The 55,925-nt window shown below is 71.4% G+C and carries 53 protein-coding genes (2 of these 53 only partly in view); 26 read left to right on the top strand and 27 right to left on the bottom strand.

All coding sequences use genetic code 11. The features are described from left to right. Positions 1–9, top strand: partial view of an acyltransferase family protein gene (locus ACZ3I3_RS19445; RefSeq protein WP_467366929.1) — the 3' end only. 1,119 nt of this gene lie to the left of the window's left edge; the window shows 9 of its 1,128 coding nt (coding positions 1,120–1,128); the start codon falls outside the window, past its left edge; it ends in the stop codon at positions 7–9. 134 nt (positions 10–143) lie between these two features. Here the strand turns inward: ACZ3I3_RS19445 and ACZ3I3_RS19440 are convergent, their stop codons facing one another. Next, entirely contained in the window at positions 144–2,249 is a 2,106-nt protein-coding gene (locus ACZ3I3_RS19440; RefSeq protein WP_467366927.1) for an alpha-galactosidase, read from the bottom strand. A 133-nt stretch (positions 2,250–2,382) separates the two neighbouring features. Between ACZ3I3_RS19440 and ACZ3I3_RS19435 the strand changes: the two genes are divergently transcribed. The 6 genes from ACZ3I3_RS19435 (at position 2,383) to ACZ3I3_RS19410 (ending at position 10,314) form a co-directional block, all read left to right on the top strand. Then, positions 2,383–3,420 (top strand): LacI family DNA-binding transcriptional regulator, encoded by a 1,038-nt coding sequence (locus ACZ3I3_RS19435; RefSeq protein ID WP_467366625.1) that lies wholly within the window; start codon positions 2,383–2,385, stop codon positions 3,418–3,420. 86 nt (positions 3,421–3,506) lie between these two features. Continuing rightward, entirely contained in the window at positions 3,507–4,838 is a 1,332-nt protein-coding gene (locus tag ACZ3I3_RS19430) for an ABC transporter substrate-binding protein (RefSeq protein WP_467366623.1), read from the top strand. A gap of 2 nt (positions 4,839–4,840) precedes the next feature. Continuing rightward, positions 4,841–5,764: a carbohydrate ABC transporter permease gene (locus ACZ3I3_RS19425; RefSeq protein ID WP_243381606.1), complete on the top strand. Its 924-nt coding sequence runs from the start codon at positions 4,841–4,843 to the stop codon at positions 5,762–5,764. Beyond that, positions 5,761–6,585 carry a carbohydrate ABC transporter permease gene (locus ACZ3I3_RS19420; RefSeq protein WP_467366621.1) on the top strand — a complete coding sequence of 275 codons (825 nt, stop codon included), beginning with the start codon at positions 5,761–5,763 and terminating at the stop codon, positions 6,583–6,585. The genes ACZ3I3_RS19425 and ACZ3I3_RS19420 overlap by 4 nt, the downstream gene beginning before the upstream one ends. A gap of 100 nt (positions 6,586–6,685) precedes the next feature. Next, positions 6,686–9,154, top strand: a complete 2,469-nt coding sequence (locus ACZ3I3_RS19415) for a CBM35 domain-containing protein (protein WP_467366619.1) — start codon at positions 6,686–6,688, stop codon at positions 9,152–9,154. A 143-nt stretch (positions 9,155–9,297) separates the two neighbouring features. Continuing rightward, positions 9,298–10,314: a sporulation protein gene (locus ACZ3I3_RS19410; protein ID WP_467366617.1), complete on the top strand. Its 1,017-nt coding sequence runs from the start codon at positions 9,298–9,300 to the stop codon at positions 10,312–10,314. A 12-nt stretch (positions 10,315–10,326) separates the two neighbouring features. On the opposite strand, the gene ACZ3I3_RS19405 is transcribed toward ACZ3I3_RS19410, so the two are convergent. Further along, positions 10,327–11,559 (bottom strand): M56 family metallopeptidase, encoded by a 1,233-nt coding sequence (locus tag ACZ3I3_RS19405; protein WP_467366616.1) that lies wholly within the window; start codon positions 11,557–11,559, stop codon positions 10,327–10,329. A 6-nt stretch (positions 11,560–11,565) separates the two neighbouring features. After that, complete coding sequence (locus tag ACZ3I3_RS19400; RefSeq protein WP_467366614.1) at positions 11,566–11,952, bottom strand: BlaI/MecI/CopY family transcriptional regulator; 387 nt, start codon at positions 11,950–11,952, stop codon at positions 11,566–11,568. 144 nt (positions 11,953–12,096) lie between these two features. Between ACZ3I3_RS19400 and ACZ3I3_RS19395 the strand changes: the two genes are divergently transcribed. Continuing rightward, positions 12,097–12,750, top strand: a complete 654-nt coding sequence (locus ACZ3I3_RS19395) for a hypothetical protein (protein ID WP_467366612.1) — start codon at positions 12,097–12,099, stop codon at positions 12,748–12,750. Next, the gene (locus ACZ3I3_RS19390; RefSeq protein ID WP_467366610.1) at positions 12,738–12,989 is read left to right on the top strand and encodes a twin-arginine translocase TatA/TatE family subunit; all 252 of its coding nucleotides are present in this window, start codon (positions 12,738–12,740) and stop codon (positions 12,987–12,989) included. Before ACZ3I3_RS19395 ends, ACZ3I3_RS19390 begins: the two co-directional genes overlap by 13 nt. Before the next feature lie 12 nt (positions 12,990–13,001). Here ACZ3I3_RS19390 and htpG read toward each other — a convergent pair whose 3' ends face one another. The 3 genes from htpG to ACZ3I3_RS19375 form a co-directional block, all read right to left on the bottom strand. Then, positions 13,002–14,900 (bottom strand): molecular chaperone HtpG, encoded by a 1,899-nt coding sequence (gene htpG / locus ACZ3I3_RS19385; RefSeq protein WP_467366608.1) that lies wholly within the window; start codon positions 14,898–14,900, stop codon positions 13,002–13,004. A gap of 86 nt (positions 14,901–14,986) precedes the next feature. Further along, positions 14,987–15,751, bottom strand: coding sequence for a class F sortase (locus ACZ3I3_RS19380; RefSeq protein WP_467366606.1), 765 nt, complete (start codon positions 15,749–15,751; stop codon positions 14,987–14,989). A 149-nt stretch (positions 15,752–15,900) separates the two neighbouring features. Continuing rightward, the gene (locus ACZ3I3_RS19375; RefSeq protein WP_467366604.1) at positions 15,901–16,659 is read right to left on the bottom strand and encodes a hypothetical protein; all 759 of its coding nucleotides are present in this window, start codon (positions 16,657–16,659) and stop codon (positions 15,901–15,903) included. Between the two features lie 303 nt (positions 16,660–16,962). Between ACZ3I3_RS19375 and ACZ3I3_RS19370 the strand changes: the two genes are divergently transcribed. Next, positions 16,963–17,793, top strand: a complete 831-nt coding sequence (locus tag ACZ3I3_RS19370; RefSeq protein WP_467366602.1) for a tetratricopeptide repeat protein — start codon at positions 16,963–16,965, stop codon at positions 17,791–17,793. A gap of 82 nt (positions 17,794–17,875) precedes the next feature. Here ACZ3I3_RS19370 and ACZ3I3_RS19365 read toward each other — a convergent pair whose 3' ends face one another. Both ACZ3I3_RS19365 and ACZ3I3_RS19360 read right to left on the bottom strand, forming a co-directional pair. Beyond that, complete coding sequence (locus tag ACZ3I3_RS19365) at positions 17,876–18,082, bottom strand: hypothetical protein (protein ID WP_467366600.1); 207 nt, start codon at positions 18,080–18,082, stop codon at positions 17,876–17,878. Between the two features lie 5 nt (positions 18,083–18,087). Beyond that, entirely contained in the window at positions 18,088–18,693 is a 606-nt protein-coding gene (locus ACZ3I3_RS19360; RefSeq protein WP_467366598.1) for a DinB family protein, read from the bottom strand. A 110-nt stretch (positions 18,694–18,803) separates the two neighbouring features. Between ACZ3I3_RS19360 and ACZ3I3_RS19355 the strand changes: the two genes are divergently transcribed. Next, the gene (locus tag ACZ3I3_RS19355) at positions 18,804–19,808 is read left to right on the top strand and encodes an ArsR family transcriptional regulator (protein ID WP_467366596.1); all 1,005 of its coding nucleotides are present in this window, start codon (positions 18,804–18,806) and stop codon (positions 19,806–19,808) included. An 83-nt stretch (positions 19,809–19,891) separates the two neighbouring features. Here the strand turns inward: ACZ3I3_RS19355 and ACZ3I3_RS19350 are convergent, their stop codons facing one another. Next, positions 19,892–20,290: a hypothetical protein gene (locus tag ACZ3I3_RS19350; RefSeq protein WP_467366594.1), complete on the bottom strand. Its 399-nt coding sequence runs from the start codon at positions 20,288–20,290 to the stop codon at positions 19,892–19,894. Between the two features lie 308 nt (positions 20,291–20,598). On the opposite strand from ACZ3I3_RS19350, the gene ACZ3I3_RS19345 reads away from it, so the two are divergent. Together ACZ3I3_RS19345 and ACZ3I3_RS19340 are read left to right on the top strand one after the other, a co-directional pair. Then, positions 20,599–21,792 (top strand): NAD(P)/FAD-dependent oxidoreductase, encoded by a 1,194-nt coding sequence (locus tag ACZ3I3_RS19345; RefSeq protein ID WP_467366592.1) that lies wholly within the window; start codon positions 20,599–20,601, stop codon positions 21,790–21,792. Next, positions 21,789–22,706: an RNA polymerase sigma-70 factor gene (locus ACZ3I3_RS19340; protein WP_467366590.1), complete on the top strand. Its 918-nt coding sequence runs from the start codon at positions 21,789–21,791 to the stop codon at positions 22,704–22,706. The genes ACZ3I3_RS19345 and ACZ3I3_RS19340 overlap by 4 nt, the downstream gene beginning before the upstream one ends. A gap of 10 nt (positions 22,707–22,716) precedes the next feature. Here ACZ3I3_RS19340 and ACZ3I3_RS19335 read toward each other — a convergent pair whose 3' ends face one another. The 4 genes from ACZ3I3_RS19335 to ACZ3I3_RS19320 form a co-directional block, all read right to left on the bottom strand. Further along, positions 22,717–22,998: a DUF3040 domain-containing protein gene (locus ACZ3I3_RS19335; RefSeq protein ID WP_467366588.1), complete on the bottom strand. Its 282-nt coding sequence runs from the start codon at positions 22,996–22,998 to the stop codon at positions 22,717–22,719. 266 nt (positions 22,999–23,264) lie between these two features. After that, positions 23,265–24,539, bottom strand: coding sequence for a cation:proton antiporter (locus tag ACZ3I3_RS19330; protein WP_467366586.1), 1,275 nt, complete (start codon positions 24,537–24,539; stop codon positions 23,265–23,267). A 279-nt stretch (positions 24,540–24,818) separates the two neighbouring features. Next, positions 24,819–26,282, bottom strand: a complete 1,464-nt coding sequence (locus tag ACZ3I3_RS19325) for an arabinose isomerase (RefSeq protein ID WP_467366584.1) — start codon at positions 26,280–26,282, stop codon at positions 24,819–24,821. 30 nt (positions 26,283–26,312) lie between these two features. Beyond that, complete coding sequence (locus tag ACZ3I3_RS19320) at positions 26,313–27,572, bottom strand: MFS transporter (RefSeq protein ID WP_467366582.1); 1,260 nt, start codon at positions 27,570–27,572, stop codon at positions 26,313–26,315. Between the two features lie 207 nt (positions 27,573–27,779). On the opposite strand from ACZ3I3_RS19320, the gene ACZ3I3_RS19315 reads away from it, so the two are divergent. Beyond that, on the top strand, positions 27,780–31,772 hold the full coding sequence (locus ACZ3I3_RS19315; RefSeq protein ID WP_467366581.1) for a glycosyl hydrolase: 3,993 nt from the start codon (positions 27,780–27,782) through the stop codon (positions 31,770–31,772). Positions 31,773–31,790: 18 nt separating this feature from the next. Here ACZ3I3_RS19315 and ACZ3I3_RS19310 read toward each other — a convergent pair whose 3' ends face one another. The 4 genes from ACZ3I3_RS19310 to ACZ3I3_RS19295 all read right to left on the bottom strand — a co-directional run bounded on the left by ACZ3I3_RS19310 (position 31,791) and on the right by ACZ3I3_RS19295 (position 35,085). Continuing rightward, positions 31,791–32,810 carry a LacI family DNA-binding transcriptional regulator gene (locus ACZ3I3_RS19310; protein WP_467366579.1) on the bottom strand — a complete coding sequence of 340 codons (1,020 nt, stop codon included), beginning with the start codon at positions 32,808–32,810 and terminating at the stop codon, positions 31,791–31,793. Between the two features lie 114 nt (positions 32,811–32,924). Continuing rightward, positions 32,925–33,701: a carbonic anhydrase gene (locus tag ACZ3I3_RS19305; protein WP_467366577.1), complete on the bottom strand. Its 777-nt coding sequence runs from the start codon at positions 33,699–33,701 to the stop codon at positions 32,925–32,927. Between the two features lie 122 nt (positions 33,702–33,823). Beyond that, entirely contained in the window at positions 33,824–34,315 is a 492-nt protein-coding gene (locus ACZ3I3_RS19300) for a pyridoxamine 5'-phosphate oxidase family protein (protein WP_467366575.1), read from the bottom strand. Between the two features lie 176 nt (positions 34,316–34,491). Further along, positions 34,492–35,085, bottom strand: a complete 594-nt coding sequence (locus ACZ3I3_RS19295; RefSeq protein WP_467366574.1) for a dihydrofolate reductase family protein — start codon at positions 35,083–35,085, stop codon at positions 34,492–34,494. Between the two features lie 69 nt (positions 35,086–35,154). Here ACZ3I3_RS19295 and ACZ3I3_RS19290 point away from each other — a divergent pair, with 69 nt between their 5' ends. Beyond that, entirely contained in the window at positions 35,155–35,733 is a 579-nt protein-coding gene (locus ACZ3I3_RS19290) for a TetR/AcrR family transcriptional regulator (protein WP_467366573.1), read from the top strand. Positions 35,734–35,764: 31 nt separating this feature from the next. Here the strand turns inward: ACZ3I3_RS19290 and ACZ3I3_RS19285 are convergent, their stop codons facing one another. After that, positions 35,765–37,033 (bottom strand): MFS transporter, encoded by a 1,269-nt coding sequence (locus tag ACZ3I3_RS19285; protein WP_467366571.1) that lies wholly within the window; start codon positions 37,031–37,033, stop codon positions 35,765–35,767. Positions 37,034–37,131: 98 nt separating this feature from the next. Next, positions 37,132–37,602: a helix-turn-helix domain-containing protein gene (locus ACZ3I3_RS19280; RefSeq protein ID WP_467366569.1), complete on the bottom strand. Its 471-nt coding sequence runs from the start codon at positions 37,600–37,602 to the stop codon at positions 37,132–37,134. Between the two features lie 86 nt (positions 37,603–37,688). Between ACZ3I3_RS19280 and ACZ3I3_RS19275 the strand changes: the two genes are divergently transcribed. Genes ACZ3I3_RS19275 through ACZ3I3_RS19265 form a run of 3 tightly spaced genes read left to right on the top strand, consistent with a single transcriptional unit; the run spans position 37,689 to position 40,402 of the window. Beyond that, positions 37,689–38,549 carry a class I SAM-dependent methyltransferase gene (locus ACZ3I3_RS19275; RefSeq protein WP_467366567.1) on the top strand — a complete coding sequence of 287 codons (861 nt, stop codon included), beginning with the start codon at positions 37,689–37,691 and terminating at the stop codon, positions 38,547–38,549. A gap of 51 nt (positions 38,550–38,600) precedes the next feature. Continuing rightward, positions 38,601–39,311 (top strand): ThuA domain-containing protein, encoded by a 711-nt coding sequence (locus ACZ3I3_RS19270; protein WP_467366565.1) that lies wholly within the window; start codon positions 38,601–38,603, stop codon positions 39,309–39,311. Continuing rightward, the gene (locus ACZ3I3_RS19265) at positions 39,281–40,402 is read left to right on the top strand and encodes a Gfo/Idh/MocA family protein (protein WP_467366564.1); all 1,122 of its coding nucleotides are present in this window, start codon (positions 39,281–39,283) and stop codon (positions 40,400–40,402) included. Before ACZ3I3_RS19270 ends, ACZ3I3_RS19265 begins: the two co-directional genes overlap by 31 nt. Positions 40,403–40,421: 19 nt before the next feature. On the opposite strand, the gene ACZ3I3_RS19260 is transcribed toward ACZ3I3_RS19265, so the two are convergent. After that, on the bottom strand, positions 40,422–41,900 hold the full coding sequence (locus ACZ3I3_RS19260) for a glutamate-cysteine ligase family protein (protein WP_467366562.1): 1,479 nt from the start codon (positions 41,898–41,900) through the stop codon (positions 40,422–40,424). A 121-nt stretch (positions 41,901–42,021) separates the two neighbouring features. Between ACZ3I3_RS19260 and ACZ3I3_RS19255 the strand changes: the two genes are divergently transcribed. The 3 genes from ACZ3I3_RS19255 to ACZ3I3_RS19245 all read left to right on the top strand — a co-directional run bounded on the left by ACZ3I3_RS19255 (position 42,022) and on the right by ACZ3I3_RS19245 (position 44,978). Then, positions 42,022–43,191, top strand: a complete 1,170-nt coding sequence (locus ACZ3I3_RS19255; RefSeq protein WP_467366560.1) for an MFS transporter — start codon at positions 42,022–42,024, stop codon at positions 43,189–43,191. A gap of 126 nt (positions 43,192–43,317) precedes the next feature. Then, positions 43,318–44,196 (top strand): SDR family oxidoreductase, encoded by an 879-nt coding sequence (locus ACZ3I3_RS19250; protein WP_467366558.1) that lies wholly within the window; start codon positions 43,318–43,320, stop codon positions 44,194–44,196. Positions 44,197–44,249: 53 nt separating this feature from the next. Then, positions 44,250–44,978, top strand: a complete 729-nt coding sequence (locus ACZ3I3_RS19245; protein ID WP_467366556.1) for a maleylpyruvate isomerase family mycothiol-dependent enzyme — start codon at positions 44,250–44,252, stop codon at positions 44,976–44,978. Positions 44,979–45,031: 53 nt separating this feature from the next. Here the strand turns inward: ACZ3I3_RS19245 and ACZ3I3_RS19240 are convergent, their stop codons facing one another. Further along, a complete protein-coding gene (locus ACZ3I3_RS19240) occupies positions 45,032–45,427 on the bottom strand; it encodes a MarR family winged helix-turn-helix transcriptional regulator (RefSeq protein ID WP_467366554.1) in 396 nt (131 codons plus the stop codon). An 86-nt stretch (positions 45,428–45,513) separates the two neighbouring features. On the opposite strand from ACZ3I3_RS19240, the gene ACZ3I3_RS19235 reads away from it, so the two are divergent. Both ACZ3I3_RS19235 and ACZ3I3_RS19230 read left to right on the top strand, forming a co-directional pair. Then, positions 45,514–46,995 (top strand): MFS transporter, encoded by a 1,482-nt coding sequence (locus ACZ3I3_RS19235; protein WP_467366552.1) that lies wholly within the window; start codon positions 45,514–45,516, stop codon positions 46,993–46,995. Positions 46,996–47,190: 195 nt separating this feature from the next. After that, positions 47,191–48,438, top strand: a complete 1,248-nt coding sequence (locus tag ACZ3I3_RS19230; protein WP_467366550.1) for an ABC transporter substrate-binding protein — start codon at positions 47,191–47,193, stop codon at positions 48,436–48,438. 38 nt (positions 48,439–48,476) lie between these two features. Here ACZ3I3_RS19230 and ACZ3I3_RS19225 read toward each other — a convergent pair whose 3' ends face one another. The 4 genes from ACZ3I3_RS19225 to ACZ3I3_RS19210 are packed head-to-tail and all read right to left on the bottom strand — an operon-like array spanning position 48,477 to position 52,180. Beyond that, positions 48,477–49,217, bottom strand: coding sequence for an ABC transporter ATP-binding protein (locus ACZ3I3_RS19225; RefSeq protein WP_467366548.1), 741 nt, complete (start codon positions 49,215–49,217; stop codon positions 48,477–48,479). Between the two features lie 2 nt (positions 49,218–49,219). Then, complete coding sequence (locus ACZ3I3_RS19220) at positions 49,220–50,191, bottom strand: ABC transporter ATP-binding protein (protein WP_467366546.1); 972 nt, start codon at positions 50,189–50,191, stop codon at positions 49,220–49,222. Further along, positions 50,181–51,173, bottom strand: coding sequence for a branched-chain amino acid ABC transporter permease (locus ACZ3I3_RS19215; RefSeq protein ID WP_467366544.1), 993 nt, complete (start codon positions 51,171–51,173; stop codon positions 50,181–50,183). Before ACZ3I3_RS19215 ends, ACZ3I3_RS19220 begins: the two co-directional genes overlap by 11 nt. A gap of 11 nt (positions 51,174–51,184) precedes the next feature. After that, on the bottom strand, positions 51,185–52,180 hold the full coding sequence (locus ACZ3I3_RS19210) for a branched-chain amino acid ABC transporter permease (RefSeq protein WP_467366542.1): 996 nt from the start codon (positions 52,178–52,180) through the stop codon (positions 51,185–51,187). A 114-nt stretch (positions 52,181–52,294) separates the two neighbouring features. On the opposite strand from ACZ3I3_RS19210, the gene ACZ3I3_RS19205 reads away from it, so the two are divergent. Both ACZ3I3_RS19205 and ACZ3I3_RS19200 read left to right on the top strand, forming a co-directional pair. After that, positions 52,295–53,248, top strand: coding sequence for a class I SAM-dependent methyltransferase (locus ACZ3I3_RS19205; RefSeq protein WP_467366540.1), 954 nt, complete (start codon positions 52,295–52,297; stop codon positions 53,246–53,248). 8 nt (positions 53,249–53,256) lie between these two features. Then, entirely contained in the window at positions 53,257–53,541 is a 285-nt protein-coding gene (locus ACZ3I3_RS19200) for a DUF6332 family protein (RefSeq protein WP_467366538.1), read from the top strand. On the opposite strand, the gene ACZ3I3_RS19195 is transcribed toward ACZ3I3_RS19200, so the two are convergent. Together ACZ3I3_RS19195 and ACZ3I3_RS19190 are read right to left on the bottom strand one after the other, a co-directional pair. Continuing rightward, a complete protein-coding gene (locus ACZ3I3_RS19195; RefSeq protein WP_467366536.1) occupies positions 53,502–54,167 on the bottom strand; it encodes a response regulator in 666 nt (221 codons plus the stop codon). The two genes, ACZ3I3_RS19200 and ACZ3I3_RS19195, sit on opposite strands and share 40 nt — an antisense overlap. Before the next feature lie 42 nt (positions 54,168–54,209). Beyond that, positions 54,210–55,433 (bottom strand): sensor histidine kinase, encoded by a 1,224-nt coding sequence (locus ACZ3I3_RS19190; protein WP_467366534.1) that lies wholly within the window; start codon positions 55,431–55,433, stop codon positions 54,210–54,212. Between the two features lie 225 nt (positions 55,434–55,658). On the opposite strand from ACZ3I3_RS19190, the gene ACZ3I3_RS19185 reads away from it, so the two are divergent. Further along, positions 55,659–55,925 carry the beginning of a hypothetical protein gene (locus ACZ3I3_RS19185; RefSeq protein WP_467366532.1) on the top strand. Its footprint extends 645 nt past the window's final position, so 267 of the gene's 912 nt are visible here — the first part of the coding sequence; its start codon is at positions 55,659–55,661; its stop codon lies off the right edge, out of view.

The raw sequence follows: 55,925 nt of genomic DNA, 5'->3' as shown, positions 1-55,925 counted from the left end.
CACGGCTGACGCCAGTCGCCCCGCCTGCCCGTCCTGGGTCTACCCGTCCTGGGTATGCCCGTCCTGGGTCTACCCGTCCTGGGTCTGCCCCGCCTGGGTCTGCCCCGCCTGGTCTGCCACTCCTGGGTTTGCCTGTCCCGGGTCTAGCCGTCCTGCGTGAGCCGGATCAGCAGCGCGCCCGGCGTGCGCGGCACGGACACCATCAGCCCGTCCCCGTCCCAGACAGCCCGGCCCGCCTCCGCGGAGGAGGGGTGCAGGACGTCCACACGGACGGTCCGGCCCGCCAGGTGCCGGACGGGGACGCGCAGTTCGGCCGGTCCGCCGCGCCGCCACACCGACAGGTACGCCGTGCGGTCTCCGGGGACGTTCAGCCCCAGGGCGAGCCACTCGTCCGTCCAGCCGGGCAGGCCGAGCGGCCAGAACGGCAGGGCCCGCGCGAGGTCACCGCGGATCGACTTGTAGACCGCGACGGCATCCCGTACGAGGTCCAGCTGGTGGTCCGACATGCGGTCGAGATGGCCCGAGAGGTGGATACGGCCGAGCAGTGCCCCGCCGAGGGTCGTGGTGATCAGGTCGTCGTCGAAGCCGGGCTGCGGGTAGGCCCAGACGGCGCCCTGTTCGGGCGGCACGGCGGTCGGCGCGGCGGCGGCGATGGGCGGGTAGCGCAGGGGGTCCTGCTGGTCGCTGGTGGACTGGAGCTGGGAGACGGCCAGGGTGGCGCCGTCCATGCGCATGCCGCCCGAGGCGCAGTTCTCCACGACGAGTGAGGGGTGGCGGTCCAGTACGCCGGACAGCCAGTCGAGGTAGGCGTGGGCGTGGCCCAGCAGCCCGGCTCCCGGTGCGAGGTCACCGGGTGCCTGGGTGCCGGGGTCGACCACGATGTTGTAGTCCAGCTTGAGGTAGCCCACGCCCCAGTCGCCGACGATCCGGTCCACGGTCTTGTCGAGGTGGGCGCGGGCGGCCGGGTGCCGCAGGTCGAGCTGGTGGCGGCCCTGCTCGGCCAGGCGCACGCCGTCGCGCTGGAAGAACGCCTCGTCGGGCAGTTCGGCCGCGACGGAGCTGCGCACCCCGACGACCTCCGGCTCCAGCCACAGCCCGGGCACCATCCCGCGCTCCCGGATCCGGTCCAGGACGGCCCGGATGCCGCCGTCGGGGAAGCGGCGCGGCGAGGGCTGCCAGGCGCCGACACTGTCCCACCAGCCCCGGGTGTCGTCGTCGTACCAGCCCGAGTCGATGCAGAAGTACTCGGCGCCGGCGCCGGCGGCGGCGTCGATCAGCGGCAGGAGCTTGGCCGTGGTGGGGTCGCCCATCAGGGTGTTCATGTAGTCGTTGAAGACGACGGGGAGGGCGGTGTGGTCCGGGTGCGGGCGGCGGATCGCCCGGCGGTAGGAGGTCAGGGCGCCGATCGCCGTGTCGAGGTCGGAGCCGAGTGCCAGGGCTCCGGGGACGGTGGTGAACTCCTCGCCCGGGGCGAGCCGGACCCGCCACTGGTGTTCCGCGTCGGTGGGGCCGTTCAGCGCCAGGTAGGTGCCGTGTGCGTGTTCGCCCAGGTCCCAGCGCCAGCCGGCCGGGGACTCGACCTGCCACGCCCAGGCCCGGTCGCCGCCGCGCTCCGTCAGCGCGCCCATGGCCAGATGGCCGTCGGTGGGCCAGCTGCCGCGCCCGGCGAGGGCGAGGGCGGCCCGGCTGTCGTGCTCGTGGACGTCGACGTGGATGTCGGCGACGGCGGCGCGCAGCGGCTCGGCGTACCAACGGCACTCGGCGAGCCAGTCGTTGCGGGCCCGGTGGACGTCGAGGGCGTCCGGGGCGGGCAGGCCGCCGAGCAGGAGGCTGCTGACGGACTGGACGACCAGAGGCGCCCGGCCCTCGTTGCGGAGGCGGACCCGGGAGCGCAGGACGGGCAGCCCGGTGGGTGACGTGAGCTCGACGGACGCCGTCAATCCGGTGTCCGGGTCGTGGAGTTCGACGGTCAGCCGCTCCCAGCCGTCGCGTCTGTCCGTGCGGTGGGTCCGGTAGGCGAGCCGGGCGCCGAAGGCCGTGCCGGTGAAGCGGGGGCCGGACCAGCCGCTGCCGTGGCCGAGGGCGGTGAGCTCCACCAGCGGGAGCGCGGAGTGCGGGGCGGCGGCGAGGTCGTCGTCGGGGTGGGCCAGCCGGACCAGCCGCAGGGTCCCGTCGGCGGCGACCGCGAACCCGGCCCGGAGGGCTTGATGCCCCCAAGTGAACTCGTCCTGCCGCTGGTTGGAGGCCATGTGCGCCGCATCCGCCGTGCCGGTCAAGGTGCTCCCCCTCCTGACCCCGTCCCGTCCTCGGGGAGCGGAGGTCCGCGTGAATCCCTCGTTACGGTCTCTTGACGACCCAAGTGTGACCGGTCACAATCCTCGCATGAATGTGACCGGTCACACAAGGCGCCCGGCGAGCATCAGGGACGTCGCGACCGCCGCGGGGGTCTCGTACCAGACGGTCTCGCGGGTGATCAACGGCCATCCCAGCGTCCGGCCGTCCACCCGGGAGCGGGTGCTCGCGGCCATCGACGAGCTGGGCTTCCGCCGCAACGCGACCGCCCTCGCCCTGGCCAGCGGACGCAGCCGGGCCGTGACCGTGCTGACCGCGAACACCACCCACTACGGCTACGCCTCGATCCTCCAGGGCATCGAGGAGGCCGCCCGCGCGGCGTCGTACGCGGTCGGGATCGGGGTGCTGGAGTCGGCCGAGGACGCGGCAGTCGCCGCCGAGGTGCAGCGCGCTGCGGACGCGGGCGGCGGGATCGTCGTGATCGCATACGATCCGGCCGGTGTCCGGGCGCTGGAAGCCGTGCCCGCCGGGCTGCCGGTGGTGGGCGTGGTCGAGACCCCGGCGAGCCCGCCCGGCGGCGACCGCCCGTGGGTGTGGGCCGACGACCGCGAGGCGGCCTACCAGGTGACCCGTCATCTGCTCTCCCTCGGCCACGAGACCGTGCACTACGTGGCCATCCCGTCCAGCACCCGCCGCACCAGCGCCCGCACCAGCGGCTGGCGGCAGGCGCTGAAGGAGGCCGGCGCCCCGCAGCCCCGCCCCGTGCAGAGCAGTTGGGGGCCGGCGGGCGGTCACGCGGCCGGGCTGAAGCTGGCGAGGGACCAGTCCGTCACCGCGATCCTGTGCGGCAACGACGACCTCGCGCTCGGCGTGCTGCGCGCCCTGCACGAGTCCGGCCGCTCGGTGCCGGGCGAGGTCAGCGTGGCCGGTTTCGACGACGCCCCGCACTCCGCCTTCCTCACCCCGTCCCTGACGACCGTACGCCTGGACTTCACCGGCCTCGGGCGGTCCGCGTTCGCCCTGCTGCACGGCGCGCTGGAGGAGTCCGCGCCGGTCGCCCCGCATCCCGTGTCCGTACCGGAACTGGTGGTGCGGGAGAGCTCGGGGCCGCCGCCCGCCGATGCCTGAACCACCGATGCCTGAACAGCCCGCACGAGCCCAGCAGTTGTGAGTCCCGCTTTGTGAATCGAACCGCCTGCTCCGAAAGGCACGAGATGAAGACAAGAGCTCTCCCCGCCCTGGCGCTGATATGCGCCGTCGGCCTGGCCGCCACGGCGTGCAGCGACCCGACCGCCGGGGACTCCGGCTCGGACGGTTCGGACGCCAAGCAGGCGGCGGTGAATCCGACCGCCCGGCTGGACGGCGTGAAACTGACCATGTGGACCGCGCAGAACACGGTGAACGCGCCCAAGCAGGTCATCGACGCCTTCGAGAAGGCCACCGGCGCCGAGGTCGACACCCAGGCGATCCCGGACCTCTACGAGCAGAACGTGCCGACGAAGCTGGCCTCGGGCGACCGCCCCGACCTGATGTTCTGGCAGCCGTCCATCTCCACGCTGCCGTTCATCCAGCCGAAGCAGAACCTGCTGACCCTCGACGGGGAGCCCTGGGAGGCCAAGCTCGGCGACACCGAGAGGTCCCTCGGTGTCATCGACGGCAAGCGGTACGCGGCGATCGTCACCAGCCCCGCCATGCTCGGCGTCTACTACAACAAGGACGTCTTCAAGCAGGCCGGACTGAGCGAGAAGGACTTCCCGAAGTCCTACGACGAGTTGCTCGCCCTCGGCCGCAAGGTCGTGGACAAGACCGACGCGGCCGCCTTCTACGAGGCCGGCGGCGACAAGTGGCCGCTCCAGTGGCAGATGCAGGTCCAGCTCACCGACCTCGACCGGCAGTGGTGGGCCGACTTGAACGCCGGCAAGAAGAAGTGGACCGACCCGGTCGTCGTCGGCGCGATCAAGAAGTACAAGGAGAAGCTGCTCGACGCCGGGCTCGCCCAGAAGAACTACCGGACGGGCACCTTCACCGGGCAGGCCGACGCGCTGTGGAAGGGCGACGCCGGCATGGTCCTCAACGTCACGTCCTTCCAGAGCCAGTTGCAGGCCAAGTACTCCACCGCCGAGCTCGACAAGAAGATCGGCTGGTTCCCGGTCGCCAACTCCTCGGCCACCGGCCTGTACTCCCCCGACCAGACCAACGGTGTCGTCGCCTTCAAGACCGGTGACGACAAGCGGCAGAACGCGGCCCGTCAGTTCCTCGCCTTCTGGCTCGGCCCGGACTACCCGGACTACATCAAGACGATGAAGATCCCGTCCGTGCAGCCGTCCGTGCCCACCCCCGGCGGCCTGCCCGAGGCGTCCAAGGCACAGGTCGCGGCCCTGCCGAAGGCCATCGGCGTCTTCCAGGCCAAGGCGATCGTCGCCCCCGACACCCATCTCTACCTGGCCGACATGATCTTCGGCAAGAAGAGCCCGCAGCAGGTCGCGCAGGCGATCCAGGACCAGTTCGCGCAGGTGGCCAAGGCCCAGGGCGCCCCCGGGTTCTGACCATGGCGGACACGGTCGTACGTACGCGCAAGCAGCCGGCTGCACAAGGAGCGCCGAAGGGCGTGGGACGGCTCCCGCGAGCTGCCGTGCACCACCCCTGGTGGTTCGCGCTCCCCGCGATCGTCGTCTTCGCGGGCTTCTTCCTGGTGCCCAACCTGCTGAACTTCTACTACCCGTTCACCAACTGGTCCTCGTACCACGCGGACATCGCCTTCACGGGCCTGGACAACTTCAGGACCATCGCCGAGGACGGCTCGCTGCTGCGGGCGATCCGCACGACCCTGGTGTACGCGCTGCTGGCGGCGCTGTTCCAGAACGGCTTCGGGCTCGTGCTGGCGCTGCTGCTGGAGGACGACAGCCGCTTCAACCGGTTCTTCCGTGCCGTCTTCTTCCTGCCGGTGCTGATCTCGGCGCTGGCGACGGGTTACGTCTTCCAGGCGCTGCTCGACCAGGACGGGGCCGTCAACTCCGTTCTGGGCACGGACATCCCGTGGCTGGGCTCGACCACCTGGACGCTGGTGATCGTCACGCTCATCCACGGGTGGAAGTGGATGGGCCTGTCGATGCTGATCTATCTGGCCGGGCTCAAGGGCATCCCCGGCGAGATGCTGGAGGCCGCGAAGTGCGACGGCGCGGGGCCCTGGCGGACCTTCTGGTCGGTGCGCTGGCCGATGCTGGCGCCCGCCGTCACCTTCAACGTCACCACCGCGCTGATCGGTTCGATGAACACCTTCGACATCGTGCAGGCCACGACAGGCGGCGGCCCCGCCGCCTCCACCGAGGTCTTCAACATCTACATGTTCCGGATCTTCGGGCAGGGCCTGTACGCGCAGGCGTCCGCGATGAGCCTCGTCCTCTTCCTGGTCGTGGTCGCCGTGGCGATCCCGCTGGTCGTGGGGCTCCGGCGAAGGGAGCAGCTGCTGTGACCGCGGTGTGGCGGTACGGCCGCCCGTCCCTCGTCGTCCTGCTCGCCGCGCTGGCCGTGGGGGTGCCGCTGTGGCTGGTCGCCGTCACCTCGGCCAAGCCGCAGGCCGAGGCGATCAAGCCGAACCTGGACCTGCCCCGGCAGTGGCAGCCCGCGAGCAACTACGCGCACGCCGTCAGCCAGGGCGAGATGCTGCGCGGCTTCCTCAACTCACTGCTGGTCGTGGTGCCTTCGGTGGTCCTGGTGCTGATCCTGGGCGCGGGCGCCGCCTGGGTCTTCGCCCGCCGCAAGTCGAAGCTGGTCTCGGCGGCGTACGCGCTGTGCATCAGCGGACTGCTGCTGCCGCCCGCCGTCATCACCATCGTGATGGAGCTGCGGCAGCTCGGGCTGTCCAACACCCGCCCCGGCATGATCGCCGTCTACACCGGGATGTACCTGTCGACGTCGATCTTCTTCATGACCGGCTTCATCCGCGCCATCCCCATGGAGCTGGAGGAGGCGGCCCGGATGGACGGGGCGAGCCCGTCCCGCATCTTCTGGCGGATCGTCCTGCCGCTGCTCCGGCCGGTGATCGCCACCGCGACGATCATGGTGATGCTCTACGCCTGGAGCGACATCTTCTACGCGTTCTTCGTCCTCGGCGGCGGAGACCGGGCGACCCTGCCGCTCAACCTCTACCAGGTCGCCAGCGCCCAGCTCTACCTCAACAACTGGCATCTCGTCTTCGCGTACGTCGTGGTGATGAGCCTGCCCATGGTCGCCGTGTTCCTCGTCGGCCAGCGAAAGATCGTGTCCGGAATCACCAGTGGAGCCGTGAAGTGACTGGAGGTCCAGCAGCGTGATCACCCCCACCCGCACGAGAGCCGGTACGAGGTCCCGTACCAGAACCGCCTTGATGACAGCACTACTTGGAGCAGCCGCCATGGCAGCCACCCTCCCCGCAGCCGGCAACGCGGCTGCGGCAGCCGACCCACAGCGCCTCACGGTCGACCTCAAAGCCTCCGAGGGCCCGGTGATGCTCGGCGCCAACGGTTCGCTGTACGGGGTCAGCGACGACGGGGTGCCCAGCGACGCCGCGATGGCACCCCTGAAGATCACCAGCATCTCGCAGAAGCCGGAGGGCGGCGCGCAGCACCCCAACGGCGACGCGCTCACCGTCTCCAAGTCGTTCTTCCGCAACGGCGGCGGCGAGATCAACGTGATGATGCAGGACATCTACGCCAAGTGGCCGTACGAGGACCTCGGCATCGACGACTACCTCCCCAAGGTCGACAAGATCGCCAAGGAGGTCTCGGCCGACCCGAACAGCGAGCGCTTCGTCTACATCCCGTTCAACGAGCCGGACCAGATCTGGTACAAGCTCGACGTCGCCGACCAGGCCCAGTACGAGAAGAACCGCGACCGGTTCTTCAAGGACTGGAAGACGGTGTACCAGCGGATCCGCGCGATCGACCCGGACGCACGGATCGCAGGTCCCAACGAAGCCGCCTACCACACCCGCCTGTTGAAGGACTTCCTCGCCTTCGCCAAGCGCGAGAACGTGCTCCCCCAGGTGATGACCTGGCACGAGCTCGGCTCCGGCTCGCTGCGCGACTTCCAGGCGCACTACGACGACTACCGCAAGCTGGAGCGCGAGGCGGGCATAGCCCCGCTGAAGATCAACATCGACGAGTACGCCAACCGCCGCGACCTGTCCGTTCCCGGGCAACTGGTGCAGTGGGTCTCGATGTTCGAGCGCAACAAGGTGTACGCCAACATGGCGTACTGGGACGCGGCCGGCAACCTCAGCGGCCACGTGGTGCGCTCGAACATCCCCAACGGCGGCTGGTGGCTGTTCCGCTGGTACGCGGGCATGACCGGCAACACCGTGAAGGTGACGCCGCCGCAGCCCAACACCATCGACACGCTCCAGGGGCTGGCCTCCCTCGACACCTCCCGCCGCCAGGCGCAGGTCCTGCTCGGCGGCTCCGCGGCCGACTCGGACGTGGTCGTGCGCAACGTCCCGCGGTCGGTGTTCGGCCGTACGGTCACCGCGACCGTCGCCGAGGCCGCCTGGTCCGGTTACGAGGGGCAGCACGCGGCGCCGCGGGTCCTCGCGCGCACCAAGGTGAAGGTCGCGGACGACGGTTCGGTGACCGTGCCGCTGCGCGGCCTGCACAAGATGTCGGCCTACCGGGTCGTCCTCACCCCCGGCGGCTCCGGTACCCCGTCCGCCGCCTCCGTGCCGTGGTCGGCGTCGTACGAGGCCGAGGACGCGGCGATCACCGACGGCAAGGTCTACACGCAGGGCACGGTCCAGAACGCCAACGGCTACGCGGCCTCCGGCACCAAGGACGTCGGCTCGCTCAACCAGCCCGGCAGCAAGGTCGCCTTCTCGGTGAAGGTGCCGAAGGACGGCACGTACGACCTGGCGATCCTGTACGGCAACCAGTCCGGCGGCCCGGCCACGCAGAAGCTGTCGGTCGACGGCGGCGCCCCGGTGACGGTCACCTACCCCTCCACCGAGAACTGGACGTACCGCGCCAAGAAGGACGTCAGCGTCCAACTCAAGGCGGGTACGCACCAGCTGACCCTGTCGAAGGGCGACGCCGAGGTCACGCTGGACCGGATCGACCTGACCACACGGACGGGCACGCCCTCCGCGTCCTACGAGGCCACGCTGGCGGACATCAGCGGCAAGCCGTCGTACGACTACACCTCGTCGGCCGGTGTGGGCACGGGCTCCCTGGTGCTGCGCTCCGGTGACAAGGCGGTGTTCGACGTCTACGCCCCGCGCGACGGCTACTACACGGTGGTGCCGCGGACCTCGGCAGTCGTGAAGCTCTCGCTGCACGGGGAGACGGTGACGGCCACGCCCGGCCGCCCGCTGCGGCTCTACCTGGTCGCGGGCAACAACCGGATCGCGATGACGTCGGGCCACTCCGCCGTCCGCTCCCTCGACGTCTCCGGCGACGGCTCGGCCGCCGGCACCCTCTCCTACGAGGGCGCCAAGGCCACGCTCGCCGGCGGGGCCAAGCTCGTCGACTCCCCGCACGCGTCCGCCGGCTCGTACATCGGCTGGCTCGGCAACAGCGCTTCCAGCACCGCCGAGTTCACGGTGGACGCGCCCCGGTCCGGCCGCTACCTGCTGGTCGTCCACTACGCGCACAACGACCGCCGGGACAACGGCCACGCCTACAACACGGACATCATGTCCCGTACGGCGGACGTCACGGTCGGATCAGCAGACCCGGTGAAGGTCACCTTGAAGAACACCTGGAGCTGGGACGACTACTGGACCGTCGGAGTCCCGGTCGACCTGGCGAAGGGCGCGAACAAGGTGACGTTCGGCAACGCGAGTGCCTGGGCACCGAACATCGACCGGATCGAACTGGGCCGGGTCGTGGGCTGAGTCGCGCGCTGACGGATGCGGTTGCGGAGGAGTGAGCGGTTCTCCTCCGCAACCGGCGTGCAAGATCACCTCCGGCACGCATCCCCTATACTTCTACATGCTTGTAGAACGTACGTACACGCATGTGAGGAGTGGACGCCACCATGGTGTTCAAACGACTGCTCGGCACGCTCGGCGTGGGCGGCCCCACGGTCGACACGGTCCTCGACCCGGCTCCCGTCCGCCCCGGCGGCACACTCACCGGCGAGGTCCGGCTGGTGGGCGGCAAAGCCGACTTCGACATCGAGCACATCACCCTGGAGCTGGTGGCCCGGGTCGAAGCCGAGCACCAGGGCGGCGAGAGCGAGGGCTTCGTCGCCTTCGGCCGCTTCACCGTCGGCGGCGGCTTCCGGCTCGCCGAGGGCGAGCAGCGCGGTGTGCCGTTCAGCGTGACCCTCCCGTGGGAGACGCCGGTCACCGAACTGCACGGCCAGAGCCTGGGCGTCGTCCTGGGCGTGCGCACCGAGCTGGCGGTGGCAGGCGCGAAGGACAAGGGCGACCTGGACCAGCTGAACGTCACGCCGCTGCCCGTCCAGGAGGCCGTGCTGGAAGCCCTCGGCGGACTCGGGTTCGGCTTCAGGTCGGCCGACCTCGAATACGGGCGCATCGGCGGGACCGGCCAGCAACTGCCCTTCTACCAGGAGATCGAGCTCACCCCGTCACCCCGGTACGCGCACCAGGTCAACGAGATCGAGCTGACGTTCCTGGTGGGCCCGGGCGGCACGGAGGTCGTGCTGGAGGCGGACAAGCGCGGCGGCTTCCTGTCGCCCGGCCACGACGCACTGACCCGCTTCACCGTCTCCCACGAGGGAGTGGAGCACCAGGACTGGCCCACGATCGTCGACGGCTGGATCCGCCAACTGGTCGAGCACCGGGCCTCGTACGGCTCCCCCGCGGGCTACGGCTCGCCCATGGGTCACGCCTCCCCCGTCGCCTTCGGCCAGGGCGGCCACGGGCACGGCGGGCAGCACCATGACGGCCACCGCTCGGGCCCCGGCATGGGGACCGCCGTCGCGGCGGGCGCGGCCGGACTCGCGGCCGGGGTCGTCGGCGGCATGGTCGCGGACGAAGTGATCGACGAGGTCGGGGACTTCTTCGAGGGCGAGGAAGAGGAGGGCTGAGGCCCCGCACCCTCAAAGAGGTGTCGCGGCATGCAGGATGAGCACCATCGTGACGGCGGAGTTCGCCGAGGACATCGCCGACACGGCCGTTCCCGCGGCCGCGCCCCAGGCCGCCAGCCCGACCGAGGTGGACACCGGCGGCCAGGTGCGCACGGCGGGAGGCGGGCCGAGCAGGGCCGCCACCCGGCGCGGCACCGGGCCCGGCGCGGCGAGTCCGGCGAGTGTGGGCGCCGGGGTGCCCCGGGAGACCAGGGCGGCCGTGCCGATGGCACGCGCCACCGTGCGGCGGCTGCCGACCGCCCGGGCCGCCTCCTCGTCCGCCCACCGCTCGGCCGTGTAGGCGACGGCCGTGCGCAGCGGTCGCAGGAACGGATTGGCCCGGGCCGCGAGCTGCACGACGAGCAGATGGCGGTCGTGGCGGGCGGCGAGGTGCGCCCGCTCGTGGGCGAACAGGGCCCGCCGCTCGGCCGGCCGGAGCCGCTCCAGCAGCGCCGTCGTCACCACGACACGCCCACCGCGCCGACGACGGACACGACGCCCGGCACCGCCGCCCTGTGCGCGGCGACCATCACCCGGACCCCTACCGTCCTGACGCCCACCGCCCTGGCGACCGACACCCAGCACACCACCGTCCTCGCTGCGGCCCGGCAGCACGCCACGGCCATGGCGCCCCACTCGCGGGACACGACCGATCCCGGGAAGGCCATGCAGCACACCACCACCCCTGCGGCGCCCCCGCAGCACACCACCGCCCGAGCGAAGCCCACGCAGCACACCACCACCCCCACGGCCCCCAGCCGGCGCACCGCCGCCCCGGCGGCCACCGGGCAGCGCGTACGCGTAAGGGACGCCGTCCGGCAGGACGGCCACCTCCGTGTCCGGCAGGCCGGACAGCGCGCGGTGGGCCTGGCGGCGTACCCGGGCGTGTCGCCACAGGGTGCGGGCGCAGGCGACAACCACCGCGCACAGCGCGGGGATCGCGGCCTTGCCGACGACCTCGTCATACGGCACCGCCGCCCGTACCTCGGGGTCCGACCAGCCGTCGGGCAAGGGGTTGCCGGGCAGTTGGGCGGTGCCGACCACCATGACGAGACCCAGGCACACCGTGCTGCACAGCGCCAGCACCGCCGCCATCGCGGTCAGTAACCGGGTCGCGGTGCGCGGGTGCAGATGATGCTCGGCCAGGCGTGCGACCGGCCAGGCCGTGAGCGGGAGAACCAGTGGCAGAAAGACGAAGACCCCCATGAGGCTTCAGCCTTCCCCCTCGCCGTCGGCCTGATCCAGCAGGTCGCGCAGCAGCCGTTCGTCGTCCGGGCCGAGGCCGGTGAGGAAGCTGGCCAGCACGGCCTCGCGGTCGCTCTCGGCGTCCAGCACCTTGCGCATCTTCCGGGCGGCCAGGCCCGCCTGGTCCGAGGCGGGCGTCCAGGCGAAGGACCGGCCCACCCGCTCCCGGGTGACCGCGCCCTTGCCCAGCAGCCGGGTCAGGATCGTGATCACCGTCGTGTACGCGAGGTCGCCGCCGAGGCGTTCCTGCACCCAGCCGGCCGTCGCCGGACCGTCCGCCTCCCGCAGTGCCGACAGCACCAGCGCCTCCAGCTCGCCCTGCCCCCGCCGGGGCCGCTGCCGGGGATCCGTCACCGCCCTGCCTCCCTTCGCCGCCCTGCCGTGCCCGTGCGGACATCGTATAGATCCGCGGGACCCGACCCCGTCTACTTCTACAGTGCTGTAGATTTAAATGCGTTCGGTACCGACGTCCGACACAGCAACCGACAAGGAGACCTTGTGGCCGATCCGCCCCGCCTCCACCCCGAGGACCGCGCGGACTTCGAAGCGGTACTGGACCAGGCGCTGCGCACCGCGGACATCCATGGCGCCGTGCGCGCCGACCCGACCGGCCGGACGGCCGCGCAGCTGCGTGCCCACGCGCTCGCCCACGCCGACGACATCACAGCGGCGGCCGGCGAGCCGTACCGCGCCTACCTCGCCGTACGCACGGCCGCCCGCCAGGACGCGCGGCGCTCGCCCGCCACCGACAGTCTGCTGCCCGCCCTCGCGGTGCTCACGCCGCTCGTGGCGGGGGCGTCCGCCGGGGCCCTGCTGCTACTCGGCTGCCTGCTCCAGGTCGCCGGCGCCCCGGGCCCGTTGCCCGGCTCGCTCGTCGCGGCGGGCTGGACGCTGGCGCTCGTGGCGGCCGTGACCGGTCTCGTCGGCCTGGCCGCGCTGCTGCGCTCGGCCCTGGGCCGGCGGACCGACCGCGAGGAGCACGCCCGGCTCGCCTGGCGGCAGGCCCTGCTGGACCGCGGCATGCTGCCCCATCTGCTCCGTCACCCGGCGGTCGCACCCGCCGAGGCGGGGGTCACACCGGGCTCCCCGCCCGATACGCTCACGCCGTGCCCGGCCCGGGCGAGAAAGGACAGGACACCATGTTCGGACTGAGCGAGCTCGCGATCCTCCTCATCGTCGTCATAGCCGTGATCGGGGCGAGGAAGCTGCCCGAACTGGCCCGGTCGGCCGGCAAGTCCGCCCGCATCCTCAAGGCCGAGGCCCGCGCCGCGAGGGACGAGGAGGCCGGGACGGCCCCCGCGCCGCGGGTGGTCCAGGGCGAGATCGTCCCGCCGGGCACCGGCCCGACCCCGCCCGGCGCGCGGGCCGCGGAGGCCCCGGACCCCCGCTGATCCTCCCCCTGCCTACAGCGTGCGCTCCAGGCGGTCGGCCACGAGCTTGACGAAGCGAGCGGGGTCCTTGGGCTGGCCGCCCTCGGCGAGCACCGCCAGCGTGTGGAGCAGCTCGGCGGACTCGACGAGACCCGAGCGGTCCTCGCGCTCCTTGTACGCCTCGTTCAGGTTCTTCACCAGCGGGTGCCCGGGGTTGAGTTCGAGGATCCGCTTGGTGCGCGGCACCTCCTGGCCCATCGCCCGGTACATGTTCTCCAGGGCCGGCGTCAGGTCGTGCGCGTCCGAGACGACGCAGGCCGGGGAGACGGTGAGCCGCGCCGACAGACGCACCTCCTTGATGTCCTCGTCCAGCTGCTCCCGCATCCAGCCGAGCAGTCCCGCGTAGTCCTCGGCCTGCTTCTCCCGCTCCCCCTCGGTCTTCTCGTCCTTCTCGCCGTCGAGGTCGATCTCGCCCTTGGCGACGGAGCGCAGCTTCTTGCCCTCGTACTCGCCGACGGCGTCGACCCACACCTCGTCGACCGCGTCCGTGAGCAGCAGGACCTCGATGCCCTTGTCCCGGAACGCCTCCATGTGCGGGGAGTTCTCGATGCTCTGCCGGGACTCGCCGGTGATGTAGTAGATGTCCTCCTGGCCGTCCTTCATCCGCTCCACGTACTGCGCGAGGGTGGTCGGCTCGTCCTCGGCGTGCGTGGTGGCGAACGACGCGACGGCGAGGATGGCGTCCCGGTTCTCGGAGTCGGTGACCAGGCCCTCCTTCAGGGCGGTGCCGAACTCGCGCCAGAACGTGGCGTAGCGGTCGGCGTCCTTGGTCTTGATCTCCTTGATCGTGGACAGGACCTTCTTCGTCAGCCGGCGCTGCATCATCCGGATGTGCCGGTCCTGCTGGAGGATCTCGCGGGAGACGTTGAGCGAGAGGTCCTGCGCGTCGACGACGCCCTTGACGAAGCGGAGGTAGGGCGGCAGCAGCGCCTCGCAGTCGTCCATGATGAAGACGCGCTTCACATACAGCTGGACGCCGCGCTTGAAGTCCCGCGTGAACAGGTCGTGCGGGGCGTGCGAGGGCACGAAGAGCAGGGCCTGGTACTCGAAGGTGCCCTCGGCCTGGAGCCGGATCGTCTCCAGCGGCTCGCGCCAGTCGTGGCTGATGTGCTTGTACAGCTCGTGGTACTCGTCGTCGGACACCTCGTCGCGCGACCGCGCCCACAGGGCCTTCATCGAGTTCAGCGTCTCGGGCTCGGGCGCGTCCTCGCCGTCGGCCTTCTCCGGGACCATCCGGATGGGCCAGGTGATGAAGTCCGAGTACCGCTTGACGATCTCCCGGATCTTCCACGGCGAGGTGTAGTCGTGGAGCTGGTTGTCCGGGTCGGCGGGCTTGAGGTGGAGCGTCACGGAGGTGCCCTGCGGGGCGTCGTCGACCTTCTCCAGCGAGTACGTGGACTCGCCGCGCGACGTCCAGCGGGTCCCCTGGCCCTCGCCGGCGCGCCGGGTCACCAGCGTCACCTCGTCCGCCACCATGAAGCCGGAGTAGAAGCCGACGCCGAACTGGCCGATGAGCCCCTCGGCGTTGGCCGCGTCCTGGGCCTCCCGCAGCTCCTTCAGGAAGGTGGCCGTACCGGAGTTGGCGATGGTGCCGATCAGCTGTCCGACCTCGTCGTACGACATCCCGATGCCGTTGTCCCGCACCGTGAGGGTCCGGGCGTCCTTGTCGACGTCGATCTCGATGTGCAGGTCGGACACGTCGGCGTCGAGCGAGTCGTCCCGCAGCTTCTCCAGGCGCAGCTTGTCCAGCGCATCGGAGGCGTTGGAGACGAGCTCCCGCAGGAAGACATCCTTGTTCGAGTAGACCGAGTGGATCATCAGCTGGAGCAGCTGGCGTGCCTCTACCTGGAACTCAAACGTTTCGGTCGTCATGGTTCGCGAATACCTCACAGGTCCCACAGTCGCCTGAACTCGTGGCAGTCACTTTAAAACACCACGTCAGGCCGGGGGCCCGGAACTCAGACAAGGTGGGCGAACACGACCAGATTCTCGGTGTAGTCCCGGGCCTGACGGTCGTAGGCACCCGCGCACGTGATGAGCCGGACCTGGGCGTCGGGGGTGTCGCCGTACACGCGCTCGCTGGGGAAGTCGTCCTTGTCGAAGGACTGCGCGTCGTCGACCACGAAGGTCGCCCTGCTGCCGTCGGCTCGCGCCACGTGGAACCGGTCGCCCTTCCTCAGCTCACTGAGCCCGGCGAACACGGCCGGGGAGGTCGCGGTGTCCACGTGCCCGGCGATGATCGCGGTTCCGGCCTCGCCGGGCGAGGCGCCCTTGGCGTACCAGCCGACGAGGTTGATGTCGTCGGCCGGAGGCGGTTCGAGCTGACCCGAACGGCCGATGGCGAGGTCGGTGAAGGGCGCGTTCACCGAGATCTTGGGGATGTACAGGCGGACCGGCCGGGACCGCGGCAGATGGGGCCCGGCCCCGGACGCGGCGGTCCGATGGGGCGCCGCGGAGGAGGGCGGCGCGTCGGGCACGGCGGGCGCGGCGGAGGTGGCGGGCGCGGCCGTCGGGACGGCCGGCGGGGCGTGCGGCGGGCCGCCGGTGTCGGACGACGACTCGCCACGGCCGGCGACCAGGCTCACGGTCAGGACCAGGGCCGCGAGACCCCAGAAGACCGACACGGCGGTGCGGAATCGCCGCTTCGACGGCGTGGGGCCGGGCTCGGCAGGGGGCGGGGGGCTGGGCTCGGCAGGGGGCGGGGGGCTGGGGCTGGCTGCCATCGGAGACCACCTCATTCGGGCACGGCAGGGGAACGGACACGGCAGCGGACACGGCACGCGAGCGCGGGAGGACGAGCCGGGACGAGCCGGGCCGCCGCGACGCGAGGAGCACGTGCGGCGGCCACGGCGGCTATGGGTTCATGCCTCGGTCATGCCGCGCCCTGTGAGGCCTTCTGGCGCCGCAGTGCGTACAGGCCGGTGCCGGCCACCGCGAGCACCGCGAGACCGCCGGCCGTCACGCCCGGCCCGGCGGCCAGTGCGCCGCCACCGGTGTGCATGCCGCCGCGCGGCTTGTGGTGCTTGTCGCCGTGCCAGGAGCCCTTGTCGTGGTCGTCGTGCTTGCCGTGCTCGTCGTGCTTGCCGTTCTCCTCGTGCTTCCCGTTCTCGTCGTGCTTGCCGTTCTCGCCCTTGTCGTGCTTGTCGCCCCAGGGGTCCTCTTCGTGCTTGTCGCCCCAGGGGTCCTCGTCGTGCTTGTCACCCTTGAGGGCGTCCTGGTCCTGCTTGGGGTTGTCCCAGTCGTCGTCCGCGTTCACCACGGCCAGGGCTCCGCCGCCCGTGTGCATCCCGCCGCGCGGCTTGTGGTGCTTGTCGCCGTGCCGGGAGTCCTTGTCATGGCCCTCGTGCTTGCCGTGCTCCTCGTGCTTGCCGTGCTCGCCGTCCTTGCGGTGGTCCTGGTCGTGCCGGGCGTCGTCCCCGTCGTGGTCGGCGGTCACCCCGGTCAGGGCTCCGCCACCCGTGTGCATCCCGCCGCGCGGCTTGTGGTGTTTGCCGTCCTTGTGGTGCTCCTTGCTGTAGGAAGTGGTGTCGTGGTCCCGGTCACCCATCGCCTCGGCGTAGGCGGCGGGTGCGGCGATCGCGAGGGCGGCCGTGGCCGTGGCCGTCGCGAGCAGCATGCGGGCAGAGCGCATCGGTGAGTCCTTCCGTCGCGGACCGGGCGCTGACGCCTCGCCAGCTCACGAGACCCGGCCTCGACGTGAACCACCGTCAGTCATGCCGGGCCGTCCCACCATCCAGGGCGTTCACACGGGTTACGACCCCACCCTGACGGCGGCACCCGCCCCGGCCGGCGCCGCAGCCCTTCGATGTCACCCACGTGGCGATCATCCCGTCCGGGTCTGGCGACGCACCCGCCCGACCGCGGGACAGCAGGGCCGCCGGACCGGCTCTCGCCCCTCGCCGAGCGGCGTGCGCGGCATCCGTATGCTCCGGTCATGAGACTCTTCCGGCCGCGCGGCCGAAACGACGCGGGGCGGATGCCGAGGTCGCCTGTGTCCCAGGCCGTGGCGCTGTACGAGGCCGGGCGCTATGCCGAGGCGGAGGCCGAGGCCCGCGCTGTGGCCGCGGCCCGGTCGCGGCCACGCGACGACATGTACGCACCGCTGGCGCTGAGCATCGCCGCGCTGGCGACGGGCGCCCAGGGCCGCCACGCCGAGGCCCTCGCCCTGTACGACGCAGTGCTGCCGGCCTTCGGCAGGACCTTCGGAGCCGAACACCCGCAGACCCTGAAGCTGCGCTCGGACCGCGCCCAGGTGCTGACCGCGCTCGCCCGGCACGCCGAGTGCGAGGCAGAGTGTGCGGCCGTCGCCCAGGCCGCGATCCGCGGGGCAGGACCGGAGATGCCCTTCATAGCGGCGGCCGCCCGCAACGGACTGGTCTTCGCCCTCAACGCGCAGGGACGCCACCCGGAGGCCGAGGCGCTCGCCTGCGAGGCCTTGGCCGCTCATCGCGTACCGGACCGGTTCTCCCTGGTCCTGCGGCTCGGCCTGGCCCGCAGCCTCAACGGCCAGGCCCGCCACGAGGAGGCTCTCACCGAGGCGGAGCGCGCCGACGAGCTGCGCCGCAGCCTGCCCGAGGAGCAGCACCGCCCGGAGACCGGCGCCGTCGAGCTGGCCGTGGCGACCGCCCTCCTCGGGCTGGGCCGCGGCAGCGAGGCCCGCCTCCGGGCCACAGCCGCTCACGACGCCTGCCTGGCCTCCTTCGGCCCGGACCATCACCGCACCGCCGAGGCCCGGGCGCTGCTCGACCGCATCGACGGCGCCTGACCTGGAACGCGACGCCTCCCTCTACTGGAGCCGGGCGAAGGTCGCGCCGTAGTGGATCAAGCAGCGAGCTTCTTGTAGCAGGTCAGGGCGGTGGCCAGGCCGCGGGAGGCGAGGAAGTGCGAGCCCTTTTCGTCCGCTCGGTCTGCCAGCGGTGCCGACCGAGGCGTTCGACGGACTCGATGCCGGGCCGCGCGATGCGCGCGACGAGCCCGCGCTCGCGCGGCCAGGCCAGGTGTTCGCCGGAGAAGTACGCCTCGTCCGCGCGGAGTTCGACGGCATCATGCCGCACGAACCTCACGTCACGTGAGACAACCCCTGAGCCTTGATCGGTGCGGCCGTCCTGGCCGCCTGCTCGATCTTCGCGCAGTAGGCCGCACGGGCTCCCTCGTCGATCGGCTGCTCGTTTTCGGCGCGCACCCCGGTCCGGCCGTCGAGACCCTCACGCAGGATGTCGGCGTGCCCGGCATGCCGGATGGACTCGCCGAGGACATGGACCATGACGGCGAACAGGTTCGTGTTGGGACAAGGCTCCGGCCACCACGGCACGTGGCCGGGGGCGTCGAGGGGAAGCTCGTCGATCGTCGCGTCCGAGTGTTCCCACGTGCGCCGGTAGAACCCGATGATCTGATCGCGGCTCTCGTCCTCGGTCGCCCACTGATCGCTGCCGTCGGAGTCCTGCCACCGGGGCAGCGGTTCCGGGGAAGGGCGGTCGAAGACCTCGCCGAAGTACCTGGCCTCGACGGTGGCCACGTGTTTGACCAGGCCGAGGAGGTTGGTCCCGGTCGCTGTCAAAGGCCGGCGGGCGTCGTATTCGGACAAGCCGTCGAGTTTCCAGAGCAACGCCTTGCGGTCCCGCCGCAGTCTCCCGTAGAGGTTGTCTTTCGCGAATTCATCGATCATGCGCCATGACCCTGCCATGGGACGCCTCATGTCTGTTGAACCCCTGTTTATCGCGTATTGATCCGCGCGACCTACGATCTCCCAGCCGACCATGCCGAACGGGGGACGACATGCTCCGCATTCATTTCAGCGATACAGATCTGGCGCGAACCAGGATCGCCGCCGCTCCTGATCCGCTCTGGGAAGTCGCCGCGAGTCTGCACCGATTACAGTCGCGCCGAGGGCGGTGGGCCTACGCCGGGTGGTACCGCATGGCACGGCAGCAGACGCGGGAGAGAGGGCTGGGGCGTGTCCTGCGGAGCGTCTTCCTGCCCTTGTATCCGAGGGCCGCTTACTTTCCGGACTTTCTGACGCCCGCTGACGCGGTGGGTGATCTGGACGCCGGACTGGAATCAATTCTGGCCACGCCCCCGCGACGGGTCCTGAAGGACGTGACCACCCTCGACCGGACCGTCGGAGCTCCCGCGTGGGCCGGGCAGCTGGCCCGGCTGGAGGTGCGCAAGGAGTTCGCGGGGATGCTGCGGGCGTACCACGACGCGGTGATCGCGCCGTACGAGGAAAAGACACAGGCCCGGATCGAGGCGGAGCGGGCGGCGCGTGCCCGTGGGCTTCTGGACGGCGGAGTCGAGGGCATGCTCTCGGGACTCGGGCCGATGCTGCGCTGGCGCCCTCCCGTCCTGGAGGTCGTCTACCCCAAGCAGGTCAAGGACCGGGACCTGTATCTGAACGGACGTGGGCTCACCCTCGTCCCTTCGTACTTCAACTGGGGTGAGCCGGTCACCTTCGCCGACCCGGAAATGCCGCCCGTGCTCTGGTACTCGCTCCTCCACGAGCCGAGCCCCCCGGATGCCCCGTATGGCGTCGACGCCCCCGAGAAGTCCTTGATCACCCTGCTCGGGCGCGCCAGAGCGGTCGCCTTGCGTGCCGCGTCCACTGGTGCCACGACCGGCGAGATCGCCCGTGCCGCCGGAGTCTCGGCATCCTCCGCCAGCAGACACGCCACCGTGCTGCGCGACGCGGGCCTCGTCACCACCATCCGGAACGGCCCGACCGTGCTGCACACCCTCACCCCGGCGGGGGCGTCCTTGCTGCGCGCCGCGAGCCCGATGGAGTGACCGGCAGTGGTTCGTCGCCGTCGGCACGAGCATGAAGCGGGCCCGCCGGTCGTCCACCGGCGGGCCCGCCCCTTACGCACCGGTCAGGCGGCGTACGAGCCCGACGCGGAGTTGGTGGTCTGGAAGAAGAACACGAACTCCTGGGAGTCGCGGACGTCGGTGGCGATCACCTTCCAGGAGCCCGAAGGGGCCCACTTGTAGTCGCTCTGGCAGTCGAAGGAGCCGCTGCTGAGCTTGAAGCACACCTTCACGTTACGGCCGCTGGAGCCCATCTTGATGTTGATGTCGTTGCACCTGGACGACGTCTTGAAGACGCTCGTCGTGTACCGGCCGGACGCCTTCGAGAAGGACGAGGCCCCGTCGTAGCAGCTGACCTGGGCGCTCACGTCGCCCTGCGGAGCGGCGACAGCCACCGTCGATCCGCCGAATGCCAGAGCGAGACCGCCAACGGCCGCGGCGAGCGTCTTGAGGTTCTTCTGCACGTTTTCCCCCTAGGAATGTTGTGCATGGCGAGACCCACTCTGCTGAGTTGCACCGCGTCCGGCCATGCTGTTGCGGCGGGCCGCAAAAGCCGAGCTCATCGGGGGAGAACGAGATGCGGGGCGTCCGCTTCGACGGCAGAGGCGTGGCCCTATGTGCAGCGCGTCGCGGTGCCGATGCCGCGCACGCTCCTCCCCCCACTCAATGTGACGCAGGTCACATCGATGCCATGTCACGAACGGAAGGGCAGCTTGCGTCTGGTGGTCGTCCACGCGGCGGGAACGACCGACACGAAAGAGGCAGCAGAGCGATGAACGCGACAGCAGCGCAGCAGCACGAGGTCCTGGTCCTGGGCGCCGGTTACGCCGGGCTCTCCGCCGCGATCCAGCTCGCGGCCCGCACCAGGAAACGCGGGAACCTGCGAGTGACGCTGGTCAACCCCTACGACACCTTCACCGAGCGGCTCCGGCTGCACATGACCGCCACCGGTCAGGAGACGGCCGAGATGAACATCCCGGGGCTGCTGGACGGCACCGGCGCCGACTTCGTCCGTGGCTGGGTCACCGCCGTGGACGCCGGGACGAAGACCGTCCGGATCGACGACGACCGGGTCCTGCGCTACGACACCCTGGTCTACGGCCTGGGCAGCATCGCGAACACCGTTGCCGTCCCCGGCGTGGACGACCACGCCTACACCCTCAACACCCCGGAGGACGCCGCCATCCTCGCCGACCGGCTGGCCCGGCTCGACAGTGGGACCGTCGTGGTCGGCGGCAGCGGCCTCACCGGCGTCGAGGCCGCCGCGGAGATCGCCGAGCGGCACCCGGAGCTCGAGGTGGTGCTGCTGGGACGGCAGGAGCCGGGTGCGAGCATGCACCCGAAGGCCAAGGCCTACATGGACGCGGCGCTGGCCCGGCTCGGTGTGCGGGTGCGCAGCGGCGTCGAGGTGGCCAAGGTGCTGCCGGACAGTGTCGAGCTCGCGGACGGCTCCAGCATCCCGGCGGGCGCGGTGCTGTGGACCAGCGGCACCCGTGTCTCGCCGCTGGCGGCCGCCGCGGGCCTGACCGTCGACGAGCGCGGCCGAGTGGTCACCGACAGCGCGCTGCGCTCGGTCTCCCACCCGGACGTCTATGCGGTGGGCGATGCGGCGGCGATCCGTCAGGGCTACGGCGTGATGCACGGGACCTGTCAGGGAGGTATGCCCACCGGCGTGCACGCGGCCCTCTCGATCCTGCGGGTGCTGGCCGGAAAGGAGCCCAAGCCCTTCCGTTTCGGCTACTACCACACCCCTGTCAGTCTGGGCCGGAACGACGCCGTCGTACAGTTCACCCACCCCGACGACAGCCCGCGCCGGATCGTGCTGACCGGCAAGCGAGCCGCGAAGTACAAGGAGACGGTCACCGCCGCGCCGTGGCCGACCTTCGCCCGCATGAAGAAGATGCCCGCGTCGGGCGCGTTCTGGCCGCACGGCGGCCGCTACACCCGGATTCGGAGCGCCAAGTGACCCAGCCGCAGCAGCCCGGCCCCGACCAGCTTGCCTTCCAGCGGTACCGCACCTTGCTCTTCTCCGTCGCCTACCGCATCCTCGGGACCGCCGCCGATGCCGAGGACGTGGTCCAGGACGCTTGGCTCAAGTGGTCGGCGGCCGACCGTTCGCAGGTCGCCGATCCCAAGTCCTACCTGACCCGGATCGTCTCCAACCTGGCGATGGAGCAGCTTCGTTCGACTCGCCACCAGCGCGAGACCTACGTCGGGCCATGGCTCCCCGAGCCGATCCTCACCGGCCCGGACACAGCTGACGGCGTTGCCACGACGGACTTGGTCTCCATGGCCCTGCTGGTGGTGCTGGAGACGCTGAGTCCCCTGGAGCGCGCGGTCTTCGTGCTGAAGGAGGTCTTCGCCTTCAGCTACGCGGAGATCGCGGAAGCGGTGGAGCGCTCGGAGGCGGCGGTCCGACAGGCAGCGCACCGCGCCCGCGAGCACGTCCAGGCCCGTCGGCCCCGTTTCACCGCGGACCGCGCCCGCCAACGCGACGTCGCCGAGCGCTTCTTCGCGGCGACGGCGGGCGGCGACCTCAACACCCTCATGGAGCTTCTCTCCCCGGACGTGACCCTGTGGACCGATGGCGGCGGCAAGGTCCGCCAGGCCCTCAAGCCGGTCGTCGGCCTGGAGACCGTGGCCCGTTGGTTCGCCGCGCTCGGCACCGCGACCTACCAGGGCATCGAGCCCGGGCAGATGCGGACGGAGCTCACCTGGATCAACGGCGGCCCGGGCCTGGTCTTCCGCGGCCCGGACCGCGTGGTCGCCACGCTGACCTTCGACTTCGATCCAGAGGGCCGCATCGCGACCATCCACAACGTGGCCAATCCCGACAAGCTCCGCGCAGTCGCCGACGGAACTCGGCACGAGCTCTTCTGAGTTGCCTTGTCTACCATCGCCTCTGCCGGCCCAGGCGGCTCGGGTCCGGGTCGACCAGCTGGGCCGCCATGCCGACGAGGACCAGCCCGGTCGCGATGAGCAGCCCTTGCGCCAGGGCGATGCCGGAACCCAGGACGACCACGCCGAGGGCCAGGGCCCACCAGGCTCCGGCACGCCGGTACTCCCGGGGCCGGGCCGGGCGGCCGGCTCTCATGGCCCGGGTGAACCTGGGGTCCTGCCGCTCGAGTCGTGCTTCGAGGTCGACGAGACGTGCGTCTTCGGACTGGGGCACGGCTTCTCCTTCCCGGAACCCGACAGCGCTTCGAGGCAGGGCACGGCCGAGGCCATGGCAAGTCCTGGGGTGTCGGGCCCGCGTGACGGTGCGGAGGGAGACGGCCCGCCGACGTGCGGCACGGCCGGTCTCGGCAGGGCTTCAGCTTCTCCCCTCTCCAGCGGCGTCCGCCATGGGGCCCACACCTCATCCTTCCCGGTGGCCGCCCCGTACGAACGCCGTGCCGTAAGGCAGATGTTCGCCCTGCCCCGCTCGTCGGCATGGCCCTACCGCTCGGCCTCGGCCGGCACGGCGGCGGAGGCGGACGACGGGGTGCTGTCGTCCTGGGGACGGGGCTCGGTGTCGTACGTCGGGGCCGTGCGGCCGGGCAGGAGGTCCTGGGCCGCTCGGAGGGCGCGGGCGAGCAGGTGGGCCTGGCCGGCGGCGATGGGGCCCAGGACCGCGAGGACGAGGACGTACCCGGCGATGAACGGGGCGAGCCGGGCATCGAGTCCGGCGCCGGCGGCCATGGCGGCCAGGATCAGCGCGAACTCGCCGCGGGCCAGGAGGGTGGTGGCGATCTCGGCGGCGGGCTCGGTGCCGTAGCGGTACACGCGGGCGACGAGGAGTCCCGCGGCGATGTTCATGACGACGGTCAGGACCGCCGCCGCGGTGACCGGGCCGACGACGGAGACGATGTCGCCGGGGTCGATGGAGAGCCCGAAGGCAAAGAAGAAGATCGCCGCGAAGGCGTCGCGCAGCGGATGCACGAGGTCCCGGATGCGCGGGCCGGACGGCGTGCCGGCCAGGATCAGGCCGACCATGAACGCGCCGATGGCGTCGGCGACTCCGAGGACCTCGGCGACTCCGGCCACGAGGACGGCCGCGCCGAGGAAGCTGATGACGAGCAGTTCGTTGTCGCGGGTGACGATCAGACGCCCGGCCAGTTTTGTTCCGTAGCGGGCGGCCGCGGCCAGCACCAGCAGGAAACCGAAGGCCTTGGCGCCCTGGAGGACCATGTCGCCGGCGCCCTGGACGCCGCTGATGACCGGCTGGAGCGCGGCGAGGTAGAGGGCGAGGAAGATGTCCTCGACCACGATGACGCCCAGGATGAGGCGGGTCTCCGGGCGGCCGATGCGGCCCTGGTCGATGAGGATCTTGGTGACGATGGCCGACGAGGAGATCCCGAGGACACCGGCGAGCACGAGCGCCTCCCGGACTCCCCAGCCCAGGGCGAATCCGAAGACCAGCCCCGCGCCGACGTTGAGCAGCAGGTAGATGCCGCCCGCTGTCAGCAGGCGCCGGCCGCCGCTCTTGAGGTCGTCGAGGTGGAACTCCAGGCCCAGGTAGAACAGCAGCAGCACCAGTCCGAGCGCGGAGAGCATCTCGAAGTCGTGTGCGTCCTCGACGATGACCAGGCCCGGGGTGTGCGGGCCGAGCAGGATGCCCGCGAGCATGAACAGCGGGATCGTCGGGAGTCCGATCCTGCCGCCGAGGCGGGCGAGGAGGGCGGCGGCCAGGAAGGCACCGCCCATGGCGAGAAGACTGTCAGCGTGTCCCACGGGTCACCGCCTTCCCGGGCGCGCTGGGGGCGGATCGTTTCACCGTGCGGGGATGGATAGGGGCTCCTCCTTCGTGGGGCTGGGTCGAACGACGCCGCGTACGTCTCGGCGCGGCCCGAGGCCGCGGCCATGACAACCGCCGCGATCCTCGGCGACCCCGCCAGCCTCACACGGCCCCCGGGCCCGTCACCATCGGTGCCCGCACCCATCTCCGGGTGGGGGCGACACCCATGCGGGGGCGACACCCGGCGCGGGGGCCCCGCTCCACCCGTCTCCCCGTCACACGTGACGGTGCTCGATGCCCAGCAAGCTCGCCGCCGCCCTGAAGTCGGCCGCGTGGTGGCCGATCGCCAGGGACCAGTGGTGGCCGACACCCGTCGCGCTCCACGCGTCCACCCATTCGCCGGGATCTCGGCCGAAGTCGACGCGGCTGGTGGTGTTGCCGATCTCCAGCAGGGGTCCCGGTACGACCGTGCCCTCGGAGGTGACGAAGGACAGGCTGCCGTCGGCGTCCTGGCCGAGGCCGAGCAGCGTGACGGGCCCGTGCTGGACGTCGAACTCGACGCTCACGCCCCAGCCGCGCTTGCCGTGGTAGACGCCGAGCCCGCGCAGCAGCGGGTCGCGGGCGCTGACCGCGAGGTGCGCGGGTCCGTCGTGGCCCATCTCCACGACGCCGTCCTCGAAGTTGAGGGCCTGGATCTCGGTGAAGGAGCCTCCGGCGCCGACGCTCTGGGAGGCGAGCTGGGCGACGCTGGTGCGCAGTTCGTACTCCCCGGCCGCCGGCACGCCCCGGGCCGTGAGCAGGGAGGCGCCCAGGATCATGCCGGCACCGAGCCGCTCGTGCAGCTCCCCGTCGAGGCCCCGGTGGTAGTACGCGAGGCTGTCGAGCTGGAAGTCCGCCACGAGCCGGTCCAGGGCGACCGACACGGTCGCGCCCCAGGCGAAGTCCTCCTCCACCACACTGTCGTCGAGGGTGAAGACCTGCCGGGCGAGCGCCATCCGCTCCCGGGTCTCCTCCTCGGTCACGCGCTCCACCCGGTGCCGCAGGTCGTCGAACTCCAGTACCTCCACGTGCGAGCCGAACGTCGTGGACAGCAGCGTCGGATCGGTCTGCACGTCGAGCATGCCCGGGTACACATGCCCCATGAGGCCGTGCCGGGCGTGCCGGAGCGCGGCGCGGATGTGCGCGGCCCGGATCCACTGTTCGATGCGCCGCCAGGCGGACTCCTGCCGCAGCCAGCCCGAGACCGACCGGAAGGGGATGCCGGCGCGCCGGAAGACGTTGCCGACCTCGGGGACGGGGCACTGGCCGCAGTAAGCCAGCCAAGCTCCGGTGTCGAAGGAGGCGTGGTCCATCTTCTCGGTCGGCTGGAGGTCGATGACCAGGACCGGCGTCTGCGTGCGCTGCGCGATCGGCAGCACCATCGAGGAGGTGAGGTACGTCGTCAGGAACAGCACGATGAGGTCGCAGTCGGCCTTGCGCAACTGCTCGGCGGCGCGCGCTCCTTCCCGGGCGTCGGAGACGAACCCGGCGTCGGTCACCTCCGCGTCCATCCCCCGGAAGCGCTCGGCGACATAGGCGGCCGACTCCTTCAGCTGCGGGAGCAGCCCGGGGAACTGCGGCCAGTACGTGCCGAGTCCGCCGGCGACCAGTCCGATCCGGGTGCGGCGCCGGGTGACCGGCGGGAGCAGGTCGTGCAGGGCGGCGGCCCGTACGGCGGTGCGGTCCGCGGTCGTTGCCATGGTCGGTGCTCCTTGTCGGTGTGCTGCGGCTCAGGTGCTGGGGACTCGCAGGTCCGCCCTGTCCTGCGCCGCGCCGGTGGCACGGGGGACCAGGACGCGGATGATGAACACGCCCGCGAACGCGGCCGCCGTCATGCAGGCGGTGATCGTCCAGAGCAGGACGGACGGGCTGTAGTCGGCCAGGGCCGGAGTGAAGAACGCGGCGATCGCGAAGACCCCGCGGGACAGGGCGTAGGTGAGGCCCTGGGTGGTGCCGCGGGTGTCCGCGGGCAGCGTGAGCTGCGACCACACCTTGTAGTTCGCCTCTCCGGCGAAGGGGTTGGAGAGCTGGTAGAGCACGAAGAAGACGAGCATGCCGACGAGCGCGCCCGCGGTCAGGGACGCGATGACGAAGGCGAGGATCTGCACGACCGCGGCCACGTGGAACAGCCGGTCGCGCCAGGGGCTGTCGGCGACCCGGACGAAGGCGAAGGTCAGCAGCACCCCGATCGGGATGAAGGCCAGGTTGATCCCGGTGGCCAGGCTCTGTGAGGCGTCGCTGACGGTGACGAGCAGATAGGTGCCGAACTGGCCGAAGGTGTTGGCCCCGAGGCCCCAGGTGACGTAGAAGACGAACGTCGCCGTCATGGGCAGCAGGGCGGCGCGCGTCCAGATGTTCTTCAGGGCGACGCGCTGCGGGGCGGCCTCCGTCCCGGACTCGGCCGTGTCGTGCTCGGACAGCTTCAGACGGGAGCGGAGCGCCCAGGTGACGAGTGCGGCGACGGCGAGCTGTCCGGTGATGAGCCGGGCGCCGGTCATGCCCGTGGTGGACAGGACGAAGCCGAGGAAGATGGCGACGGTGATGCCCAGCATCCACATGACCTGCGTGAAGGCGACGAGCCTGCCGCGGGCCCAGGCGGGCGCGGCGTCGGAGACCACGGCCAGGGACGTCGGCAGGTCGGCGCCGGCCGCGAGTCCCGCGACGAGGACGCCGATCAGCAGCGTGATGTCGTCGGGCGCCAGCGTGATGACGATGGCCCCGAGGGCGAAGCAGAAGATGTCCCAGTTGTAGACGCGGCGGCGGCCGAAGAGGTCGGCGAGCCGGCCGCCGACGAGCGAGCCGACGGCGATGCAGCCGGTGACGATCGCGCTGATCGCACCGGCCATCCACACGCCCATGTCGTAACTGTCGCGGTAGATGGCCAGGTTGACGGAGATGCCGACGATCAGCCCGGCATCGAGGTAGGAGGCCATGCCCGACAGGGCGGCGGCCTTCCAGAGCGGTTTGGGGATGGGGCGGGTACCGGCCATGATGCGACTCCGTCGTCTGTGACATCGCGGTTCCGGGGGCCTGGTCGCAGCGAATATAGGGCGGGAAAAACGTTGCAACAAGGTGTCGCGCAGACATCGGCGGCGGCGTGTCGCCCTCCGCCGCGCCGTCCGGGGATATGGCGTGACCGTTCCAGGTCGCCTACGGTGAAGGTGGCCTAAAAACGTTTTAGGGGAAGGACCGCGTCCGTGATCTCCCCCGCGCTCCGGCAGCTGTTCGACGACCCGCCCCGCGATTTCGGCCCCGCTCCCCTGTGGTGGTGGTCGGGTGCGAAGGTCACCCGCGAGCGACTCACCTGGCAGATGCGCGCGTTCGCCGAGGGCGGTGTCCACAACCTCGTCGTGATCAACCTGGCCCCGGCCGGCCCGACGTTCGGGGCCCGGGCGGACGATCCGGCGTGGTTCGGCGAGGAGTGGTGGGCGCGCTTCACCGACGCCTGCGAAATAGCTGCGGAGTTGGGCACCCGCCTGTGGTTCTACGACCAGATCGGGTTCTCCGGCGCCAATGTGCAGGGCGGTGTGACACGGCGTCATCCCGAGGCCAGGGGCTGTGCGCTGCGCTGCCGTGACGTCACCGTCTCCCGGGGGACGGTCGCCTTGCGGGATGCCGAGTCCCCGCTGGCCGCGTACACCGAGCAGGGCGGGCGCCTCGACCTCGCCCCGGACGGCCCGGGCACCCTGGCCGTCGCCGCCGCCGACGGGAGCAACGTACGCCTCGTCACCACTGTCCCCACGGCGTTCGACTATCTGGACCCGCACGCCGTCGGACTGTTGATGGACGCCGTGCACCACGAGTACGACCGCCGTGTGCCCGAGTACCTGGGCAGCGTCATCGCGGGCAGCTTCCAGGACGAACTGCCCGGCACGAACGCCTGGAGCAACCGCTTCGCCGAGGAGTTCCGCGCCCGGCGCGGCTACGACCTGCTCGACCACCTGCCGGCCCTGTTCGGCACGGACACCGCCGTCCCGGAGACGAAGATCCGCTCCGACTACTACGCCGTCCGCGCGGAACTCACCGAAGAGGCCCTCTTCCGGCCGCTGGCCGCATGGCACCGCGAGCGCGGGATGCTGCTGGGCAGCGACCAGAGCCACCCCGCCCGCGCCGGCTACCCGGCCCAGTCGACGCAGATCTACACCGACTACTTCCGCACCCACCGCTGGTACAGCGCCGCCGGCAGCGACCACCACGGCGACGCCAAGGTGCACTCCTCCATGGCCCACCTCTACGGCCACGAGCGCGTCTGGATCGAGGCGTTCCACTCCTCCGGCTGGGGCGGCACGCTGGAGGACACCTACCACTGGCTGCTGCCGTTCCTGCGCAGCGGAGCCAACCTGTACAACCCGCACGCCAGTTACTTCGGCACCGCGGGCGGCTGGTTCGAGTGGGCGCCGCCGTCCACCGACTGGCGCCAGCCGTACTGGAAGCAGTACCCGGCGTTCTCCCGGGCCGTGGCCCGGATCTGCTCGATCATGTCCTGGGGCGGTTACGCCGCCGACGTGGCGGTCCTGCACCCGACCGCCACCATGCAGGCCCTCGTCCCGCTGGACGCGCCCGTGCGGCACTTCGGCGACGGCCGGCTGGGCGACGGCCACGCCGACGCCGACGAGACGCAGCGCCACTACCTCGACCTGTGCGGCACGAACAACTGGCTCGCCCCGCACGCCGGCGCCCTGGACCGGCGCGGCATCTCCTTCGACGTCGTCGACGACGACTCGGTGCAGCGTGCCAAGGCCGTCGACGGCGCCCTGCGGATCAGGGACCTGGCGTACCGCGCGGTGCTGCTGCCCTCGGCGAGTGTGCTGGAGGAGGAGACGGCACGGCGGCTGACCGAACTGCTCGACATGGGAGGCCGCGTCGTCGTCGTGGGCCGTCCTCCTGCCACGGCCGCCGGCCGGTCCGGTGACGACGCGGTGGTGGCGGCCCTGGTGGCTCATCCCCGGCTGGAGCGGGTGCGCGATCCGGAGGCCGGTGCGGAGGCCGTGACCGACGCGGCCGGTCACGCCACGGGCGAGGTGCCGCTGCTCGTCCGGCGGACCGGGAACGAGGCGGTGGCGCTGGTGACGGCGGCCTTCCCCGAGATCGGCGCGCACCCGCTGCGGACCGGGTCCTCCTCGTCGGGCGACGCCTCCGGCACCTCGTCCGTCACCGTGCGGGCCGCCGTCTCCGAGGCCGAGGTCTGGAACCCGGCGACCGGCACCCGCACCCCCGCGCACGTCACCGCCTCCGGCGACGGCAACGGCAACGGCAACGTCTCGACCATCGAGGTGCCGCTGGACGGCGCCCCCGCGGTCCTCGTCGTGTGGCGCGAGGGCCGGCCGGCGCCCACACGTCCTCGACGCGGGCCAGGGGAGGCACCCGCTCGGGAGATCGACGTCTCGACCGGCTGGCACGGCCGTCTGGTCCCCACCCTGGACAACACCTGGGGCGATCTGGCCCTGCCCCCGGGTTCGCGGGTGGACGAGCCGCAGATCTGGACCATGGAGTGGGCCGAGGGCGGGACTTGGGAGCGGTCGCGGGTCACCTACGGCAACCGGGTCCGTGTCCTGCCGCCGGTGCCGCTCGCCCAGGTGCCGGCGCCGCTGGACGCCGTGTCCGTGGAGCGGGTCCTGGCGGGTGAACTGCCGCTCGTGCCACCCGGCGCGGGCTGGGAGGTCGCCGTGTACTCGGTGAGCCGGGGCGTCCCGGACCCGGGCGGCCTGCTGGGCCTCAAGGGGCTGGTGAACGAGGAGTTCGTACGGGTCCCGGTGCCGGTCGGCGGGGCGGCCGCCCGGGTCCGGGCGATCGTGCAGACAGCCCACCGGGGGCCCGCCGAACTGCATGTCGGCGCGGAGTGCGTCAAGCGCGTGTGGTGGAACGGGGAGCCGCTGGAACCGGACGGTGGCGGCTATCTGGCCTCCGCCCGGGTCACGGTGGCCCGGGACCGCAACGTGCTCGAGTACGAACTGTCCGGCGCCCAGAGCCGCCCCTCGACGATCTCGGCCGCCGACGGCACTCCCCTGGGCAGCTTCTTCTGTCTGTCGGAGCCGGGCGGGCTCGGGCCGCGTCCGCGGTTCATGCGGCCCCCGGACGGAGTACGACCGGACGGCCGCGTCACCTACCGGGCTCGGCTCAGGATGCCGGGCGACGACGCCCGGGCGGTGCTCGTCGTGGGTGCCGCCTCGGCGGTCACCGTGCTGCTCGACGGGGAGGTCGTGGCGCGGCAGGAGAAGGTGGAGTACTACGAGGCGGACTGGGGCGCCGTGCCGATGTTCTTCCGGCACGAACCGGAACTCGGGCCGGGCGAGCACACGCTGGAGGTCGTGGCCGACAGCGCCGACGCCCGGGACGCGGTGTTCGTCGACCTGGTGGTGCGGTCAGGGGCCGGGGTGACGGCCCTGGTCAGCGGCGCCGGCTGGGAAGCGGCGACGGGTGACTGGCAAGGGCGGACCGTCGAGGACGAGCGCAGGCGGGGCGAGGTGCAGCACTGCCACGCGGTGGTGCGCCCGCATCCGCTGCCGGACACCGGGTGGCTCACCGGCCGGCCCGTACTCGGCGGCACCGTATGGCCGTCGCGCTCCACCGACGAGGTCCGCGACAGGCCGCAGCGCTTCCGGTTCACCGTGCCGGCGGGCACGGTGTCGCTCGGCCTGCCGTTGGCGCTCCGCGCGCGCGTACGCGTCGGAGACGGGCCGGAACTCCCCCTGGAAAACGATCGGCTGACGCTCGGTCAGCCGCTGGTGGAGCCCACCCCGGTCGAGGTGGTCACCGAGCCGACGGCGGTCCTGCGGGGCGGCTCCGCCTGGCGGGGGCCGGTGCGGGTGCGTGCCGTACCGGCGCCGCTGCCCCTCGGGGCCTGGCGGGAGCTGGGGCTGGGCAGTTGGAGCGGAGGCGTGACGTACGCGCGGGTCCTGGATGTGCCGTCGGGGCCCGATCCCGTGCTGGATCTCGGGCGGGTGCGGGGCAGTGTGGAGGTGTCGGTCGACGGGGAGCCGGCCGGTGAGGCGTTCTGCGCGCCGTACCGTTTCCCGTTGCGCGGTGCCGCCGGGCGCAGCGTGCGGCTGGAGGTGACTGTCCGGGGCACGCTGGCGCCGTATCTCGCGGAGGCGACGCCGACGGCGTGGGCGTTCGACTCCCAGCTGTCGTCGGGCTTGTGGGGGCCGGTGACGCTGCGGATCCCGTCCGCCTCGGAGGGCGGGGTCTAGTCGCCGACGGGCGGGGGGTCAGTCGCCGGCGGGCGGTCGTGTGGAGTCGCGTACGACGAGGCCGGGGGTGAAGACGCGGGTCTCGTGGACGTGGTCCGCGCGGGCCTCGATCTCGTCGAGGAGCATCTCCACGGCGGCCCGGCCGAGGTCCTCGACCGGCTGCCGGACCGTCGTGAGGGTGGTGGCGCCGAAGGTCGCGACGTCGAGGTCGCCGTAGCCGACGACCTGGACCTCCTCGGGGATGCGCACGCCCCGGTCGGCCAGCCCGCGGCACAGGCCCGCGGCGAGGAAGTCGTTGGTGCAGAAGACCCCGTCGGGCAACTCCCCGAGCCCGTGCGCGATCTGGGTGCCGTACGCGACGGTCATCCGCTCGGCGACGACCTGGTCCAGCCGCGCCTCGCGCATGCTGCGCACGGCCTGCCGGGCGCCCTGGTAGCGGTCGGCGCACTGGCGTATGCCGCGCTCGCCGTTGACGACGAGGATGTCGCGCGCCCCGCGGTCGATCAGGTGCTGCACGGCGAGGCGGCCGCCGGCGATGTCGTCGACGGAGGCCGAGCAGCCCTCCCGGTCGGGCATCGCGCGGTCGGCCAGGACGAGCGGGATGCCCCGCTCGCGCAGCCGGGCGAGCCTGCCCGGGTCGGCGCTGAGCGGCACGACGACGACGCCGACGGCCCGCTGCTCGACGAGCATGCTGAAGTAGCCCTGCTCCCGTTCCGGGTCGTCTCCGCTGTGGCAGAGGACGAGGGTGTAGCCGTGGTCGTAGGCCGCGTCCGCGGCGCCCCGGGCGATGCGCGCGTAGAAGGAGTTGGTCACGTCGGGCAGCACCAGGCCGATGGCCGAGGCGCGCCCGGTGCGCAGTCCGGAGGCTCCGGGGTGGGGGACGTAGTCGAGCGCCGCGACGGCGATGCGGACGCGCTCAGCGGTCTGTGCGGTGACGCGCTCGGGCCGGTTGAGCACGTTCGACACGGTGGACACCGAGACGCCGGCGGCGGCCGCGACGTCCTGGATGCGGGCGGGGCGTGCCGGAACGGCGTCCACCCCCTCGCTGTTGCAGCCGTGCGACCAGGCACGACCGTGGTCTTCTCGGGCGCCGCAAGTATAACGTGACCGGGCGTGGAACGTTTTTCCCGCCCGGTCCCCGTTGTCTCCGGGTCAGGCGGAGGGCGCGCCGGTGAGGACTTCCACGCGGCCGGTGTCGAGCGAGTAGTAGGCGCTGACGACGGCCAGGTCGCCCTTCTTCACGAGCGGGGCGAGGTCCCGGTTGGTCCGCAGTTCGGCGGCGGTCTGCTTGGTGTGGATCCGCACCATGGTGTCGACCGGGTCGGTGTGCTTCCCCCTGGCGGTCTCCCGGTAGGCCGGCCGCAGGGCGTCGGAGATGGCCTGGAGGTTGCCGGGGAGCTTCTTGCCGTCGCGCAGCGCCTCGTAGGCCGCTTTGACGGCCCCGCAGCGCTGATGTCCGAGGACCACGATGAGCGGGGTGCCGGACGTCATCGGCCCGTACTCCACGGAGCCGACGACCACCGGTCCCACGACCTGCCCGCCGGTACGCATCACGAACAGGTCGCCGAGTCCGGTGTCGAAGACGAGCTCCGGCGGTACGCGGGAGTCGATGCAGGAGAGGATGACGCCGTAGGGGTCCTGTGCCTCGGCGACGAACTCGCGCCGCTTCGGGTCACGGTCGGGGTGCTGGAGCTTTCCGTCCACCCAGCGCTTGTTGCCGTCCATCAGCCGGGCGAACGCCGCCCAGGGAGAGTCCGGTCGCGCGCCCGCCGCGGGTGAGGGTGAGGGGGTCTTCGCCGCGCCCACGGCCGACGTCTTCTCCCCGTTCGTGCTGCCCGAGTTCGACGAGCAGGCGGTGAGCATGGCTGCGGTGGCAGCCAGCCCGCCGGTGAGTATGGCCCTGCGCTGCGGTGTCCTGGCGGTACTCATGTGGCCGTCCCTTTCGGTCTCCGTCCTCCCTGGCGGGAGCGGTGATCCAACTGTCGCGGGAGGCCGGTTAGCGCTCGTACAACGCTGGTGCAGTGCAGGAGAAGTACTGTTCCAAATCTCGGTCAGAGGGCGACTGTGGTGCGGTGTTCGTAATCCAGCCCGTGTTCGGCGCAACGCCCGTCCCCGCGGGGGCAGATCATCGAGTACTCGCTGACCCGGGCCCGGTACACCCGCCACGGTGCGGGCGGACGGACCTCCTCCGGGCCGAGGGAGCGGCCGCCGCGGCCGGCGGGGCGGGGAATCACCCGCAGGCCCTCCAGGGCCGCCTCCCCGTGGAGTTCCTCCGCCGTGGCCTTCAGGTACAGGGCGAGGGGGCTCGCCGTGCCCACCGGGGCCCGGGAGTCGTGGAGGACGATGCCGATCCGGGGTTCGTGGGCGATGTTGCGGGAGTGCGTGACCTCGGGGGACGAGACCCAGTACAAGTCCCGTCCGTCCTCGGTGGAGTAGAAGACGGGCGAGGCCCAGGGGGCGCCGTCCGCGCCGACGGTGGCCAGCACCATGTACAGGTTCCGGTCGATGATCGCGCGTGCCGCGCTGCGGGTGTCCTCGCCCATGCGTTCCCCCTGTTTCCCGTATTGCCGGTGCTTCCGGTTCTTCCCGTGCTCCGGTGCTCCAGTGCGCCGGTGCTCCGGTGCTTCCGGTCCGATGCGGGTCACTCTAGGAGGGCGGGCCCCCGGTCAGGCCGGGATTTCCAGCTGCGAGGACGGGGCGGACACTGCCTGATGCGGCATCAGCGGCGGGTGAGACGGGTGAGGGTGACCCCGTTGGGGAAGGCGGTGCGCTCGGCGACGTCGAAGACCGTGGGGTCGAAGGCACCGTCGACCACCGGGATTCCGGAACCGGCGACGACCGGATAGGTCTTGATCAGCAGCTCGTCGATCTCGGGCAGCAGGGTGCCCGCGAGTCGGCCGCCCCCGCAAAGCCAGATGTCCAAGCCGGCGCCCTCCTCGCCCTTGAGCTCGCGGACGAGGGCGAGCGGGTCGCCGGGCACGACGGTGACGGCCGGGTCGATGTCCGGCTTGAGGGTGCTGGACACCACGTACTGGCGCAGGTGCGCGTACGGGCTGGTGATCCCGTTGTCGAGGGGGAGGCGGTAGGTGTTGAGGCCCATGACGACGGTGTCGAAGCGCCGGTTGGGGGCGTCGGCGATGCCGACGGCGGCGCGGTAAGCGGTCGGGACGGTCTCCGGGTACAGCGCGTTCACCCAGGTCGAGTAGGCGGCGGCCTGCTGTTCGTCGCCCTGCGGGAAGAAGTCGAAGTCGCCGCCGGGGCCGGCGATGCGGCCGTCGAGCGAGACAGCGATGTAGTACACGAGCTTTCGCATCATGGTCCCCCACACGTAGTACTCTGCTTGAAGTGGTTTGAACGTAGTACTACATCTGGAGTGGTGTCAATGGTGAGACGGAACGACCAGAGGCGCGCGGCCCTCGTCGACGCGGCGATCGAGGTACTGGCCCGGGAAGGCGCACGCGGCCTGACCTTCCGGGCCGTGGATGCCGAGGCCGCGGTGCCCGCCGGCACGGCGTCCAACTACTTCGCCAGCCGCGACGACCTGTTCACTCAGGCCGGTGCCCGCGTCTACGAGCGGCTCCAGCCCGACGAGGCCACGATCGCCCGCCACCGGGCGGCCGACCGCGACCGGGAGACCTACGCGGAACTGATGCGCGAGCTCGTCGGCCGCATCGCCTCCTTCCGCACCGGCTACCTCGCGCTGCTGGAGCTCCGCCTCGAGGCCACCCGCCGCCCCGGCCTGCGCAAGGTCCTCACCGAGCGGGTCCGAGCCGACGTCGACGCCAACGTCGCCTACCACGAGGCTTCCGGCCTCCCCGGTGACGCCACGGCCGTCAAACTGCTCATGCTGACGCTGAACTGGCTGATCGTCGAGCAGCTCACCCTGCCGGACGTCTTCACGGAGGCAGAGCGCGAACAACTGGTGACGGCCGCGGTGGAGCGCATCGTGGGAGCGGAGTAGACGGCTCGGCCCGACCACCCCCACTGGTCCGTCAGGGCTGGACCGTGCCCGTCGTCGCCGTGGTCGGGGTGTGCGGGCCGCTGCTTCCGAAGTGGACGCCCTTGGCCTCCTTGCCGATCGCGCTCAGCAGGATCACCACGGCCAGGGTGGGCACGACGGTCCACGCCATCGCCGCCGGATACCCGTGACGCTCGGCGATGGCCTCCTGGATCGGCAGGTTCAGCGCGGCGATCAGGTTGCCGAGCTGGTAGGTGACGCCCGGGTAGAAGCCCCGGACGGCGTCCGGGCTCATCTCGGTCAGATGGGCCGGGATGACGCCCCAGGCCCCCTGCACGCACACCTGCATCAGGAAGGACGACAGCATCAGCCAGCCGACGGTCGTGGACAGCACGAAGAACGGCACCACGACCAGGCCTCCGGCCGCCGCGATCATGATCGTCCGGCGGCGTCCCAGCCGCTCGGAGTACGCGCCCAGCAGCACGCCGCCGATCATGGCGCCGATGTTGTAGACGACGGCGATCGCGATCGAGGTGTTCGCGGACAGCTCCAGGCCCTTCTTCACGAAGGTCGGGTAGATGTCCTGCGTGCCGTGCGACATCCAGTTGAAGGCGGTCATCAGCGCGACCAGGTAGACGAAGCGCCGCAGCACCGCGGGGTTCTTGAACACCTGGTGCGCGGGGGTGCGGTTGAGCCGGACGGACTTCTCCCACACCTCGCTCTCCTCCACCCGGCTGCGCACCCACAGCGCGACCAGTGCGGGCAACAGACTGAAGGCGAACAGTCCCCGCCAGCCGAAGACCGGCTCGATGACGAAGAACGCCACGGCGGCCAGCATGTACCCCAGCGAGTAGCCGCTCTGCAGCAGACCCGACCAGAAGCCACGCCTCTCGGCCGGGATCTTCTCCATGGCCAGGGCCGCTCCCAGGCCCCACTCGCCGCCCATGCCGATGCCGTAGAGCAGGCGCAGCACCAGCAGCACGGTGTAGTTGGGCGCGAAGGCGCAGGCGAAGCCGACGATCGAGTAGAAGACGACGTCCACCATGAGCGGGACGCGACGACCGCGCCGGTCCGCCCACATGCCGAACAGCAGCGCGCCGATCGGCCGCATCACCAGCGTCGCGGTGGTGAGGAAGGCCATGTCGGTCAGGGAGACATGGAAATCGTCGGCTATCTCGCTGTAGACCAGCACGACCAGGAAGTAGTCGAACGCGTCCATCGCCCAGCCGAGATAGGCGGCCACGAAGGCGTTGCGCTGGTCTGCCGTCAGACCCGCTGCCTGCACTTTCACGGTGTTCAGCACTGCGGCCTCCCGAAGTTCGCAGCCGAGGCTAGGCAGGCGACACCGGGAATCGGGCAAAGCACGAACCACGATTGGACCAAGAGCACCGACGGCCCTCGCTAGGTGTATTGACCCGGAACCCGCCTTCCCGGCAGCGCGACACCGCCGGATGCTGCCGCGTCGAGGAGGCGGCGGAAGGTCGGGCACTCCATGTGGCTGGGGGCGGGGCACGCGGCGGCATGGCGCAGGGAGTCGCGCAGGACGCCCAGTTCGCGGATCCTGTGGTCGAGTTCGTCCGCCTTGGCCGCCAGCATCCGCCGGTCGATCCGCGGCCGCCCGTCCGGCGCGAACATGTCCGCGATCTCGTCGAGCGAGAACCCGGCCGTCCGCCCCAGCGCGATGAGCGCCAGCCGCTCCAGTACGCCGGGGTCGTACTGCCGGCGCAGGCCGCGCCGGCCCGTCGAGGAGATCAGCCCTTTCTCCTCGTAGTAGCGCAGGGTCGATGCCGGAACCCCGGCGCGGTGCGACACTTCGGCGATGTCCAGCTCTGCCGTTTCTGTCGCGTCTGCTGCTTCTGTCGTTTCTGCCATGTCCGTCATTGCCTTGACTTCAAGTCGACTTGAAGTAGAACGCTGTCATCCCGGTACGCCGAGAGCAACCAGAAGGAGAGAAAGCCATGGACGCTGAGCGCAGGGCCGAAGAGGAGCAGGCAGTCCGCTGGAAGGGGCGCGCCGGTCACGCCTGGGGCGATCTGAAGGGCGTGCTGGACGGGATGTTCCGGCCCTTCGAGGAGCTTCTCGTCGAAGCCGTCGCCGCCGAACAGGCGCGGCAGGTGCTCGAGGTCGGCTGCGGTACGGGCGGTGTCACGCTGGCCGTCGCGCGACGGCTCGGCCCGGGCGGTCGCTGTGTCGGCGTCGACATCTCCGACGCGATGATCACCACTGCCCGGGAGTACGCCGGGCAGGAAGACGCACCGGCGTCCTTCCTCTGCGCCGACGCGCAGGACCACGCCTTCGAACCCGGCATCTTCGACGCCGTCATCTCACGGTTCGGCGTCATGTTCTTCAGCGATCCCGTCCGGGCCTTCGCCAACCTCCGGCGCGCGGCCCGGGACGACGCCGCGCTGCGGTTCGTCGTCTGGCGCGATCCGGCCGAGAACCCGTTCATGACGACCGCCCAGCGCGCCGCGTCACCGCTGCTCCCGGACCTGCCCGTCCGCAGGCCGGACGAACCGGGGCAGTTCGCCTTCGCGGACCCGGACAAGGTGCGGCGCATCCTGGCCGAGAGCGGCTGGGCCGGGATCGGCATCCAGCCGGTCGACGTCGTCTGCACCCTGCCCGAGAAGGAACTGGTCCGCTACTTCACCCGGCTCGGTCCGGTCGGCATGCACCTGCCCGAGGTGGACGAGCAGACCCGCGTCCGGGTCGTGGAGACGGTCCGGGCCGCCTTCGACCCCTTCGTGCAGGGCTCGGAAGTCCGTTTCACCGCGGCCTGTTGGACGGTCGGCGCCCGGGCCTCGACAGCGAAATTTTCGTGAGGCCCTGCCCTCTTTCGTGAGCGCGGACGCCCACCGCATAGTGAGATCACGATGACGCAGAAGAGAGCACTGGTGGTCCGCGGCGGCTGGGAGGGGCACCAGCCGGTCGAGGCGACGGAACTGTTCCTGCCCTTCCTGCGGAGCAACGGATACGCCGTCCGGGTCGAGGAGTCGACCGACGTCTACGCCGACGCCGCCGAGCTGGCCGGCACCGACCTGATCGTGCAGTGCGTCACGATGTCGGAGATCACGCGCGAGCAACTCGCGGGGCTGAGCTCGGCGGTCGTCGCCGGCACCGGGTTCACCGGCTGGCACGGCGGCATCGCCGACTCGTTCCGCGCCTCCTCCGACTATCTGCACCTGGTGGGAGGGCAGTTCGCCACACACCCGGGCAAGGAGCCGTGCGAGCGCCGGGGTGGGCCGGAGGACAACTTCCTGCCGCACACCATCACCCTCACCGACGCCGGCCGCGAACACCCCGTCACCGCGGGCATCGAGGACTTCGAGCTGCACACCGAGCAGTACTGGGTGCTCCACGACGACCTCATCGACGTCCTGGCGACCACCACGCACCCCACCCGGCCGTGGGAGCCCTGGCACCGGCCGGTCACCTCGCCGGCGGTCTGGACCCGCCGGTGGGGCGCCGGGCGGATCGTGGTGACGACACCGGGGCACAGCGTCGACGTGCTGGAGAACCCCAACGTCCGCGCCATCATCGAGAGGGGCATGCTGTGGGCGACGCGCACCGCGTCGGCGTCGTAGGGCTCGGCGTCATCTCCCGCGCGTACCTGGAAACCCTCGTCGGCCGTTCCGCCGTGCGGGTGACGGCGGTCGCCGACCTCGACGCCTCCCGGTCGGCCGCGGTCGCCGCCGAGCTGCCCGGCGTCCGGGCGCTGACCGTCGAGGAGCTGCTGAGCAGCCCGGACGTGGACACGGTGCTGAACCTCACCACCCCCGGGGCGCACGCCGCGATCGCCCTCGGGGCCATCGGCCACGGCAAGAACGTCTACGGGGAGAAGCCGCTCGCCGCCACGCTCGCCGACGCCCACGCCGTCATGGCGGCCGCCGCGCGGGCGGGCGTCGGAGTGGGGTGCGCGCCGGACACCGTGCTGGGCACCGGGGTCCAGACGGCGCGGGCGGCCGTGGCGGCGGGGCGCATCGGACGCCCCCTGTTCGCCTCGGCCGTAATGGTCACCGCGGGCCACGAACGCTGGCATCCGCACCCCGACTTCTACTACACCGAGGGCGGCGGCCCTCTGCTGGACATGGGGCCGTACTACCTCGCGTCCCTGATTCACCTGCTGGGTCCGGTGCGGGCCGTGACGGGGGCGTCCAGCCGGCTGCGCGCCGAGCGGGTCATCGGTTCCGGTCCGCGTGCGGGCGAGCGGATACCGGTGGAGGTGGACAGTCATGTCTCCGGTGTGCTGGAGCACGTGGACGGGACGCTGACGACGATCACCACGAGCTTCGACGGGGTGGCCACCACGGCGTCCCCGATCGAGGTCCATGGCGAGGCGGGCACCCTCGCCGTCCCGGACCCGAACCGCTTCGACGGCGACGTACGGCTCTTCGGCCTGGGCGACACCCAGTGGCGCACGCTCCCGCCGTCGGCGGGCTACGTCGACGGCGCGCGGGGAGTGGGACTCCTGGACTTCGTCGCCGCCGACGACCGGCGGGCACCGCGCGCGAACGGCGAACTCGCCCTGCACGTGCTGGAGACGATGACCGCGCTGCTGCGTTCATCGGCCGAGGGGCGGCGAATCGAGCTGACGACCTCGGCGCAGCCGCCCGCTCCCGTCCCGCTGACGGCCGCCGAGGAATGGGGAGGCCAGGCCGCCCCCAGCCCCGCCTGAGACGGTGATGTCAGGGCGGTCAGTCCACGGGCCAGGTGTGCGCGGGCGCGTTCATGTGCATGTAGTCCATGTACGTGGCGGTCATCTGCCGCAGCGCCTCCCGCCGGTCGGTGACGCCGGTCTTCTCCAGATGGTGGACCATCTCCGCCTGCCACAGGGCGCCGTTGCGGGCGGTGACACAGCGCTGCTCCACGATGCCCAGCAGCGGTTCGCGCCAGGCGGCGTCCATGCCGGCCAGCTCCAGGCCCCGGTGGGCCAGCGGCAGCAGGCGCCGCAACACCAGTTCCGTGACCGGTACTTCGCCCACGCCGGGCCAGTACAGGCGGGCGTCGATGCCGTCGCGGGCCGCCGTGTGCAGGTTCTCCTCGGCGACCGCGAAGGACATCCGCGTCCACACCGGCCGGTCCTCGTCGACGAGGGCGCGGGTGAGGCCGTAGTAGAAGGCGCCGTTGGCGATGATGTCGGCCACGGTGGGGCCGGCGGGCAGCACCCGGTTCTCGATGCGCAGGTGCGGGCCGCTCTCGGTGACGGCGTAGACGGGGCGGTTCCAGCGGTAGATCGTGCCGTTGTGCAGGGTCAGTTCGCCCAGTTGCGGAACGCCGCCGCGGTCGAACTCCTGCTGCGGGTCCTCGTCCTCGCACAGCGGCAGCAGGGCCGGGAAGTAGCGCACGTTCTCCTCGAAGAGGTCGAAGACGCTGGTGATCCACCGCTCCCCGAACCACACGCGGGGCCGTACGCCCTGGGCCTTGATCTCCTCCGGGCGGGTGTCGGTGGCCTGCTCGAACAGAGGGATGCGGGTCTCGCGCCACAGCTCCTTGCCGAACAGGAAGGGCGAGTTCGCCGCGAGGGCGATCTGCACGCCCGCGATGGCCTGGGCAGCGTTCCAGTAGTCCGCGAACTGCTTGGGGGCGACCTGGAGATGGAACTGGGTGCTGGTGCAGGCGGCCTCGGGAGTGATGGTGTCGGCGTACGTCGACAGGCGCTCCACGCCGTCGACCCTGATCCGCAGGTCCTCCCCGCGCGCCGCGAAGATCTGCTCGTTGAGCAGCCGGTAGCGCGGGTCACCGGACAGGGCGGACTCGCTGACGTCCGCCTCGTCCAGGGTGGGCAGGATGCCGACCATGATCAGGTGCGCACCCACGGCCGCGGCGCGGTCCTCGGCGTGGTTCAGGGCGTCCCGGATCGTCTGCTCCCAGGCGCCGGGGCCGCCGGTCGTCAGCTCCCGCGGCGGGATGTCGATCTCCAGGTTGAAGCGGCCCAGCTCGCTGGACCAGGCGGGGTCGGCGATCGCCTGGAGGACGTCGGTGCTGCGCATCGCGGGCAGCCCGTGGTCGTCCACCAGGTTGAGCTCGATCTCCAGCCCGACCCGGGGGCGCTCGCTCTCGAAGCTGGACTCGCTCAGCATCCGCGCCAGCACTTCCAGGCCGGTCTGCATCTTGGCCCGGTACCGACGGCGGTCCTCCCGTGTGAACACCAGGGCCGGCACGTCACGTCCCATGTACGCTCCCGAGGTCCCTCGGCGGATGACTCTCGTCCCAGAGTCGCACCTTGTCGCGGTGCCCGCACCCACCTAGCCTGAGTTTGTGCCGCAAATAAACAAACCCCGAACGCACAGTGCCGTGCCGGGCAACGGCGACTCCCTCACCCGGCTCCGTACGGCGATCACCGTCTTCTTCGCCCTCGACGGCTTCGTCTTCGCCGGCTGGGTCGTGCGCATCCCCGCCATCAAGGAACAGACCGACGCCTCCGCCAGCACCCTGGGCCTCGCCCTCCTGGGCGTCTCCGCCGGAGCCGTCGTCACGATGATCCTCACCGGCCGCCTGTGCCGCCGCTTCGGCAACCACCGGGTCACCGTCGTCTGCGCCGTCCTGCTCTCCCTCAGCGTGGCCCTGCCCCCGCTCACCCACTCGGCCCTCGCGCTCGGCCTCGTCCTGCTGGTCTTCGGCGCCGCGTACGGCGGGATCAACGTCGCCTTCAACAGCGCCGCCGTGGATCTCGTGGCCGCGATGCGGCGGCCGATCATGCCGAGCTTCCACGCCGCGTTCAGCCTGGGCGGCATGGTCGGCGCCGGGCTGGGCGCCCTGGTCGCGGGGTCCCTCTCCCCCACCCGGCACCTGCTGCTGCTCACCGCCACCGGGCTGCTCGTGACCGCCGTGGCGGGCCCCGTACTGCTCCGGCACGAGCCGCCGAAGCCGCCGGAACCGGAGCGTCCCGCGCAGGACGCCCCGCGCCGCCTGGACGGCCGGACCCGCGGCCTTGTGCTCGTCTTCGGCCTGATCGCGGGCTGTACCGCGTACGGCGAGGGGGCGCTGGCCGACTGGGGCGCCCTGCATCTGGAAGAGGACCTGGCCGCCTCGCCGGGGGCCGCGGCCATCGGCTACTCCTGCTTCGCGCTCGCCATGACGGTGGGCCGCCTGACCGGCACCACGCTCCTGGAGCGCCTGGGGCGGACCCGGACCGTCGTGGCGGGCGGCGCGACGGCGGCGGCCGGGATGCTGCTCGGCTCGCTCGCCCCCGCCCTGTGGGCGGCCCTGCTCGGGTACGCCGTCACGGGCATCGGTCTCGCGAACCTCTTCCCGGTGGCCGTGGAACGGGCGGGCGCGCTCGCCGGTCCCAGCGGAGTCGCCACGGCCTCCACGCTGGGCTACGGCGGCATGCTGCTGGGGCCGCCCGCCATCGGGTTCATGGCGGACTGGTTCTCCCTCCCGGCCGCGCTCACCAGCGTGGCGGTCCTGGCCGCCGTGGCCGCGCTCATCGGTTTCGCGACGCGACGCGCGGCGGCGGGCTGACCCGGCGGACCGGCCTGCCGGACAACCCGGTGGACAACCAGGTGATCGGCGCCCCGGCAGCGGGGTACCCGGGGCCTCGCCCGTTGTGATCACCGGGCCGTACGCCATGGACAAGGAGGCAGACCCGTGACCGATCAACAGCACCCCGGCGACCAGCACCCCACCCCGGAGTTTCCCTCCCAGGACCAGCCGCACCCGGGCTGGACCGGCCCCATGGACCCGCCCCCGGACCACGGTGAGAAGTCCTACCGGGGCAGCGGCCGGCTGGACGGACGCAAGGCCGTGATCACCGGCGGGGACTCCGGGATCGGCCGCGCGGTCGCCCTGGCGTTCGCCCGGGAGGGAGCCGACGTGCTCTTCACCCACCTGGACGACGAGAAGGACGACGCCGCCGAGACCGCCCGTCTGGTCGAGGACGCCGGGCGGCGTGCCGTGCCCGTCTCGTGCGACGTACGGGAGGAGGAGAACTGCCGCGCGCTGATCGACCGTGCCGTCGCGGAGTTCGGCCGGATCGACGTCCTGGTGAACAACGCGGCGTACCAGATGTCGCAGCCCGACGGCATCGAGGCGATCTCCACCGAGCAGTTCGACCGGGTGCTGCGCACCAATCTGTACGGCATGTTCTGGCTGTGCAAGATGGCCCTGCCGCACATCCCGGAGGGCGGCAGCATCATCAACTCCACGTCGGTGCAGGCCTACAAGCCCAGTCCGCACCTGCTGGACTACGCGACGACCAAGGGCGCGATCGTCACCTTCACGCAGGGGCTGGCGCAGATGGTGATCGACAAGGGCGTCCGCGTCAACGCCGTGGCACCCGGCCCGGTGTGGACGCCGCTGATCCCGGCGACCATGCCCGACACCCAGAAGTTCGGCAAGCAGGCGCCCATCGGGCGGCCCGCGCAGCCGGCCGAGATGGCACCGGCGTACGTCTTCCTCGCCTCCCAGGAGGCGTCGTACATCACCGCCGAGATCGTCAACGCCACGGGCGGCACACCGCTGCCGTAGCGCCCCGCGAAATTCCGGCGCCCGGAGTGCACCCGGTACGGCAGACTCGCGGCATGGAGACCGCCGAGTTCCTTCAAGCGCTGGAGACAGAGGGCCGTTTGCTGGCCGCGGCCGCCGAGGAGGCGGGGACCGACGCCAAGGTGCCGACGTGCCCGGAGTGGCACGTGCGCGATCTGCTGCGGCACACGGGCGCGGTGCACCGCTGGGCCGCCTCGTACGTCGCCGAGGGGTACGGCGAGCGCCGTCCGCTGGGTGAGGTCCCGGACCTCGACGGCGCGGAGCTCGTGGCCTGGTACCGCGACGGCCACGGCCGCCTCGTCGACACGCTGGCCGCCGCCGCACCGGACGTGGACTGCTGGTTCTTCCTGCCCGCCCCGTCCCCGCTGGCCTTCTGGACCCGGCGGCAGGCGCACGAGACGGCGGTGCACCGGGTCGACGCGGAGTCCGCGCGCGGAGCCGGGGTCACGGCCGTCGCCCCGGACTTCGCGACCGACGGCATCGACGAACTGCTGCGCGGCTTCCACGCCCGCTCCAGGAGCCGGGTGCGCACGCCCGAGCCGCGCGTCCTGCGCGTGCGCGCGGACGACACCGGCGCGGTGTGGACCGTACGGCTGTCGTCCGAGCCGCCCGTGACCACACCGGGCGCGTCCGGGGACGCCGAGTGCGAACTGTCGGGCCCGGCCGAGCAGTTGTACCTGGCGCTGTGGAACCGGGCTCCCCTGCCGTCGGTCACGGGCGACCGGGCGCTGGCCGAGCTGTGGCGTGAAACCTCGGGAATCTGACCCGAGTCGGAGGATCTGAGCATACTCAGTCGTCCGCCGGCATCTGACCGGGCTCAGTCCTCCGCCAGCATCCGCGCCAGCACCGCACGCTGCACGGGCAGCACCTCACCGTGCAGCGTGCGCCCCTTCGCCGTGAGGGCGACGCGAACACCCCGCCGGTCCTCCGGGCACATGCAGCGCTCGACGAGCCCGTCCTTCTCCAGCCGGGCGATCAGCCGCGACAGCGCGCTCTGGCTCAGGTGGACCCGCTCCGAGATCTCCTGGACGCGGTAGGAGGGCGTGCCCTTCGCCGCCCGGCGCCCGGCGAGGACGTCGAGCACCTCGAAGTCGCTGGCGCACAGGCCGTGTTCATGCAGAACCCGGTCGAGTTCGCACTGTGTTCGCGCATGCAGCGCCAGAATGTCGCGCCACTGTTCCACGAGCGCCTGCTCGGCCTGCTTCGCCGCCATGCGCCGCACCGTAACAGAGACCCGAGGTTGTTGCACCTGAATTAAATGCGCTTGCATCACATGCATGCGCATGTAATCTCTCGGGCATGACCTCTCCGCTCACCTCCCCCACGTCCGACGGGCGTTGGACTCCCCGGCTCTGGGGCAGCCTCCTGGTGCTCTGCGCCGCGATGTTCCTGGACGCCCTGGACGTGTCCATGGTCGGCGTCGCACTGCCCTCCATCGGTGCCGACCTCGGCCTGTCGACCTCGGCGCTGCAATGGATCGTCAGCGGCTACATCCTGGGCTACGGCGGCCTGCTGCTCCTCGGCGGACGCGCCGCCGACCTGCTGGGCCGGCGCCAGGTCTTCCTCGTAGCGCTGGGCGTCTTCGCGCTGGCCTCGCTGCTCGGCGGCCTCGTCGACTCGGGCCCGCTGCTCATCGCCAGCCGCTTCATCAAGGGCCTGAGCGCGGCCTTCACGGCCCCCGCCGGCCTGTCGATCATCACCACGACGTTCCCCGAAGGCCCCTTGCGCAACCGCGCCCTGGCTATCTACACCACCTGCGGCGCCACCGGCTACTCGATGGGCCTGGTCTTCTCCGGTCTGCTCACGGAGGCCAGCTGGCGGCTCACGATGCTTCTGCCCGCCCCCATCGCACTGATCGCCCTGCTCGTGGGCCTGAAGCTGCTGCCGCGCACCGAGCGCGAGCGCGGCCGAGGAGGCTACGACATCCCCGGCGCCGTCCTCGGCACCGCCTCGATGCTGCTGCTCGTCTTCACCGTCGTCGAGGCGCCCGAGACGGGCTGGGGGTCGGCCCGGACCGTCCTGTCCTTCGCCACCGTCGCCGCCTTGCTGGCGGCCTTCGTCGCCGTCGAGCGGCGCAGCCCCAGCCCGCTGATCCGGCTCGGCGTGCTGCGTTCGGGGCCGCAAGTACGCGCGCAGCTGGGCGCGTTGACGTTCGTCGGCAGCTACATCGGCTTCCAGTTCCTGGTGACCCTCTACATGCAGCAGCTGCTCGGCTGGTCGGCGCTGCACACGGCCCTGGCCTTCCTGCCGGCGGGCGCGCTGGTGGCGCTGTCCGCGACGAAGGTGGGGGCCGTCATCGACCGGTTCGGCACGCCCCGGCTGATGGTGGTGGGCTTCGCCCTGATGGTGACCGGCTACGTGCTCTTCCTGCGCATCGACCTCGACCCGGTCTACGCGGCGGTGATCCTGCCGACGATGCTGCTGGTCGGCTCCGGCTTCGCGCTGACCTTCCCGTCCTTCAACGTCCAGGCCACCAACGGCGTCGACGAGCACGAGCAGGGCATGGTCTCCGGGCTGCTCAACACCTCGGTCCAGGTGGGCGGCGCGATCTTCCTCGCCGTGGTGACGGCGGTGGTGACCGCGAACGCCCCCGAGCAGGGCGACGCCTCCCCGCAGGCCGTCCTCGACAGCTACCGGCCCGGCCTGCTGGTCGTGACGCTCATCGCCCTGGCCGGCCTGCTGATCACCCTCACGGGCCTGCGGACCCGGCGCAAGCAGCCGTCCGTCGTGGTCGCCCAGTCCACCCCGAGGGAGGCCGAGCGCGTCGCCGTGCGCGACTAGGGAGCGTTTCCGGATGTGACCGAAGGGCCCTGTGTGACCTATGGGGGAGCGCAGGGCCCAGGCGAGCGCACCATCAGCCGAAATGTGTATGTTTCGGATCTTTTCCGGATTCCGGAAGAGTTCTACGCTCAAGTACAGATGGCGGGCGGGGGCCGGCCAGTCGACCACCGCCGCCTGTAACGAGCGGAGGCGGAGATGAAAGCGTCGATAAGGCGGTCCGCGATCTTCGCAAGCGCGGCTGCTCTTGTGATTGCCGTCTGCGGTACGACGGGCACTGCCCAGGCCGAGCCGGGCGATGGTGAGCTCCAGTTCGGCTACGTCCTGCCGGAGACGGGACAGCTGGCCTACCTCGGCCCGCCCCAGATCGAGTCGTTGAAGTTCGCGATACAGAAGATCAACGACGCGGGCGGCGTCCTGGGCAAGCCCGTGCCGAACGTGGTCTCCAGTGACGAGTCGGGCCAGGAGGCCGTTGCCGCGCAGTCGGCGGACCGGGTCCTCGCGGCAGGCGTGGACGCGATCATCGGCGCCGCCGCTTCCGGCATGTCGCTGGCGTTCATCGACCGGGTGACCGGAGCGGGCGTCGTGCAGTGTTCGGGGTCGAACACCGCTCCCACCTTCACCGACTACGAGGACGACGGCTTCTACTTCCGCACCGTCCCGAGCGACGTGCTGCAGGGGCCCATCCTCGCGGATGTCGTCCGCGACGACGGCCACGACCGGGTGGCCCTGGTCGCCCGGGCGGACGACTACGGGCGCGGCCTGATGGAGGCCACCCGCAAGTCGCTGGAGGAACGTGGCGCGACGGTGACGCTCGCCGAGACCTACGACCCGAAGGCGACCAACTTCGACCAGGTCGCCCAGCAGATCGAGAACTCCAGGCCGGACGCCGCCGTGGTGATCGCCTTCGAGGAAGGTACCCAGATCCTGCAGGGCATGATCGAGTCCGGAGTCGGACCCGACCGGATCGGCGTCTACGGCGCCGACGGACTGCGCAGTGAGGAACTGCCCTCGCTGGTCGCCCCCGGCCAGCCCGAGAGGCTCTCCGGGATGAAGGGGACCGCGCCGGCATCGGCGGAGAACGCGCAGTACGTGAAGGACCTCAAGAGGTTCGCGCCGGACCTGAAGGAGCTGCAGTTCGCGCCGCAGGTGTTCGACTGTGCGACGACGATCGCCCTCGCCGCCGAGAAGGCGGAGTCCGACGACCCGGGCGAGTACGCGAAGGAGATGAACGGGATCACCAAGGACGGCGAGAAGTGCAACTCGTTCGCCGCCTGCAAGGAGCTGCTCGCCGACGGCAGGGACATCGACTACGACGGTGTGAGCGGTCCGCTCAACTTCACCGACAAGGGCGAACCCGGCCAGGCGACGATCGAGGTGTACGGCTACGACGACAAGGGAGCCTTGCAGACCCTGCGTACCGAGACCAGCAGGGCCGAGGAGTGACCGGGAGGACTGACAGGCAGGACCCGGGGGAACGGGAGTCAACGGACGCGGGCGAGCGTGCCGAGGTAGAGCTCGATCACCTTCTCGTCGTGCAGCAGGGCCGTACCCGTACCGGTGTACGCGTTGCGGCCCTGGTCGAGGACGTAGCCGCGGTCGCAGAGCTGAAGGCACCTGCGGGCGTTCTGCTCGACCATGAGCACGGCGACGCCCGCGCTGTTGATCATTCTGCACCGGTCGAAGACGTGGTCCTGGTGGACTGGTGACAGGCCGGCCGACGGCTCGTCGAGCAGCAGCAGCTGCGGCTCCATCATCAGGGCGCGGGCCATCGCGAGCATCTGGCGTTCGCCGCCGGACATCGCGCCGGCCTTCTGCCTGCGGCGGTCGGCCAGCATGGGGAAGAGCTCCTCGACCGCCGCGACCCGTCGCGTGTGGTCCTTGGGCCGCAGATAGACCCCCATCCGCAGGTTCTCCTCGACGCTCAGCGTGGGGAACACGTTCTGCAACTGCGGTACGTACCCCACACCCCGCCGGACCAGTTCGTGCGCGGGCCGGCCGGTCACGTCCTCGCCGCGCAGCCGCACGGTCCCGCCGCGCACCCGCAGCAGCCCGAAGACGGCCTTGACCAGCGTCGACTTGCCGGCGCCGTTGGGGCCGATGACGCCTACCACCTCGCCCGGCCGCACCTCGACGCTGCATCCGCGCAGCACGTCGACTCCGGGGACGTAACCGGCGACGATGTCGTCGGCCGCCAGCACCGGTGTCTGTTCCTCAGCGGACATCCCTACTCCACCTCGCCCTTCCTGTCGGTCGCCTCCGGGGCCCCGTTGCCCTTCTTCTCGGTCGCATCCGGGTCTTTGTTGCCCTTCTTCTCGGTCGCATCCGGCTCGTCGTCGCCCCTCTCCTCGGTCACCTCCGGCTCGTCGTGCCGCTTGCCCAGGTAGGCGTCCACGACGGCGGCGTTCCGGCCGATCGTGTGCGGTGGGCCCTCGGCCACCAGGCGGCCGTCGGCCATGACGGCCACCCAGTCGCTGATGCCCATCACCACGTCCATGTCGTGCTCGACGAAGCACACCGTGAGTCCTTCGTCGCGCAGTTGCGTGATGTGTCCGAGCAGCGACTGGGTCAGCGCGGGGTTCACCCCGGCCATCGGCTCGTCGAGCAGGAGCATGACCGGCCGGGCCATCAGCGCGCGGGCCAGTTCCAGCAGTTTGCGCTGACCCCCGGAGAGCGTGCCCGCGTGGTCGTCGCGCAGGGGCCCGAGCCGGAACCGGTCCAGCAGTTCATCGGCCCGGCGCTCGGACTCCCGCTCCTGACCGCGCCACAGGGGTCGCAGCAGCGCGGGCAGCGCCCGCTCGCCGCGTTGCCCGGGCGCGGCGAGCAGCATGTTCTCCAGCACGGTGAGCCGGGCGAGCGTCCTGGTGAGCTGGAACGTACGGACCATCCCGCGCCGCGCCACCCGGTGCGCCGAAGCGCCGGTGAGCGGCTGTCCGTCGAATGACCACCGGCCGCCGTCGGCCCGGTCGAACCCGCTCACCACGTTGAACAGGGTGGTCTTGCCGGCGCCGTTGGGCCCGATGAGCGCGGTGATGGCCCCGCGCTGCACCTCCAGGTGCTCGACCCGCACGGCGACGAGGCCGCCGAAGGTGCGGGTCACCTGGTCCAGGACCAGCAGGGGGTCGGGCTTGCGCACCCCCGGCTCGGGATCGATCGCGGAGAGCCGGCCCGGGTGGGACACGGCAGCGTCAGCGGCCACTGAGCAGCATCTCCTTCCGGCTGCCGAGAATGCCCTGCGGCCGGAACGCGACCAGCAGGATCAGGGCGACCCCGACCAGGGCGAAGCGCACCGCGCCGACCTCCGACGTGCTGATGAGGTCCGGTGAGATGTACTCGGCGTCGATGGCCTGGCGGAGCGCACTGTCGAGGAAGCTGAGGACGAACCAGAACAGGATCGAGCCGACGACCGGCCCCAGGATCCGCCCGGCGCCTCCGAGAACGAGCAGCGTGTACAGGAAGAACGTGACGCCCGGGTCGTAGTTGTCCGGGTTCACGGACTGCACCTGGATCGCCTGCACCATGCCTGCGACCGCCCCGATGACGCCGCCGAGCACGAGGCTCTGCATCTTGTAGGCGTAGACGTTCTTGCCGAGGCTGCGCGCGGCGACCTCGTCCTCACGGATCGACCGGATGACACGGCCCCAGGGGCTGTGGATCAGCAGAGCCAGCAGACCGCCGACCACCAGCACCAGCGCCCATCCGATGATCATCACCCATAGGTCGCGGGAGCTGAACCTCACGAGCCACACGCCGTAGGTGCCGGGCTCGATGGGGCTGAGCTCGTAGAAGTCGTTCGCGAATCTCTGGAGTCCGAACACCCCGCCGGTGACCGGCTCGGCCCAGTTGGAGCGGTAGAACAGCCGTAGTGTCTCCCCCGCCGCGATCGTGGTGATCGCGAGGTAGTCGGCGCGCAGCCGAAGGGTGGGCAGGCCCAGGAGCAGTGCCAGCACGATCGCGCAGGCCATCCCGCCGAGGACGCCGAGCCACATCGGGCCGTCGTACGTCGACACCGTGATGGCGAGCCCGTAGCCGCCGACCAGCATGAAACCGACCTGGCCGAAGTTGAGGAGCCCCGTGTAGCCGAAGTGCAGGTTCAGCCCCATCGCGGCGAGCGCGTAGACGGCGGCGATGGGTCCGATTCCCGAGCGCAGGGCGTCGGTGAGGATGGCGGAGAAGTCCATGGCGCACCCCCTCACCCGACGCGTTCGGCCCGGCCGAGGATGCCCTGCGGCCGGACGAGGAGGACGAGGATGAGGACGATCAGTGCCCAGGCGTACTGCAGGTCGACCGGGAACCACAGGGTGGACATCTGGGCGACGATGCCGATGACGAGGCTGCCGACCATGGCACCGTAGGCGGAGCCGAGCCCTCCCAGGATGACCCCGGCGAACATGAGCAGCAGGAGCTTGAAGCCCATGTCCCAGGTGACGATCTCGACCAGGCCGAAGAAGACCCCGCCGAGCGCGGCCAGCCCACCGCCGAGCATCCACACGAAGAGCACCACCCGCTGTACGTCGATGCCCGACGCCTCCGCGAGGTCACGGTTGGCGGAGACGGCCCGCACGGCCGTGCCGATCCGCGTCTTCTGCAGGAGCGCGGCGACGCCGAGCAGCACCAGCACGGCGAGAAGGGTGACGGTGAGGTCCCGTGGGGTGATGCCGGCCGGCCCCAGGTCGATCGTGCTCTGGATGTCGTACTGCGCGTAGGAGGCGGGCCGGGTTCCGTACAGCACGAGGACGACGTGGCGCAGCACCAGCGAGAGCCCGATGGTGACGATGAACATGTTGATCAGGCCGGTGCCCCGAGCACGCAGCGGGCGCCAGATGCCGCGATCGACGGCCCCGCCCAGCAGGGCGCCGAAGACCACCGCGGCGAGGGCGGCGGGGATCAGGTGCCAGCCCGGGCCGGCCGCGGAGACGTTGAGGAAGAAGGCGAAGGTGGCGCCGATCGTCACGAACTCACCGTGCGCGAAGTTGATCAGGTGGATGGTGCCGAAGATCAGCGAGAGCCCGACCGAGGTGATCGCGATGATCACACCGAACTGGATACCGTCGATCAGCGCCTGAAGAGCGCGCGCGGCGAAGGTGGGACCGCGCGGAACTTCCTCGCCCTGTGCCCGGGCGGAAATCGCGGGCAGCATCAGGAGGATCAGGGCGAGGGCCGGTACGAGCAGCCGCTGATAGCGCACGACGGTTCCGGTACGTCACGAACATCCCTTATGAGCTCAGTGTAAGCGCAGGTCGGGGCGGTGACACGGGCAGTGCGCCCGGTATGGCCGCCCACGGGAAGCGGAGGATGCGGGATGGACGACAGCGGTGACCTCGCGCGTGCGTACAGCGACGACAGCGTGCTCTTCCGGGTGCTGCGGCACCTCGGCTGGGACAGCCTGGTCGACATCGGCTACTTCACGCTGCCCACCCTGCCGCTCGTGGCCCTGGCCGGGCCGGCGCCCTTCCAGCGCCGACTGGCTCGCCGGTCGCTGGCGTTGCTGGACGCCCGGCCCGGACAGCTCGTCCTGGACGCCGCGTGCGGTCGCGGTGACACCACGGCGAGGTTGGGCGCCGCGGGATGCCGGGCGCTGGGGGTGGACATCCAGCCCGAGCAGATCGACCAGGCACGTCGCCGCTTCGGCGGCCACTCCGGCGTGCGTTTCGCCGTCGCCGACGCCACGGCTCTGCCGCGGCAGGCAGCGCGGATCCCGCTGGCGGATGGTTCCTTCGACCGGGTGCACTGCCTGGAGGCCGCCTTCCACTTCGGCCAGGAGGGCCGCAGGTCGTTCCTGAGCGAGAGCTTCCGGCTGCTCCGCCCAGGAGGCCGGCTCGTCCTCGTGGACGTCACGTCCCGTACGGACCAGCCGCTCGGCACCCTCGACCCGGACGGCCTCGTACGCGGGACCTGGCGCTTCGACGACATGGAACCGCACGAGCGGTACCCGCTGATGGCTTCCGCCGCCGGCTTCACCACGCGCCGGATCCTCGACTGGACCACTCCCGTACTCCACAGGGCGGCCCAACTCTGCGCCCTGTTCGCCGCCACCGCGTCCACCCGGGCCGGCCGACAGGCCCTGTGCGTGCGGTGGCCGGGCCTCAGGACACTCGACGCACAGGACTGGGACGAGGTCATCGCCGTCGTCCGGGCCCACCGGACCATCGGGCGCGTCACTCGCTACACGGCGTACGTCCTCGACAAGCCGGCGGGAGGCGTTGCTCCCTGGTCGCCGAAGGGGCGCTTGCCCACCGGGGGGCCTCCTGTTTGAATCGCCGTATGACCAGTCACGGGGGACGGCGCACGCAGGCCGAACGGGATGCCGTCACCGTCGAGATCGGGTACGCGCTGTGCAGCGCGGCGTTCGCGGCGGCGGTCGTCTTCGGGGCCGTGGCCGGTCCCGCGCTGCTCTTCGACCTCCCGGACACGCCGGAGCGTCTGCTGCTGCGCGCCGGGCTGGTGCTCGCGCCCGTCCTCTTCGCCGCCCGGGTCGTCAGTGTGCTGGTCCGTTTCCGCTCGGCGGCTCAGCCCAGCCAGCCCGGCCGCACCAGCCCCGACTCGTAGGCGAGCACGACCAGTTGGGCGCGGTCGCGGGCGCCCAGCTTCACCATCGTGCGGCTGACGTGGGTCTTCGCGGTGAGCGGGCTGACGACCAGGCGGCGGGCGATCTCCTCGTTGGACAGGCCGATACCGACCAGGGCCATCACCTCCCGCTCCCGCTCGGTGAGCCCGTCCAGCGCGCCGGCCGCCGCGGGTTCCTTGGAGCGCGCCGCGAACTCGGCGATCAGGCGGCGCGTCACCCCCGGCGAGAGCAACGCGTCGCCGGCGACCACCGCCCGTACGGCGCGCAGGAGTTCGTCCGGCTCGGTGTCCTTGACCAGGAAGCCGGAGGCCCCCGAGCGGATCGCCTCGAAGACGTACTCGTCGAGCTCGAAGGTGGTGAGCATGACCACCTTGACGTCCTTCAGGTCCGGGTCCTCGGTGACCCGGCGGGTCGCGGCCAGGCCGTCGAGCACGGGCATGCGGATGTCCATCAGGACGACGTCGGGCCGCAGTTCGCGGATTCCGCGCACGGCCTCCTCCCCGTCGGCGGCCTCCGCGGCCACCTCGATGTCGGGCTGCGCGTCGAGCAGCGCCCGGAACCCGGCCCGGACCAGTGACTGGTCGTCGGCGAGCAGTACGCGGATCACCGGTCCTCCTTCGGCACTACTCCGGCTCCGTTCACGTGCGGTTCAGGTCCCGGCGGAAGCCGTCAGGGGCAGGACGGCGAGCACCCGGAAACCGCCGTCCGGGCGGGGTCCCGCCTCGATGGTGCCACCCAGCGCGGCGGCCCGCTCCCGCATCCCGGCCAGCCCGTTGCCGCTGCCGCCCGCATCGGCGCCGGTCGCCGGCCCGTCGTCGTCGACCCGCAGCCGCAGCACGTCCGCGTCGTGCGCCAGGTGCACGCGCGCATGGCGCGAGCCCGAGTGCCGTACGACGTTGGTCAGGGCCTCCTGGACGATCCGGAAGGCGGCGAGGTCCGTGCCGGGAGCGAGCCGGGGCGGCTCCCCCTCGACCTCCACCGTGAGACCCGCGCCGGCGGCCTGCTCCACCAGCTCGGGCAGCCGGTCCAGCCCGGGCGCGGGCGCGCGCGGCGCGTCACCGGGCGCGCGCAGCGTGTCGAGCACCTGGCGCACCTCGCCGAGCGCCTCCTTGCTCTGGGCCTTGATCGTGGTGAGCGCCGTCCGGGCCTGTTCGGGATCGGAGTCGAGGAGCGCGAGGCCGACACCCGCCTGCACGTTGATCACGGAAATGCTGTGGGCGAGCACGTCGTGCAGCTCCTGCGCGATCCGCAGCCGCTCCTCGTCGGCCCGCCGCCGCGCGGCCTCGGCGCGCTCGGCCCGGTCCCGGGCCCACTGTTCGCGCCGGACCCGGGCCAGCTCCGACACCGCCGCGATCGCCACCACCCAGGTGGCGACCACCAGTTCCTCGCCCCAGGAGGCGGCGGAGTCCCCCGACGGCGGCAGCCACTGGTAGAGCCAGTGCGCCACCAGGGCGTGCCCGGCCCAGAGCGTGCCCATCGCCGCCCATGCCGCCCGGCGATGCCCGGCGACGATCGCGCTGAAGCACGCCAGAGCGACGGTGAGGAGCACCGGCCCGTACGGATACCCGGCCCCCAGGTAGACCATGGCGGCACCCGCGGTGCCGAAGACCACGGCCACCGGATACCGCTTGCGCCACAGCAGCAGCGCCCCGGCCACCAGCAGCAGCACCCGCGCGAACGGGTCCAGGGCCGCCCGCTCGCCCTCCTGGCCGTGAGCGGCGAAGTTCGAGCCGACCAGCACGAAGACCGTGACGACGACGGTGGACCGCCAGGGCCACCGGGGCGCACGCTCCCCCTCGCCCCACCGGTCCCACCAGGGAGGCCCGTGCCGCCACCACTGCGGCGGACCGCCCCGCACCCGCTGCTCGTCCATACCGGCCACGCTAGACGCCGCCGGCCCGCGGCGGCGTCACCCGGGCGTGGTGATCACACGTACTCCCGGGGAAGTACGTCGTCCGCCGGGGCGGCCTCGCCCGGATGCCCCAACGACCGCGCGTCGGCAGGAGGAGGCTTCGCATGACTTTGCGTGCTCGGCTGGTCACGCGACTACTGCCGAAGCGACAATGGCGGGCACGGCACGTACCGGGGGGAGAACGGTGTGGAGCAGCCACGGGACGACGGGGTCAGCGCGACCCTCGCGGCGTTCATTTCTGCAGTGGTATCGATTGTGCTCACGATCGCGGGAACGCTGGTGAGTCTGAGGTCCAGCGCCTCTCAAACCGCGCTCTTCCTCGTGCTCACGTGGTTACTGATCACCGCCTCCATCGCAACCGGCCTGGTCGCCGTTTGGCTGTTGGCCGACCGCATCCGCAAAGGAGTGCGCGACCTGGCACATCTGCGAGACCTGGAAGCGTACGTGCCCCAG

This window comes from Streptomyces sp. NPDC016851 (assembly GCF_055562795.1).
Note: the sequence above shows the minus strand (reverse complement) of the source record. Positions and strands in the feature narration are given on the sequence as shown.

Coding starts and splice junctions, on each gene's coding strand:
- ACZ3I3_RS19440 (WP_467366927.1), bottom strand. CDS start 2,249: ATGGCCTCCAACCAGCGGCAGGACGAGTTCACTTGGGGGCATCAAGCC.
- ACZ3I3_RS19435 (WP_467366625.1), top strand. CDS start 2,383: ATGAATGTGACCGGTCACACAAGGCGCCCGGCGAGCATCAGGGACGTC.
- ACZ3I3_RS19430 (WP_467366623.1), top strand. CDS start 3,507: ATGAAGACAAGAGCTCTCCCCGCCCTGGCGCTGATATGCGCCGTCGGC.
- ACZ3I3_RS19425 (WP_243381606.1), top strand. CDS start 4,841: ATGGCGGACACGGTCGTACGTACGCGCAAGCAGCCGGCTGCACAAGGA.
- ACZ3I3_RS19415 (WP_467366619.1), top strand. CDS start 6,686: ATGGCAGCCACCCTCCCCGCAGCCGGCAACGCGGCTGCGGCAGCCGAC.
- ACZ3I3_RS19410 (WP_467366617.1), top strand. CDS start 9,298: ATGGTGTTCAAACGACTGCTCGGCACGCTCGGCGTGGGCGGCCCCACG.
- ACZ3I3_RS19405 (WP_467366616.1), bottom strand. CDS start 11,559: ATGGGGGTCTTCGTCTTTCTGCCACTGGTTCTCCCGCTCACGGCCTGG.
- ACZ3I3_RS19390 (WP_467366610.1), top strand. CDS start 12,738: ATGTTCGGACTGAGCGAGCTCGCGATCCTCCTCATCGTCGTCATAGCC.
- htpG (WP_467366608.1), bottom strand. CDS start 14,900: ATGACGACCGAAACGTTTGAGTTCCAGGTAGAGGCACGCCAGCTGCTC.
- ACZ3I3_RS19380 (WP_467366606.1), bottom strand. CDS start 15,751: ATGGCAGCCAGCCCCAGCCCCCCGCCCCCTGCCGAGCCCAGCCCCCCG.
- ACZ3I3_RS19375 (WP_467366604.1), bottom strand. CDS start 16,659: ATGCGCTCTGCCCGCATGCTGCTCGCGACGGCCACGGCCACGGCCGCC.
- ACZ3I3_RS19370 (WP_467366602.1), top strand. CDS start 16,963: ATGAGACTCTTCCGGCCGCGCGGCCGAAACGACGCGGGGCGGATGCCG.
- ACZ3I3_RS19360 (WP_467366598.1), bottom strand. CDS start 18,693: ATGATCGATGAATTCGCGAAAGACAACCTCTACGGGAGACTGCGGCGG.
- ACZ3I3_RS19355 (WP_467366596.1), top strand. CDS start 18,804: ATGCTCCGCATTCATTTCAGCGATACAGATCTGGCGCGAACCAGGATC.
- ACZ3I3_RS19345 (WP_467366592.1), top strand. CDS start 20,599: ATGAACGCGACAGCAGCGCAGCAGCACGAGGTCCTGGTCCTGGGCGCC.
- ACZ3I3_RS19325 (WP_467366584.1), bottom strand. CDS start 26,282: ATGGCAACGACCGCGGACCGCACCGCCGTACGGGCCGCCGCCCTGCAC.
- ACZ3I3_RS19320 (WP_467366582.1), bottom strand. CDS start 27,572: ATGGCCGGTACCCGCCCCATCCCCAAACCGCTCTGGAAGGCCGCCGCC.
- ACZ3I3_RS19305 (WP_467366577.1), bottom strand. CDS start 33,701: ATGAGTACCGCCAGGACACCGCAGCGCAGGGCCATACTCACCGGCGGG.
- ACZ3I3_RS19300 (WP_467366575.1), bottom strand. CDS start 34,315: ATGGGCGAGGACACCCGCAGCGCGGCACGCGCGATCATCGACCGGAAC.
- ACZ3I3_RS19295 (WP_467366574.1), bottom strand. CDS start 35,085: ATGCGAAAGCTCGTGTACTACATCGCTGTCTCGCTCGACGGCCGCATC.
- ACZ3I3_RS19290 (WP_467366573.1), top strand. CDS start 35,155: ATGGTGAGACGGAACGACCAGAGGCGCGCGGCCCTCGTCGACGCGGCG.
- ACZ3I3_RS19280 (WP_467366569.1), bottom strand. CDS start 37,602: ATGGCAGAAACGACAGAAGCAGCAGACGCGACAGAAACGGCAGAGCTG.
- ACZ3I3_RS19275 (WP_467366567.1), top strand. CDS start 37,689: ATGGACGCTGAGCGCAGGGCCGAAGAGGAGCAGGCAGTCCGCTGGAAG.
- ACZ3I3_RS19270 (WP_467366565.1), top strand. CDS start 38,601: ATGACGCAGAAGAGAGCACTGGTGGTCCGCGGCGGCTGGGAGGGGCAC.
- ACZ3I3_RS19260 (WP_467366562.1), bottom strand. CDS start 41,900: ATGGGACGTGACGTGCCGGCCCTGGTGTTCACACGGGAGGACCGCCGT.
- ACZ3I3_RS19245 (WP_467366556.1), top strand. CDS start 44,250: ATGGAGACCGCCGAGTTCCTTCAAGCGCTGGAGACAGAGGGCCGTTTG.
- ACZ3I3_RS19240 (WP_467366554.1), bottom strand. CDS start 45,427: ATGGCGGCGAAGCAGGCCGAGCAGGCGCTCGTGGAACAGTGGCGCGAC.
- ACZ3I3_RS19235 (WP_467366552.1), top strand. CDS start 45,514: ATGACCTCTCCGCTCACCTCCCCCACGTCCGACGGGCGTTGGACTCCC.
- ACZ3I3_RS19230 (WP_467366550.1), top strand. CDS start 47,191: ATGAAAGCGTCGATAAGGCGGTCCGCGATCTTCGCAAGCGCGGCTGCT.
- ACZ3I3_RS19225 (WP_467366548.1), bottom strand. CDS start 49,217: ATGTCCGCTGAGGAACAGACACCGGTGCTGGCGGCCGACGACATCGTC.
- ACZ3I3_RS19215 (WP_467366544.1), bottom strand. CDS start 51,173: ATGGACTTCTCCGCCATCCTCACCGACGCCCTGCGCTCGGGAATCGGA.
- ACZ3I3_RS19205 (WP_467366540.1), top strand. CDS start 52,295: ATGGACGACAGCGGTGACCTCGCGCGTGCGTACAGCGACGACAGCGTG.
- ACZ3I3_RS19200 (WP_467366538.1), top strand. CDS start 53,257: ATGACCAGTCACGGGGGACGGCGCACGCAGGCCGAACGGGATGCCGTC.
- ACZ3I3_RS19190 (WP_467366534.1), bottom strand. CDS start 55,433: ATGGACGAGCAGCGGGTGCGGGGCGGTCCGCCGCAGTGGTGGCGGCAC.